General features: G+C 61.9%; 50 protein-coding genes and 1 tRNA gene (2 of these 51 only partly in view). 37 read left to right on the top strand and 14 right to left on the bottom strand.

Annotated features, from left to right (window positions below):
* The 7 genes from AC07Y2_RS04845 to pgaD form a co-directional block, all read left to right on the top strand.
* Window positions 1–1,403: the 3' portion of an efflux transporter outer membrane subunit gene (locus AC07Y2_RS04845; protein ID WP_074689355.1), read on the top strand. The gene continues 40 nt to the left of window position 1, outside the view; only the last 1,403 of its 1,443 coding nucleotides appear in the window; its start codon lies beyond the left edge, outside the window; the stop codon is at window positions 1,401–1,403.
* Window positions 1,404–1,496: 93 nt separating this feature from the next.
* Entirely contained in the window at window positions 1,497–2,132 is a 636-nt protein-coding gene (locus AC07Y2_RS04850; protein ID WP_011331886.1) for a hypothetical protein, read from the top strand.
* Between the two features lie 199 nt (window positions 2,133–2,331).
* Entirely contained in the window at window positions 2,332–3,837 is a 1,506-nt protein-coding gene (locus AC07Y2_RS04855; RefSeq protein ID WP_039773001.1) for a YdgA family protein, read from the top strand.
* Between the two features lie 256 nt (window positions 3,838–4,093).
* Entirely contained in the window at window positions 4,094–6,574 is a 2,481-nt protein-coding gene (gene pgaA / locus AC07Y2_RS04860) for a poly-beta-1,6 N-acetyl-D-glucosamine export porin PgaA (protein WP_103385538.1), read from the top strand.
* 12 nt (window positions 6,575–6,586) lie between these two features.
* Window positions 6,587–8,584: a poly-beta-1,6-N-acetyl-D-glucosamine N-deacetylase PgaB gene (pgaB, locus tag AC07Y2_RS04865; RefSeq protein WP_103385539.1), complete on the top strand. Its 1,998-nt coding sequence runs from the start codon at window positions 6,587–6,589 to the stop codon at window positions 8,582–8,584.
* A gap of 1 nt (window position 8,585) precedes the next feature.
* Entirely contained in the window at window positions 8,586–9,941 is a 1,356-nt protein-coding gene (pgaC, locus tag AC07Y2_RS04870; RefSeq protein ID WP_064592607.1) for a poly-beta-1,6-N-acetyl-D-glucosamine synthase, read from the top strand.
* Window positions 9,938–10,471, top strand: coding sequence for a poly-beta-1,6-N-acetyl-D-glucosamine biosynthesis protein PgaD (gene pgaD / locus AC07Y2_RS04875; RefSeq protein ID WP_039772993.1), 534 nt, complete (start codon window positions 9,938–9,940; stop codon window positions 10,469–10,471). Before pgaC ends, pgaD begins: the two co-directional genes overlap by 4 nt.
* Here the strand turns inward: pgaD and AC07Y2_RS04880 are convergent.
* Window positions 10,464–11,993, bottom strand: coding sequence for an FAD-dependent oxidoreductase (locus tag AC07Y2_RS04880; RefSeq protein WP_103385540.1), 1,530 nt, complete (start codon window positions 11,991–11,993; stop codon window positions 10,464–10,466). The two genes, pgaD and AC07Y2_RS04880, sit on opposite strands and share 8 nt — an antisense overlap.
* Window positions 11,994–12,132: 139 nt before the next feature.
* Between AC07Y2_RS04880 and AC07Y2_RS04885 the strand changes: the two genes are divergently transcribed.
* The 5 genes from AC07Y2_RS04885 (at window position 12,133) to AC07Y2_RS04905 (ending at window position 15,973) form a co-directional block, all read left to right on the top strand.
* A complete protein-coding gene (locus AC07Y2_RS04885) occupies window positions 12,133–12,693 on the top strand; it encodes a YbhB/YbcL family Raf kinase inhibitor-like protein (RefSeq protein WP_039772989.1) in 561 nt (186 codons plus the stop codon).
* An 88-nt stretch (window positions 12,694–12,781) separates the two neighbouring features.
* On the top strand, window positions 12,782–14,473 hold the full coding sequence (locus AC07Y2_RS04890) for a vWA domain-containing protein (protein ID WP_103385541.1): 1,692 nt from the start codon (window positions 12,782–12,784) through the stop codon (window positions 14,471–14,473).
* A gap of 29 nt (window positions 14,474–14,502) precedes the next feature.
* A complete protein-coding gene (locus tag AC07Y2_RS04895; RefSeq protein WP_219736875.1) occupies window positions 14,503–15,084 on the top strand; it encodes an RNA polymerase sigma factor in 582 nt (193 codons plus the stop codon).
* The gene (locus tag AC07Y2_RS04900; RefSeq protein ID WP_103385543.1) at window positions 15,081–15,683 is read left to right on the top strand and encodes a hypothetical protein; all 603 of its coding nucleotides are present in this window, start codon (window positions 15,081–15,083) and stop codon (window positions 15,681–15,683) included. The genes AC07Y2_RS04895 and AC07Y2_RS04900 overlap by 4 nt, the downstream gene beginning before the upstream one ends.
* A gap of 20 nt (window positions 15,684–15,703) precedes the next feature.
* Window positions 15,704–15,973: a hypothetical protein gene (locus AC07Y2_RS04905; protein ID WP_219736870.1), complete on the top strand. Its 270-nt coding sequence runs from the start codon at window positions 15,704–15,706 to the stop codon at window positions 15,971–15,973.
* A 65-nt stretch (window positions 15,974–16,038) separates the two neighbouring features.
* Here the strand turns inward: AC07Y2_RS04905 and AC07Y2_RS04910 are convergent.
* Window positions 16,039–16,115, bottom strand: a tRNA-Arg gene (locus tag AC07Y2_RS04910).
* A 443-nt stretch (window positions 16,116–16,558) separates the two neighbouring features.
* On the opposite strand from AC07Y2_RS04910, the gene gabD reads away from it, so the two are divergent.
* From gabD to AC07Y2_RS04925, 3 genes are all read left to right on the top strand, one after another.
* Window positions 16,559–18,001, top strand: a complete 1,443-nt coding sequence (gene gabD, locus AC07Y2_RS04915) for an NADP-dependent succinate-semialdehyde dehydrogenase (RefSeq protein WP_103385544.1) — start codon at window positions 16,559–16,561, stop codon at window positions 17,999–18,001.
* A gap of 186 nt (window positions 18,002–18,187) precedes the next feature.
* Window positions 18,188–19,465, top strand: a complete 1,278-nt coding sequence (gene gabT / locus AC07Y2_RS04920) for a 4-aminobutyrate--2-oxoglutarate transaminase (protein ID WP_007957613.1) — start codon at window positions 18,188–18,190, stop codon at window positions 19,463–19,465.
* Between the two features lie 141 nt (window positions 19,466–19,606).
* Entirely contained in the window at window positions 19,607–20,818 is a 1,212-nt protein-coding gene (locus AC07Y2_RS04925; protein ID WP_085667633.1) for a response regulator, read from the top strand.
* 27 nt (window positions 20,819–20,845) lie between these two features.
* Here AC07Y2_RS04925 and AC07Y2_RS04930 read toward each other — a convergent pair whose 3' ends face one another.
* Entirely contained in the window at window positions 20,846–21,835 is a 990-nt protein-coding gene (locus AC07Y2_RS04930; protein ID WP_039772980.1) for a GGDEF domain-containing protein, read from the bottom strand.
* Window positions 21,836–21,981: 146 nt separating this feature from the next.
* The gene (desA, locus tag AC07Y2_RS04935; protein ID WP_039772978.1) at window positions 21,982–23,166 is read right to left on the bottom strand and encodes a delta-9 fatty acid desaturase DesA; all 1,185 of its coding nucleotides are present in this window, start codon (window positions 23,164–23,166) and stop codon (window positions 21,982–21,984) included.
* A gap of 147 nt (window positions 23,167–23,313) precedes the next feature.
* Here desA and dibA point away from each other — a divergent pair, with 147 nt between their 5' ends.
* From dibA to AC07Y2_RS04965, 6 genes are all read left to right on the top strand, one after another.
* A complete protein-coding gene (gene dibA / locus AC07Y2_RS04940) occupies window positions 23,314–25,233 on the top strand; it encodes a phosphodiesterase DibA (protein ID WP_103385545.1) in 1,920 nt (639 codons plus the stop codon).
* 190 nt (window positions 25,234–25,423) lie between these two features.
* Window positions 25,424–25,606, top strand: coding sequence for a sulfur starvation response protein OscA (gene oscA, locus AC07Y2_RS04945; RefSeq protein WP_039772974.1), 183 nt, complete (start codon window positions 25,424–25,426; stop codon window positions 25,604–25,606).
* 139 nt (window positions 25,607–25,745) lie between these two features.
* Window positions 25,746–26,759: a sulfate ABC transporter substrate-binding protein gene (locus AC07Y2_RS04950; RefSeq protein ID WP_011331904.1), complete on the top strand. Its 1,014-nt coding sequence runs from the start codon at window positions 25,746–25,748 to the stop codon at window positions 26,757–26,759.
* Window positions 26,760–26,830: 71 nt separating this feature from the next.
* On the top strand, window positions 26,831–27,649 hold the full coding sequence (cysT, locus tag AC07Y2_RS04955; protein ID WP_007952818.1) for a sulfate ABC transporter permease subunit CysT: 819 nt from the start codon (window positions 26,831–26,833) through the stop codon (window positions 27,647–27,649).
* Between the two features lie 13 nt (window positions 27,650–27,662).
* Window positions 27,663–28,535: a sulfate ABC transporter permease subunit CysW gene (gene cysW / locus AC07Y2_RS04960; RefSeq protein WP_011331905.1), complete on the top strand. Its 873-nt coding sequence runs from the start codon at window positions 27,663–27,665 to the stop codon at window positions 28,533–28,535.
* A gap of 3 nt (window positions 28,536–28,538) precedes the next feature.
* Entirely contained in the window at window positions 28,539–29,528 is a 990-nt protein-coding gene (locus tag AC07Y2_RS04965) for a sulfate/molybdate ABC transporter ATP-binding protein (protein ID WP_064592629.1), read from the top strand.
* 123 nt (window positions 29,529–29,651) lie between these two features.
* Here the strand turns inward: AC07Y2_RS04965 and AC07Y2_RS04970 are convergent, their stop codons facing one another.
* Complete coding sequence (locus AC07Y2_RS04970) at window positions 29,652–30,176, bottom strand: Mpo1 family 2-hydroxy fatty acid dioxygenase (RefSeq protein ID WP_103385546.1); 525 nt, start codon at window positions 30,174–30,176, stop codon at window positions 29,652–29,654.
* 85 nt (window positions 30,177–30,261) lie between these two features.
* Here AC07Y2_RS04970 and AC07Y2_RS04975 point away from each other — a divergent pair, with 85 nt between their 5' ends.
* Entirely contained in the window at window positions 30,262–30,945 is a 684-nt protein-coding gene (locus AC07Y2_RS04975) for a Crp/Fnr family transcriptional regulator (protein WP_103385547.1), read from the top strand.
* A gap of 61 nt (window positions 30,946–31,006) precedes the next feature.
* Here AC07Y2_RS04975 and uraH read toward each other — a convergent pair whose 3' ends face one another.
* Together uraH and AC07Y2_RS04985 are read right to left on the bottom strand one after the other, a co-directional pair.
* Complete coding sequence (gene uraH / locus AC07Y2_RS04980; protein ID WP_074689383.1) at window positions 31,007–31,417, bottom strand: hydroxyisourate hydrolase; 411 nt, start codon at window positions 31,415–31,417, stop codon at window positions 31,007–31,009.
* Between the two features lie 16 nt (window positions 31,418–31,433).
* Window positions 31,434–31,916, bottom strand: a complete 483-nt coding sequence (locus AC07Y2_RS04985; RefSeq protein ID WP_103385548.1) for a GlcG/HbpS family heme-binding protein — start codon at window positions 31,914–31,916, stop codon at window positions 31,434–31,436.
* A gap of 136 nt (window positions 31,917–32,052) precedes the next feature.
* Here AC07Y2_RS04985 and AC07Y2_RS04990 point away from each other — a divergent pair, with 136 nt between their 5' ends.
* The 3 genes from AC07Y2_RS04990 to AC07Y2_RS05000 are packed head-to-tail and all read left to right on the top strand — an operon-like array spanning window position 32,053 to window position 35,351.
* A complete protein-coding gene (locus AC07Y2_RS04990) occupies window positions 32,053–32,733 on the top strand; it encodes a heavy metal response regulator transcription factor (RefSeq protein ID WP_011331911.1) in 681 nt (226 codons plus the stop codon).
* Complete coding sequence (locus AC07Y2_RS04995) at window positions 32,723–34,135, top strand: heavy metal sensor histidine kinase (protein ID WP_103385549.1); 1,413 nt, start codon at window positions 32,723–32,725, stop codon at window positions 34,133–34,135. Before AC07Y2_RS04990 ends, AC07Y2_RS04995 begins: the two co-directional genes overlap by 11 nt.
* On the top strand, window positions 34,128–35,351 hold the full coding sequence (locus AC07Y2_RS05000; protein ID WP_103385550.1) for a type II toxin-antitoxin system HipA family toxin: 1,224 nt from the start codon (window positions 34,128–34,130) through the stop codon (window positions 35,349–35,351). Before AC07Y2_RS04995 ends, AC07Y2_RS05000 begins: the two co-directional genes overlap by 8 nt.
* 15 nt (window positions 35,352–35,366) lie before the next feature.
* Here the strand turns inward: AC07Y2_RS05000 and AC07Y2_RS05005 are convergent, their stop codons facing one another.
* Window positions 35,367–36,371, bottom strand: coding sequence for an AraC family transcriptional regulator (locus AC07Y2_RS05005; protein ID WP_039772963.1), 1,005 nt, complete (start codon window positions 36,369–36,371; stop codon window positions 35,367–35,369).
* A 100-nt stretch (window positions 36,372–36,471) separates the two neighbouring features.
* Between AC07Y2_RS05005 and AC07Y2_RS05010 the strand changes: the two genes are divergently transcribed.
* Window positions 36,472–37,545: a fatty acid desaturase gene (locus tag AC07Y2_RS05010; protein WP_103385551.1), complete on the top strand. Its 1,074-nt coding sequence runs from the start codon at window positions 36,472–36,474 to the stop codon at window positions 37,543–37,545.
* A 109-nt stretch (window positions 37,546–37,654) separates the two neighbouring features.
* Here AC07Y2_RS05010 and AC07Y2_RS05015 read toward each other — a convergent pair whose 3' ends face one another.
* The 3 genes from AC07Y2_RS05015 to AC07Y2_RS05025 are packed head-to-tail and all read right to left on the bottom strand — an operon-like array spanning window position 37,655 to window position 41,690.
* Window positions 37,655–39,265: an arylsulfatase gene (locus AC07Y2_RS05015; protein ID WP_103385552.1), complete on the bottom strand. Its 1,611-nt coding sequence runs from the start codon at window positions 39,263–39,265 to the stop codon at window positions 37,655–37,657.
* 14 nt (window positions 39,266–39,279) lie between these two features.
* Window positions 39,280–40,095: an ABC transporter ATP-binding protein gene (locus AC07Y2_RS05020; RefSeq protein WP_103385553.1), complete on the bottom strand. Its 816-nt coding sequence runs from the start codon at window positions 40,093–40,095 to the stop codon at window positions 39,280–39,282.
* Window positions 40,092–41,690 carry an ABC transporter permease gene (locus AC07Y2_RS05025; protein ID WP_103385554.1) on the bottom strand — a complete coding sequence of 533 codons (1,599 nt, stop codon included), beginning with the start codon at window positions 41,688–41,690 and terminating at the stop codon, window positions 40,092–40,094. The genes AC07Y2_RS05020 and AC07Y2_RS05025 overlap by 4 nt, the downstream gene beginning before the upstream one ends.
* 309 nt (window positions 41,691–41,999) lie before the next feature.
* On the opposite strand from AC07Y2_RS05025, the gene AC07Y2_RS05030 reads away from it, so the two are divergent.
* A complete protein-coding gene (locus tag AC07Y2_RS05030; protein ID WP_011331920.1) occupies window positions 42,000–43,013 on the top strand; it encodes an ABC transporter substrate-binding protein in 1,014 nt (337 codons plus the stop codon).
* 39 nt (window positions 43,014–43,052) lie between these two features.
* Here AC07Y2_RS05030 and AC07Y2_RS05035 read toward each other — a convergent pair whose 3' ends face one another.
* Entirely contained in the window at window positions 43,053–43,973 is a 921-nt protein-coding gene (locus tag AC07Y2_RS05035) for a LysR family transcriptional regulator (protein ID WP_041475105.1), read from the bottom strand.
* Between the two features lie 180 nt (window positions 43,974–44,153).
* Between AC07Y2_RS05035 and AC07Y2_RS05040 the strand changes: the two genes are divergently transcribed.
* Window positions 44,154–45,074 (top strand): TauD/TfdA dioxygenase family protein, encoded by a 921-nt coding sequence (locus AC07Y2_RS05040; RefSeq protein WP_103385555.1) that lies wholly within the window; start codon window positions 44,154–44,156, stop codon window positions 45,072–45,074.
* A 136-nt stretch (window positions 45,075–45,210) separates the two neighbouring features.
* On the opposite strand, the gene AC07Y2_RS05045 is transcribed toward AC07Y2_RS05040, so the two are convergent.
* Together AC07Y2_RS05045 and AC07Y2_RS05050 are read right to left on the bottom strand one after the other, a co-directional pair.
* Window positions 45,211–46,821, bottom strand: coding sequence for an alkaline phosphatase family protein (locus tag AC07Y2_RS05045; RefSeq protein ID WP_103385556.1), 1,611 nt, complete (start codon window positions 46,819–46,821; stop codon window positions 45,211–45,213).
* 101 nt (window positions 46,822–46,922) lie between these two features.
* The gene (locus AC07Y2_RS05050) at window positions 46,923–47,867 is read right to left on the bottom strand and encodes a LysR family transcriptional regulator (protein ID WP_103385557.1); all 945 of its coding nucleotides are present in this window, start codon (window positions 47,865–47,867) and stop codon (window positions 46,923–46,925) included.
* Window positions 47,868–48,032: 165 nt separating this feature from the next.
* On the opposite strand from AC07Y2_RS05050, the gene AC07Y2_RS05055 reads away from it, so the two are divergent.
* The 9 genes from AC07Y2_RS05055 to AC07Y2_RS05095 all read left to right on the top strand — a co-directional run.
* Window positions 48,033–50,393, top strand: coding sequence for a TonB-dependent receptor (locus AC07Y2_RS05055; RefSeq protein WP_085647925.1), 2,361 nt, complete (start codon window positions 48,033–48,035; stop codon window positions 50,391–50,393).
* Window positions 50,394–50,416: 23 nt separating this feature from the next.
* Entirely contained in the window at window positions 50,417–51,760 is a 1,344-nt protein-coding gene (locus AC07Y2_RS05060) for an aryl-sulfate sulfotransferase (RefSeq protein WP_103385558.1), read from the top strand.
* A gap of 181 nt (window positions 51,761–51,941) precedes the next feature.
* Window positions 51,942–52,268 (top strand): hypothetical protein, encoded by a 327-nt coding sequence (locus AC07Y2_RS05065; RefSeq protein ID WP_039764506.1) that lies wholly within the window; start codon window positions 51,942–51,944, stop codon window positions 52,266–52,268.
* A gap of 379 nt (window positions 52,269–52,647) precedes the next feature.
* Window positions 52,648–53,460, top strand: a complete 813-nt coding sequence (locus AC07Y2_RS05070; protein ID WP_103385559.1) for an energy transducer TonB — start codon at window positions 52,648–52,650, stop codon at window positions 53,458–53,460.
* A 45-nt stretch (window positions 53,461–53,505) separates the two neighbouring features.
* Window positions 53,506–54,231: a MotA/TolQ/ExbB proton channel family protein gene (locus AC07Y2_RS05075; RefSeq protein ID WP_039764509.1), complete on the top strand. Its 726-nt coding sequence runs from the start codon at window positions 53,506–53,508 to the stop codon at window positions 54,229–54,231.
* Window position 54,232: 1 nt separating this feature from the next.
* Window positions 54,233–54,634, top strand: coding sequence for an ExbD/TolR family protein (locus tag AC07Y2_RS05080; RefSeq protein ID WP_003220570.1), 402 nt, complete (start codon window positions 54,233–54,235; stop codon window positions 54,632–54,634).
* A gap of 169 nt (window positions 54,635–54,803) precedes the next feature.
* Window positions 54,804–55,385 (top strand): alpha/beta hydrolase, encoded by a 582-nt coding sequence (locus tag AC07Y2_RS05085; RefSeq protein ID WP_007952774.1) that lies wholly within the window; start codon window positions 54,804–54,806, stop codon window positions 55,383–55,385.
* 54 nt (window positions 55,386–55,439) lie between these two features.
* Window positions 55,440–56,372: a sigma 54-interacting transcriptional regulator gene (locus AC07Y2_RS05090; protein WP_103385560.1), complete on the top strand. Its 933-nt coding sequence runs from the start codon at window positions 55,440–55,442 to the stop codon at window positions 56,370–56,372.
* Between the two features lie 164 nt (window positions 56,373–56,536).
* A protein-coding gene (locus tag AC07Y2_RS05095; RefSeq protein WP_011331930.1) for a MetQ/NlpA family ABC transporter substrate-binding protein crosses the window boundary here: on the top strand, window positions 56,537–56,593 show its beginning. 741 nt of this gene lie beyond the right edge of the window; only the first 57 of its 798 coding nucleotides appear in the window; its start codon is at window positions 56,537–56,539; its stop codon lies beyond the right edge, outside the window.

A 56,593-nucleotide genomic window follows, 5' to 3' on the forward strand; every position in this document is an offset into this window, starting at 1 on the left:
TGTCGGCCTGCTCGATGGTCGGGCCGGACTACCACGTGCCCGAAGACGCGGCGATCCAGCGCAAGGATTTCCAGGGCGACCTGGCGGTGGCCGGCAAACCGGTGGTGTCGGCCCCGGTGCCGGCGGACTGGTGGCGGCTGTATCAGGATCCGCGTCTGGATCAACTGGTGCAGCAGGCCATGGCATCCAACACCGATCTGAGGGTGGCGGCGGCGAACCTGTCGCGGGCCCGTGCCCAGGTCGATGAAGCCGAGGCGGCCGGTGGCTGGAGCGGCGGCGTGAAAATGGGCGCGCAACGCTTGCAGGAATCCGGCGAGGCGTTCCTGCTGCCGGAGAAAGTGCCGGTGGCCAACATCGGCGATATCGGTATCAGTGCGTCCTATCAGTTCGATCTTTGGGGCACGTTGCAACGCGGGATCGAAGCAGCCAAAGCCAACGCCGACGCAACCCAGGCCGCTGCCGACACCGCACGTATCACTCTGGTCGCCGACGTGGTGCGGGCCTACACCCAAGTCTGCGCGGCCAACGAAGAACGGGAAATCGCCCAGCATTCTCTCGACCTGCAATCCCAGAGCACCACGCTGATCCAGCGCCTGCGCGATGCCGGCCGTGGCGACGAAACCCAGGTCACCCGTTCGCAGACCCAGTTCAAATCCCTGCGCGCCGACATGCCGCGCTATGAAGCGGCGCGGCAGGCCGGGTTGTTCCGTCTGTCGATGTTGCTGGCCAAGCCTGTCGATCAACTGCCGGCCGGCACCGCGACCTGTGCCGAACTGCCGAAAATCGCTCAACTGGTGCCGGTGGGCGATGGCGCCGCGCTGCTCAAGCGCCGGCCGGACATCCGCCAGGCCGAGCGGCGTCTGGCGGCCGCGACCGCCGGGATCGGCATCGCCACCGGCGAGCTGTACCCGGACATCAGTTTCGGCGCAACCATCGGCACCGTCGGCATTCTGGACAACCTTGGCAAACCGTCCACCAACCGCTGGGGCTTCGGCCCGTCGCTGAGCTGGAGCGTGCCGACCAACGGCGCCCGGGCCCGGATCCGCGAAGCCGAAGCCACCACCCAGGGTGCGCTGGCGCACTTTGACGGCGTGGTGCTCAACGCCATCCGCGAAACCCAGACCGGCCTGTCCCAGTACTCCGCGCTGCTGCAACGCCGCGATGCGCTGGCCGATGCCGAGCAGTCGGCGAAACTGGCGGCGGACCAGACGCACCGCTTCTTCCAGGCCGGCCGCGAGTCGTTTCTCGCCGATCTCCAGGCCACCCGCACCTACACCGACGTCACCGCGCAACTGGCCGCCGCCAACACCCAGGTTGCCATGAGCCAGATCGATTTGTTCCTCGCCCTGGGCGGCGGTTGGGAAAGCGGACGAACGCAAGCCTCGAGCGCCAGCAAACCCTGAGGCCGTTGCTATGCTTTGAAGTATTGAAAGGGCGCCCCGAACCAGGCGCCTTTTCAGTGCACATCGCTAGCGCAGGTCTAGGGGAAACCAATAATGAAAAACCCTTACGCTCTTGGCTTCTGGTGCGCCCTGGTAGCCCTGGTGCTGCTGTCGGCCACCTACTTCTACGGCATCATGCTGGCCCACCAGATCGACAAGGCAATGGTCTTTCTCGACAGCACCGTGGCGCTGATCGCGGTCATGGCGATCGTGGTCGTGGCGTCGGCGCTGGTGCAGACCCAGCGACTCAAAAAACGCCAGCTTGAGCAAAGCAAGACGCTGCTGCTGATCTGGGACACCAAAGTCGCGCTGCGCAAAGTCGAAACCGTATTCGACCGCTACTTCTGGGGAGGCTACTGGCAGCCGGGGCGTACATTCGCCGAAGTCATGGGCGAGCTCACCGGCACGCCGCTGGAAAAAAGCCTCGAAGCCCTGAAAAAACAATGTCTGGCCCTCGACCGGCAAGTCGCCGGCGACGGCTGGCACTGGCTCAACAACGCCCGCGAACTGTCGGACGTCGCCACGGCCATGGCCCGCGAGCGTTATCAACTGGATTTCTGCGACCCGCGCAGCGACGGGCCGGGTGGAGCGGTGATCGACCGGGATTTCGAAGTGCTGGTGTACACCTGGACCGCGAGGCTGAAAAGCTTCGACCATCAGCTGGACGAGATCGAGGTTCAATACTCCTGAGCCCGAAAAGATCGCCGAACCCGGCGATCTTTTTGTTTGTCCATGTCTTGTCGACACTCTTTAACCTTTAAACATTGGGCTGCCAGGCGCGCCCGGTGCTAATCTCCACCGCTAAATTCAGCGGAGTCGCGCCACGGCCCGGTCACGGGTTCAGGGAAGACGACCACACTTTCAGCCACGGAAATCGATCAGGTCATTCATGAATAAATCAGCAGGCGTGCTTCTCGGAATTGTTGTGGCCATTGGCGCCATCAGCGTAGGCGGGGCCTGGTACACCGGCACCAAAATCGAAGGCGTGTTGAACAATGCCGTCGCCAATGCCAACAGCGAGTTGCAGACCGCCATGGCCGGCTCCAACGGCAGTGCGTCGCTGGAACTGGTGTCGCTGGAGCGCAACACCTTCAGCAGCACCGCGCACTATCGCCTCAAGGGCGAGGGTGAAATGTTCGGCGAAGCGCCGGTCGAGCTGCTGTTCGTCGACCGCATCGAACATGGCCCGCTGCCGTTCTCGCGTCTGGTTTCGCTGAAATGGCTGCCGGTCATGGCCACCAGTCACTTTGAGCTGGAAAAGACCCCGATCACCGAAAAATGGTTTGCCGCCACCAAGGGCGCGGCGCCGCTCAAAGGTGTGGTCAACATCGGCTACGACCAGTCCACCACCGGCAACCTCGAACTGCTGCCACTGGAAGCTGCGCTGGATGACAAGTCGAACCTGAAGTTTTCCGGCTTGAACATGGATATTTCCGCCAGCGCCCAGGCCCAGAAAGTCAAGGCCGACGGCTACATGGACAGCCTGCGCCTGACCACGGTCGCCGAAGACCAGACGCCGGTGCAGATCGAACTCAATGGCCTGACCCTGGCCAGCAACCTCGCCAAGAGCACCTACGGCTACTACACCGGCGAGAACACCCTGGAGCTGACCAGCAGCAAGACCACCTTCGGCGCCAAGCAGTCGGTGCTGGGCGTGAAGAACTTCGAGATGAAGAACCGCACTGAAGAGAACGGCAGCAACGCCTCCGGTCGTGCCGACTACAAAGTCGCTGAGGTGACCCTCAACGACAAGAAGATCGGTTCGGCCAATCTGGCCATGAGCCTGAAAAACCTCGACATACCGTCGGCGATGTCGCTGATGCAGATCTACCAGACCAAGCTGCAGCCTTACGAAAAAGCCGCTGCCGAAGCCACCGCCGCCGGCCTGCCGGCACCGGAGCTGAACCTGACCGAGGCCGAGTCGACCCAGGTCAAGGCCGACCTGCAGAAACTGCTGGCGGCTGGGCCGCAACTGGCGCTGGAAGACCTGTCGCTGAAAACCGCCAACGGCGAAAGCCGGGCGAATCTGGTGCTTGATCTGACCAAGCCTGCATCGATGGACCTGCCACCGGATCAACTGGGCAAACAGTTGATCGCGCTGCTGGACATCAATGTGTTGGTGTCCAAGCCGATGCTGGTCGATCTGCTCAGCGTGCAGGCGCAAATCGATGGCCAGACCGATGCCAAGGCCATCGTCGACCAGGCCAGCGCTGGCGCTGACATGTTCGCCGGCATGGCCGTTGGTTCGCAGTTGGCGACACTGGATGGCACCAACGTTGTCACCAAGCTGCATTACGCCGCCAATCAGGTTGAATTCAACGGCCAGAAGATGACCGTCGAGCAGTTCGTGGGCTTCCTGATGAGCAAGTTCGGCAGTATCGAACAGCCTCAGTAAACGCCCCGCGCTTCACCGAAACGCCCGGCCTCTGCACCCGCAGACGCCGGGCGTTTTGCTGTCTGGCATCCGGGTCAACGGTCAGCCGGGGCCAGTCATCGTCACGAATCTGAACAATTATTGTGTTCTGAATATTGATCTACGCTTGCGTGCAAGACTGCTTGGATAGCTTGGCCAGGTGATCTACCTGGCCTCCGTTACGAATTGGGCAAGGGGGGGCACTGCTACCCGGCTGGCCATGTAAGGATGCTGACGAATGCCGCGTATTGATGGTCCTGTATTACATCGTGGTTTACGCCCTTTGTTTCGAGTCGCGCTGTGCAGCCAGTTGCTCTGGCCGGCGTTCGCGTTCGCCGCCACGGCCTACGATCAAATGGTGCTCGACGCCCGGGCCGGGCATTACACGCCCGCGCTGACCGTTTTGCGTCAGGTGCCGCCGGCCCAGGCCACCACCGGCCAGGTCAGCGATCACCTGCAAATCGCCGGTTGGGCCGGGCTCGACGCCGAAGTGGTGCAGGTCTACGAGACCCAGGGTCGTGGCCGCGTGCTGCCGATCCAGGCACTGACCGCCACCGCCCGGGCCTATCGCAACCTCAAGCGCTGGGATCAGGCGATCCAGGTCTACAACAAGGCCCTGACGCTGGAGCCGGACAACGCCGACCTGCAACTCGGTCTGGCGCTGACCCAGGCCGACTCCGGCAAGCCCGACGAAGGGGTGATCCGCGCCCGTTCGCTGGTCGCCGCCAAACCCGATGATCCCTCCCGCCGACTGGCGCTGGGCTACGCCCTGAATCGCGCCGGCAAGCCGTACGACGCGCTGTTCGAATACGACCAGGCCTTCATGCGCGCCGGCAATAAACCGGAGGTCGCCCGCGAATACGTGGTCGCCCTGCAAAAGGCGCGTCTGCCGGAACCGGCGCTGCGGCTTGCCAGGCAGCGTCCGGGGTTGATCGATCCCGTCACCTTGCGTCGCCTGGAAGGTGATCTGGCCGCCGAACGCGTGCGCCTCGCCGAACTGGCCACCCGCAGCGAAAAAGAACGCTACGTGATCGCCGACCGCGCCCTGGCCGACTACGACCAGCTCCTCGCCACCTGGACTCCGGACGCCACTGCTCACGACGACGTGACCCGCTGGCGCATCGACCGCATGGGCGCACTCAAGGCCCGGGCGCGCACCGCCGAAGTCATCAGCGAATATCAAAAGCTGCAAGCCGAAGGCGTGAAGATCCCGACCTACGCCCTGCGCTGGGTGGCGGCGTCCTATCTGGATCAGCGCCAGCCGGAAATCGCCACCGATCTCTACCGTCAGGTGCTGGCGGCGCCGGACGCCGATGTCGGCGACCGACTCGAAGACACCACGGCTCTGTATTACGCGCTGCTGGAAAGCGACCGCGCCGAAGAGGCGCGCAAAGTCGCTGAAGATCAGGCCAGGGCGCAGAAGCCGCGCGTCGAACTCAAGGGCCTGCCGATCGGCAACCCCAACGACGAATGGATGGACGCCCAGCAACTGGCGGCACAGGCCGGCACTTACGGCTCCGACCTGCCTCACGGCGAAGAGCGCTTGCAGACCCTGGTGGACCAGGCGCCGGGCAACATCGGCCTGCGCCTGGCCCAGGCCGACCTGTACCTGGCTCGCAATTGGCCGCGCCGCGCGGAAAACCAGCTCAAGGAAACCGAGAGCATCGCGCCGCGCGACATGGGCCTGGAAGTCGCGCAGGCCCGCACCGCCATGGACTTGCAGGAATGGCGGCAGATGGATGCGCTGACCGATGACGTGGTGGCGCGTTTTCCCGACAACCGTCAGGTCCAGCGTCTGGCCCGTGAACGTGAAGTGCACGACATGTCCGAGCTGCGCGTCGAGGCCTATGGCGGCAAGGCCAACGGTGGCAGCGGTGGCGATGCCGGCGCGGTCACCGGCAGCCGGGATTTCGGCATCCAGACCACCCTCTACAGCCCGCCGATCGATGAAGACTGGCGAGTGTTCGCCGGGGCCGGATACGCCACCGGCGATTTTGCCGAAGGCACCGGCCACCACCGCTTCCAGCGTGTCGGCCTGGAGCGTCGCACCCGCGACATGACCCTCGAAGCCGAAGTATCGAATCATTCCTACGGTTTCGGCGACAAGCAGGGCGCGCGTCTGGCGATTGCCCGGGATATCAACGATCACTGGCAATACGGCGGCAGCCTTGAATACCTCTCGGCCGAAACCCCGCTGCGGGCATTGAACAGCGACATCAAGGCCAACGGCGGCAGCGGTTTCATCCGCTGGCGCGCCAATGAGAGCCGTGAGTGGCGGCTGGCGGTCAGCCCGTCGCACTTCAGTGACGGCAACAACCGCGTCGAAGCCTTGCTGACCGGCAAAGAGGGCGTCTACAGCGCGCCGAACCTGCAAGTCGATGCGGGCCTGGAAGTGGGCACCAGCCACAACTCCAAGTCCGATGACGTGCCGTACTTCAACCCGAAGTCGGACTTCAGCGTCATGCCGCTGCTCAACGTCAATCACGTGCTGTACCACCGCTACGAAACCGCCTGGAGCCAGCAGTTCCAGGCCGGAGCGGGCACTTACAGCCAGCGTGATCACGGCACCGGCGGCATGGCATTGCTCGGTTACGGCCAGCGCTACGCCTGGAACGACGTGTTCGAGGTGGGCGGTTTGTTCAGCGTGATCAACCGGCCCTACGACGGTGACCGGGAAACCGATCTGCGTCTGCTCGTCGACCTCACTTTCCGCTTCTAGAAGAGTTTGAAGATGCCTTTGATTTCGCGTTTCTTCCTTCTGCTGGGAGTGCTGCTGGTCAGCGCCTGCGCCCAGCAAGCCCCGGCCTTCGTGCCGCCGTCCGAGCGACCGCTGGCAGCCAATGAAAAGCCCTGGCCGAAAAACCACGTGCTGGGCATTGCCTACCATGACGTCGAAGATCGTGACCCCGATCAGGCGGTGGTGGCGGTGCGCACCGAGCGCCTGCTTGAGCAACTCGCCTGGCTGCGGGAAAACAACTACAAACCGGTGACGGTCGACCAGATCATGGCCGCGCGCAAAGGCGGGCCGGAACTGCCGCCCAAGGCGATCCTGCTCAGCTTCGACGACGGTTACTCAAGCTTCTACACCCGCGTGTTGCCGGTGTTGCGCGCCTACAACTGGCATGCGCTGCTGGCGCCGGTCGGCACCTGGATCGACACGCCGCTGAACCAGCCGGTGGATTTCGCCGGTACACCGCGTGCGCGCTCCGACTTCCTGACCTGGGCTCAGGTGCGGGAAATCTCGCAATCGGGTCTGGTGGAAATCGCCGCTCACACCGATGCCAATCACAAAGGCATTCTCGCCAACCCGCAAGGCAACCTGCAGCCGGCGGCCGCGACCCGCCGCTACGATCCGGTGAGCAAGCGCTACGAATCCGAGGCCGATTTCCAGGCGCGGATCCGCGCTGACGTGCAGGCGATCTCGGAGAAGATCCGCAAGAACACCGGTAAAAAACCGCGCATCTGGGTCTGGCCTTATGGCACGGCGGACGGCACGTCGCTGACCGTGGTCAGCGAAGAAGGCTATGAAATGGCCCTGACCCTCGATGACGGCCTCGATGCCCTCGACAACCTGATGAGCGGGCCGCGTTTCCTGGTGGCTTCCGACCCTGACGGCGAGCACTTCGCCAATAGCGTGGTCGGCGTGCAATCGGATTTCACCATGCGCGTGGTCCACGTCGATCTGGACAACGTCTACGACCCGGACCCGGCGCAGCAGGAAATCAACCTCGGCAAACTGATCCAGCGCATGGCTGACATGGGCGCCAACACTGTGTTCCTGCAAGCCTTCGCCGATCCGAAGGGCGATGGGCTGGTGCATTCGTTGTACTTCCCCAACCGTCATCTGCCGATGCGCGCCGACCTGTTCGACCGCGTCGCCTGGCAACTGCGTACCCGGGCTCACGTGAAGGTTTTCGCGTGGATGCCGGTGCTGAGTTTCGAGCTGGATTCGAAGCTGCCACGGGTGACGCGCTGGGATCCGAAGACCGGCGCGACCGCGGTCGACCCGGATCAATACAAACGCCTGTCGCCGTTCGATCCCGAAGTGCGGCGGATCATCGGCGAGATCTACGAAGACGTGGCACGCCTGACTTCGGTCGACGGCATTCTTTACCACGACGACGCGGTGCTTTCGGACTTCGAAGACGCCGGCCCTCAGGCGCTGGAGGCTTATGTCGCGAACGGCTTGCCGGGCTCGATCGCCGCTCTGCGTGACGATCCGGCCGAGATGCAGCGCTGGACGCGCTTCAAGAGCCGCTACCTGATCGACTTCACCAACGAACTGACCGCCAAGGTGCGCGCGATTCGTGGCCCGCAAGTGCTCACCGCGCGCAACATCTTCGCCGAGCCGGTGCTCAACCCGCACAGCGAAGCGTGGTTCGCGCAGAACCTCGACGACTTCCTCGGGACTTACGACTGGACGGCGCCGATGGCCATGCCGCTCATGGAAAAACAGACGTATGCGCAGTCCGGCCCGTGGCTCGAAGAATTGGTGGCGAAGATCAAACAGCGCCCCGGTGCGCTGAATCGCACGGTGTTCGAATTGCAGGCCCGGGACTGGACGAAAAAGGACCAGACCGACATCGACGGCGCGCAACTGGCCGACTGGATGAGCCGCCTCAAGCGTCAGGGCGCCACCAGTTTCGGCTACTACCCGGACAACTTTCTCGAGAACCTGCCGGACCTGAAAACCGTGCGGCCTGCGCTCTCCAACAAATGGAACCCATGACATGCTGGATAGACTGCTGGCCCTGCTTGTTCTGGCGATCGTCCTCGGCGTCCCGCTGGGGCTGATCTTTCTGGTCACCGGGCAATTCCTGATGGACTTCGTGTTCTTCTACCCGCTGTTCATGTCCGGGTTGTGGATTTCCGGCGGCCTGTATTTCTGGCTGCACTGGGAGCGGCACTGGCCGTGGAAGGACGACACCCTGCCGCCACCGCTGGAAGGCGAACCGCTGATTTCGATCCTGATCCCTTGCTACAACGAGGGCGACAACGCCGCCGACACCATCCACGCGGCGCTGGCGCAGCACTACCCGAACATCGAAGTCATCGCGATCAACGACGGCTCCAAGGACAACACCGCGCAAGTGCTGGATGCACTGGCTAAGGAAGATCCACGGCTGCGCGTGCTGCACCTGGCGGAAAACCAGGGCAAGGCCGTGGCCCTGCGCATGGGCGCCATCGCTGCGCGCAGCGAATACTTGGTGTGCATCGACGGTGACGCGCTGCTGGCGCCGAACACCGCCGCTTACCTTGTGGCGCCGATGCTCGACAACGCACGACTGGGTGCGGTGACCGGCAACCCACGGATCCGCACACGTTCGACCCTGGTCGGGCGGGTTCAGGTCGGCGAGTTCTCGTCGATCATCGGGCTGATCAAGCGCACCCAGCGGGTGTTCGGGCGGATCTTTACGGTGTCGGGTGTGATCGTCGCGTTCCGCCGCACGGCGCTGAACCGGGTTGGCTACTGGAGCCCGGACATGATCACCGAAGACATCGACATCAGCTGGAAGCTGCAACTGGATCACTGGAGCATTTTCTACGAGCCCCGTGCCCTGTGCTGGATCCTGATGCCGGAAACCCTGCGCGGTCTGTGGAAGCAGCGCCTGCGTTGGGCCCAGGGCGGCGCCGAGGTGCTGTTCAAGAACATTCGCGGGATCTGGCAATACCGTCACCGTTACCTGTGGCCGCTGCTGTTCGAATACTGCCTGTCGACCGGTTGGGCGTTCACCTTCCTGTTGTCGGTGATCTTCTGGGCCGTCGGCAAGTTCGTGGTCATGCCTGAAGCGATTGCGGTCGATCACCTGATGCCCCCGGCGTTCACCGGTCTGCTGCTGGCGTTTGTCTGCCTGGTGCAGTTCGCGGTCAGCATCATCATTGACCGTCGTTACGAGCCGGGCCTGGGCAAGACCATGTTCTGGGTGGTCTGGTATCCGATTGCGTTCTGGTTCGTCAGCCTGCTGACCACGCTGGTCAGTTTCCCCAAAGTCTTGTTCGGCCAACACCAGAAGCGTGCGCGCTGGGTCAGTCCCGACCGGGGTATCAAGCCGCTCGGGGACGATGAAGAGGAGGTTATCAAATGAAAATCATCCGAACCCGCCAACGGCCGTTTCTGGTGGTGGTCGATGCGTTCTTCACCGTGCTGGCCTGGATCGGCCTGCTGTATCTGCTGGCGCGCGGTCTATGGCCGCTGATCGAGACCCACGAAGGCGGGCCGCGCATCGACAATTCGGCGTTCGAAGCCCTTGGCACCTTGCAGATTTACCTGTGGGTGGCGCTGGTCAACGCGGTGATCCTGATCGGCTGGGCGCGCTATCAGCAACGCAAGAGCCGAAGCTTCGCCCAGCGCCGCCTGCCGTCCCCGGTGGTCGACGATGAAGGGCTGAGCCGCAGCTTCAAATTGTGCGACGAGCGCTTTCAGAAACTGCGCGGGCCGGGCGTGATGACCATCCACAACGATCAGGACGGCGACGTCAGCCAAGTGGTGCCGCATCTGTGGCCGGTTCAGCCGCAAGAGCTGCCACCACCGCTGGCGCCACTCGAGCATCCTCGGGTGATATTTCTGCACGCCGAGGACGACGACAACCGCGAGCCGCTGAACCGGATCACCTGACGGCGCGAATCAGCCGCCAGGCTTCATCCATCGGCAGCGGCTGTTTCATGCGTTCGGCGAGCAGGGCCATCGCTCGTTCCTCTTCGCAGGCCACCGCCGCCACCACCACGCCCTTGCTCCCGAACAGCCCGATAAATGGCGGCTGTTCGGGTTCGCCGATGAATTCCACTGCGTCCCACTGCTCGGCGTGACCGAGATAGTCGTAGTTGCGGCCGAAATGCCAGGTCCAGAAATACGGCACGTCGAGGTAATGCTCGTCGCCACCGAGCAGGTTGGCGGCGGCGATCCGCGCGTGCTGCTGGGCCAGGCGCCAGTGTTCGATGCGTTGTGGTTTGCCGTTCAACGGGAAGGTGGCGATATCGCCAATCGCCCACAGGTCGTCAGCCACGCGCAGGCCGGCATCGACCAACAGTGATTGATCGTCCTCGCGCGGCAGGTCGCCGAAGGCTTCGGTGGCCGGATGTACGCCGATTCCCGCCAACACCAGATCCGCCGACAGGCGCAGGCCGTTGTCGAGCAACACCGCCTCGACCTTGCCGTCCCCAGTGATCTCCCTGGCTTCGTGATCAGTGATGAATTTGACGCCGTGTTCTTCATGCAGCGCCCGGATCGCCTTGCCGACGGCTTCACCGAATTGCGCCGCGAAGGGAATCGCGTGACGGGCCAGCACCGTCACCTCGAGACCGTGTTGGCGCAAGGCTGAAGCACATTCAAGGGCAATGAAGCTGTCACCAATGATCACCGCGCGCTGGCCCGGTTGGGCGGCGTCCATGATGGATTGCGCCTGGGTTCTTGAGCGCAGGACAAACACCTGGGGCAGGTCGGCGCCGGGTAACTCCAATGCGTTGGGCGTCGCGCCGGTGGCCAGCACCGCCGCGCTGTAATGCAGTGTGCGGCCATCGCTCAGGTGAAGGGTTTTGGTATCGGCATCGAGCCCGGTGACCTCGCCTGAAACCCGGTTGATGTGCTGTTCGTGGTAAAAATCGTCATCGCGCAGCGGCGGGGTTTCCGCTGACGGCATTTCCCCGGACAGCACGAATTTGCTCAGCACCGTGCGGTCGTAGCCGGCGTCCGGCTCGCGGTCGATCAGCACGATTCGCCCGCCGAAGCCTTTTTCCCGCAGGGCGGCGGCGCAGGCCGTTCCCCCGGCACCGGCGCCGACGATCACAAAGGTGCGCGGATCGTCCTGCGGCGGGGTGTGCGGATCCGGCAGCGGCTGGTCATCGACCCACACCTCGTCGCCGCGCAGTTCCAGCGGATAGCGCTTGAGGCTGTCCAGCGCCGGAGGCTCGCACAACGCGCCATCTTCGGCGCGAAAGGCTGCCTTGTGCCACGGGCAGATCAGCCGGCCGTGGCACAACGCACCTTCCGCCAGCGGCGCGCCGGCGTGCGGGCATTGCCCCTGAAAGGCGCGCAACTGGCCGGCGGCGCGCAGCAGGACGATCTTGCAGTCGCCGATCTGCACCTCCAGCCCACGGTCTTCAGGCACATCGGCGAAACGGGCGACACGGTGCAGGGTCATGGTCGTGCTCCTCACAGGCATTTCTCTTACGAGTTTGGGCCGCATTGCGAGGTTCAGCCATTTGCCACTGCCACGGCACGAACGGTACGGCTATAGTTTGCAGGCCGACGAAGGCCCAACTGCACAAGGTGCTCCCGGAATGACCCGATTGACCTCTCTCAACCCTTGGCTGGCGGCCGTTGCCGTCGCCCTTTGCGTGCAGTTTCCGGCGCAGGCCCAGGAGCGTTTCACCCTCAGCATTCCCGGCGTGTCGGATAACCGCCTGTTCACCTCGGCGGCGGCCAGCGATGCGGCCGGCTGCGGCGGCAAGAACCAGTCGCCGGCCCTGAGCTGGAATGCCGGCCCGGCCGGAACCCTGAGCTACGCCATCGTCATGCACGATCCGGACGGCCAGAAAGGCTCGGGCGTCGATCACTGGATTCACTACGGCATCAAGGCCACGACCCGGCAGATTCCGGCGGGTGTCGGAGCCAAATCGGCCCTTGAAGGTGTCGGTGGCACCAACAGCAAAGGCACCACCAGCTACATCGGCCCGTGCCCGCCGGTGGGCGACAGCGCGCACCATTACATCATCCAGATCTATGCCCTGGATCTGGCCCCGGACGCCTTGCCTGCCGGCCTGACCCGCGCCCAGTTGATGGAAAAAATCAAAGGCCACGTGCTGCGCAACAGCAGTGCGGTGCGGCGCTATCACCGCTGAAAAAAATTTCGGCGAGGTTTAACCCGAACGCAAAGGGCTGCCCGTCTCAGGGGATGAATGGATCAATTCTTCCCCGAGGTCAGCCCCCATGTCCCTTCCTTCGACGCTTCTGCGCCCCCTTGCTGCCAGTGTGTTGCTGGTGGTTGCCGGTTGCGGCGTTTCCTCCAGCCCGGAAACCACCGTCGCGCCGCCTCCGGCGCAGACCGAACTGAAATCTTCCGTGCAACCTGAAGCGGTGATGGCCGATAGCGCGATGGCCAAGCGCAGTGCACTGGCGGCGCCGATCGCCAGTTTTGCACCGATGCCGGCCAGTGAAAGTTATCCACAAGGCTATCGTGACGAACAACGCGAGCAGTACGCCAAGCTGGCCGACAACCCGATCCACAGCGTCGCCGAAACTCCGGTCTCGACCTTTAGCGCCGATGTCGACACTGGCGCCTACGCCAATGTGCGGCGGCTGCTCAATCAGGGTCGACTGCCGCCGGAAGGCGCGGTGCGGCTGGAAGAGATGGTCAATTACTTTCCCTACGACTACGCACTGCCGAGCGATGGCTCGCCCTTCGGCGTGACCACCGAACTGGCTGCCTCACCGTGGAACCCGCACACCCGCTTGCTGCGCATCGGCATCAAGGCCTCCGATCGCGCGGTGGCGGAACTGGCCCCGGCCAATCTGGTATTTCTGGTGGATGTGTCCGGCTCGATGGACCGCCCTGAAGGCTTGCCGCGGGTCAAAAGCACCCTGAAGTTGCTGGTCGATCAATTGCGCGAGCAGGATCGGGTTTCGCTGGTGGTGTATGCCGGCGAATCCAGAGTGGTGCTGGAGCCGACTTCCGGACGGGAAAAGGCGAAAATTCGCACAGCCATCGAACAGTTGACCGCCGGTGGCTCGACCGCTGGCGCTTCAGGTATCGAGTTGGCTTATCAGATGGCGCAGCAGGCGTTCATCCCCAACGGCATCAACCGCATCCTGTTGGCCACCGACGGCGACTTCAACGTCGGCATCAGCGACTTCGACAGCCTGAAACAAATGGCTGTGGATAAACGCAAGACCGGGATTTCCCTGACTACCCTGGGTTTCGGTGTGGATAACTACAATGAACACCTGATGGAACAACTGGCCGATGCCGGTGACGGCAACTACGCCTACATCGACAACCTGCGAGAAGCGCGCAAGGTGCTGGTGGATCAACTCGGTTCGACCCTCGCCGTGGTGGCGAAAAACGTCAAGTTGCAGGTTGAGTTCAATCCGGCGCAGGTCAGCGAATACCGGCTGCTCGGTTACGAAAACCGCGCACTGAAGCGTGAGGATTTCAGCAACGACAAGGTCGATGCCGGTGAAATCGGTGCAGGCCATACGGTGACGGCGTTGTATGAAATTGTCCCGACAGGCGAGCAGGGCTGGCTGGAGCCGCTGCGTTACGGAAAAACCGACGCGGTTGTTTCCGAGAAGAAAGGAGAATTGGCCATGCTGCGCGTGCGATATCAAAGGCCTGAGGGTGGGAAAAGTCTGCTGATCGAGCGGCCGATTGCCAGTCAGGTGGCGCCGGCCAGTGAGGATCTGCGTTTCGCCGCCGCCGTCGCCGCGTTTTCCCAGCAACTCAAGGACGGCCGCTACACCGGCGAATTCAGCCTCAAGGACACCGAAGCCCTGGCCCGAGGTGCACGCGGCGATGACCGCTTCGGCCTGCGCAACGAGTTCGTGCAGTTGGTGGAGCTGGCGCAGAGCTTGCGCACGTCCACGGCCTCCAACGCAATGTCCACCGAGCGACGGATTGAATAGTGAGCCGCCTTAAAGGCTTTATCACACAGCTGTTTACCTCCGCCGACAGCCTTGAGGCCAGCAGCGACGAATCGCTGCTGGCCCGGTATCGCGAGGGTGACGGCAAGGCGTTCGAGATCCTGTACGCTCGTCATCGGCAGAGTCTTTACCGGTTTCTGCTCGGTTTGAGCGGCAAACCGGAACTGGCCGACGAGGTTTTCCAGGAGACTTGGCTGAGCCTGATCCGCAGTGCCAGTCAGCCACAAGGCCGGGCGACCTTTCGTACATGGTTGTTCCAGATTGCCCGCAATCGCCTGATCGACCACTGGCGCAAACACGGCGCCCGGCAACCGCTGCATGACAGCTATGACGAGCAATTCCACGCCGTCAGCGACGACGCCTCCGATCCCGAACAATTGCTCAACCTCAGCCGCGACAGCCAGCGCCTGGAGAGCGCCCTGCAATCCTTGCCCGCCGACCAGCGCGAAGTGTTCCTGCTGCGCGCCCATGGCGACCTCGACCTGGCGCAAATCGCCAGCCTCACCGAAACACCGCTGGAAACCGTCAAGAGCCGCTTGCGCTACGCCCAGCAAAAACTGCGTCGGCTGCTGGCCGAGGAGGTACTGACATGACGGATACCCGCCTGACACCCGAAGAGCAAGTGCTCAAGCATGTGCGCGAACAGCACAACGCCGAGCCGCCGGCGCATCTCGATGCGCTGATCCTAAACGCCGCCCACCGTGAAACCCCGGCGCCAAGGCAGAGCCTGTGGCAACGCTGGCTCAAGGCCTGCCAGACACCGCGCTACCAGGTGGTTTTCGCCAGCCTGGTCGGCATCGCGCTGATGCTGTCGCTGGTGCAGCGCGCGCCGGAGCCCGCCGCTCAATACGATTTCGCCCCCGCCGCGAAACCGGCCGCGCCCGTGGCCCGCCAGGAGGCCCGATCGTTGTCGGCCCCCGCTGGCGGGCTTTCCGCGCCAGCTCCCGCGCCGATGGCGGAAATGGCCGCGCCGATGCAGAGCGAATCGATCAGCGCCGACACGGCGGACGAAGCCAAGGTCAGTAAGCGCGCCGCCGCCCCAGTCAACGGTCTCGACGCGCAACTGCGCGAGGTCCTGCGCCTGCGCGAGTCCGGCCAGTCGCAAGCGGCCGACAGCCTGTTCAACAACCTGCACAAGCGCTACCCGAACGTGAATCTCGACCTGCGACTGGAAAAAATCCGCAAGAACTGACCGTATCAGCCATCCGCCATTTGGCATTGACCCGCAAAAACGCGCACTATCGGGTCATTGCCGATGCGCTGGAGGATGCCGTGGCCCAAAAAATCGACCGCATCGCCCAAATGCTCAACTGCCCGGTGAAGGGTGAGGAACTGCGGCGGGCAGTGACGGAGAGTCGCAAGGAGTTTCTTCTGGCCAAGCAGGCCGAAGAGGATCTGGAGGAAGACGTTCTCGATGATGACTTGATCGAGGACGATGAAGACGATGATGAATACGACGAGTTTGACTGGACGACGGAGTGAGTCGCCAGCCAGCAGGCACAAAAAAGCCCCGGACCTTGCAGTCCGGGGCTTTTTCGTTTTGTTCATGGCGCACCAGGCGGGATTCGAACCCACGACCCCTGCCTTCGGAGGGCAGTACTCTATCCAGCTGAGCTACTGGTGCAGCGGGCGACATCATACCTAGGTCGGCTCGGGGCGTCCATGCCGGGTTTTGGCGTGGATTGTCAGTGCAAGTGTCGGTTGGAAAACCCTGCATTCCATAAAGCTGTAACGTCCTGCAAAAGGCTCGCTTGGCGCTTTGGGGAGGCTGTTCTATGGTTTCCCTGCGATCGGGGCTGTTGGTACGTTGATCTGAAATGTTCAGCAATTGCGGCGTTTTTGTTCTTTTTTTCGAACGCCCTATTGTCCTCCAACCCCTTTGAACCTAGGATTCGTTTGAGATTTCAAACGCTCCTTATCCAGGTGCTGAGCCGCACGCGTTTTGAGTCGTGCGCTATTTTTGTGCCAGCCCGGTGAATGATTTCCCTGACGGCAGCCTTGCGAGGCGCCTTTCTACAATCATAATTTTGCTCCGCGCCTTGCGCGGTGCTGTTAAGGAAAGCCGACATGCAGCTTAAAGACACCCAGTTGTTCCGCCAGCAAGCCTTCATCGATGGCGCATGGGTCGACGCGGACAACGGTCAGACGATCAAGGTCAACAACCCGGCCACTGGCGAGATTCTGGGCACCGTGCCGAAGATGGGCGCTGCCGAAACCCGCCGCGCCATCGAAGCCGCCGACAAGGCGCTTCCGGCCTGGCGTGCACTGACCGCCAAGGAGCGTGCAGGCAAACTGCGTCGCTGGTTCGAACTGATGATCGAGAACCAGGATGACCTCGCTCGCCTGATGACCCTCGAACAAGGCAAACCACTGGCCGAAGCCAAGGGCGAAATCGTTTACGCCGCTTCGTTCATCGAGTGGTTCGCCGAAGAAGCCAAGCGCATTTACGGCGACGTGATTCCGGGCCACCAGCCGGACAAGCGCCTGATCGTGATCAAACAACCGATCGGCGTGACCGCTGCCATCACCCCGTGGAACTTCCCGGCGGCGATGATCACCCGTAAGGCAGGTCCTGCGCTGGCCGCCGGTTGCACCATGGTGCTCAAGCCGGCTTCGCAAACGCCGTTCTCCGCATTCGCTCTGGCCGAACTGGCCCAGCGCGCCGGCATCCCTAAAGGTGTGTTCAGCGTGGTCTCCGGCAGCGCCGGCGATATCGGCAGCGAGCTGACCAGCAACCCGATCGTGCGCAAACTGTCCTTCACCGGCTCGACCGAAATCGGTCGTCAGCTGATGTCGGAATGCGCCAAGGACATCAAGAAAGTCTCCCTGGAACTGGGCGGCAACGCGCCGTTCATCGTGTTCGACGACGCGGACCTGGATAAGGCCGTCGAAGGCGCGATCATTTCCAAGTACCGCAACAACGGCCAGACCTGCGTCTGCGCCAACCGTCTGTACATTCAGGATTCGGTCTACGACGCGTTCGCCGAGAAGCTGAAAGTGGCAGTCGCCAAGCTGAAGATCGGCAACGGTCTGGACGACGGCACCACCACCGGCCCGCTGATCGACGAGAAAGCCGTGGCCAAGGTGCAAGAGCACATTGCTGACGCCGTGAGCAAAGGTGCAACCGTTCTGGCCGGCGGCAAGCCGATGGAAGGCAACTTCTTCGAGCCGACCATCCTGACCAACGTGCCGAAAGACGCGGCGGTGGCCAAGGAAGAAACCTTCGGTCCGCTGGCGCCGCTGTTCCGCTTCAAAGACGAAGCCGAAGTGATCGCGATGTCGAACGACACCGAGTTCGGTCTGGCTTCGTACTTCTACGCTCGCGACCTGGGCCGTGTGTTCCGTGTGGCTGAAGCCCTGGAATACGGCATGGTCGGCGTCAACACCGGGCTGATCTCCAACGAAGTCGCGCCGTTCGGCGGCATCAAGGCCTCGGGCCTGGGCCGTGAAGGCTCCAAGTACGGCATCGAAGATTACCTGGAAATCAAATACCTCTGCCTGGGCATCTAAGCCTCGGTAGAAGATCGCTGTAAACGCAAAGGGCACGAGAGCGCTGTCCCTTTGCGTCGTTTCAAACCGGAATTTTCTCTGCGGCCGGGAACGCCGTGGCAGTCGATCATCGCATGCTGCCACCGCCGATTCCTCCCGCTTTATCCTTGAACCACGCCGCCCGATGAGCGGCGAATGAGGACTGCAATGAGCAAGACTAACGCTGAACTGATGGCCCGTCGTACCGCAGCTGTTCCACGTGGTGTTGGCCAGATTCACCCGATCTTCGCCGAGTCCGCGAAGAACGCGACCGTGACCGACGTTGAAGGTCGTGAATTCATCGACTTCGCCGGCGGTATCGCTGTACTGAACACCGGCCACGTGCACCCGAAAATCATCGCCGCCGTGACCGAGCAGCTGAACAAGCTGACCCACACCTGCTTCCAGGTGCTGGCTTACGAGCCGTACGTCGAGCTGTGCGAGAAAATCAACGCTCGCGTACCGGGCGACTTCGCCAAGAAAACCCTGCTGGTGACCACTGGTTCCGAAGCCGTTGAAAACGCCGTGAAGATCGCCCGTGCTGCCACTGGCCGCGCTGGCGTGATCGCCTTCACCGGCGCTTACCACGGTCGCACCATGATGACCCTGGGCCTGACCGGTAAAGTCGTGCCTTACTCGGCCGGCATGGGCCTGATGCCAGGCGGCATCTTCCGCGCGCTGTACCCGAACGAACTGCACGGCGTGAGCATCGACGACTCGATCGCTTCCATCGAGCGCATCTTCAAGAACGACGCCGAGCCGAAAGACATCGCCGCGATCATCATCGAGCCTGTGCAGGGTGAAGGTGGTTTCTACGTCGCACCGAAAGAGTTCATGAAGCGTCTGCGCGCCCTGTGCGACCAGCACGGCATCCTGCTGATCGCTGACGAAGTGCAGACCGGCGCTGGCCGTACCGGCACGTTCTTCGCCATGGAACAGATGGGCGTTGCTGCCGACCTGACCACTTTCGCCAAATCCATCGCTGGCGGCTTCCCGCTGGCCGGTGTCTGCGGCAAGGCCGAATACATGGACGCCATCGCGCCAGGCGGCCTGGGCGGCACCTACGCCGGTAGCCCGATCGCTTGCGCCGCGGCCCTGGCCGTGATGGAAGTGTTCGAAGAAGAAAAACTGCTGGACCGCTGCAAGGCTGTCGGCGAGCGTCTGGTCACCGGCCTGAAAGCCATCCAGGCCAAGTACCCGGTGATCGGCGAAGTCCGTGCCCTGGGCGCCATGATCGCGGTCGAGCTGTTCGAAAACGGCGACAGCCACAAGCCAAACCCGACCGCCGTTGCTGCTGTCGTGGCCAAGGCGCGTGACAAGGGCCTGATCCTGCTGTCCTGCGGCACCTACGGCAACGTGCTGCGCGTCCTGGTACCGCTGACCTCGCCGGACGAGCAACTGGACAAAGGCCTGGCGATCATCGAAGAGTGCTTCTCGGAGCTGTAATCCGCAGCACCGTGTGATCGGATCGACAAAAAACCCGCTTCGGCGGGTTTTTTCATGCCGGGAGAAACACCTGCGCGGTTTTCGGGTTGTACCGAAACGCCAGCATTGGCTAAGGTTCAAGCATTGCAAGGGAGGGCGAGCATGACGGCCGTCGATTTACCCGCTGTACCAAGAGTCCTGATTGCCGAGGCCGACCCGTGGTCTCGTGACCTGCTCAAACAAGTGTTGCTGAATGTGCGTTGCGACGCGCGGCTGGATCTGTGCGCCGATGGCCAGGAGGCAATGACGCTGCTCAGCGAAGTGCCCTATGACCTGGCGATCGTCGACTGGGAGTTGCCCGGCGTCGATGGCTTGAACGTGTTGCGCAGCGTGCGCCAGCGCAAACGCAACCCGCCGCTGCCGTTCATTCTGATGAGCAGTCGCAACGACAGCGCCAGCGTGCGCGAAGCCTTGCCGCTGGCGCCGACTGCCTACCTGGCCAAACCCCTGAACATGGATAGCCTGACCGAGCGTTTGCAGGGGCTGCTGCTGAACGCCGGTGAGGAAGTGTTCTGCGAAGTACCGGCGCTGGCGCCGGGCATGACCCTCTCGGTATTCCTCGAACGTCGCCGCGAGCAGGCCGACGGCGCGCCGCTGATGACCGACGTGCAGGTGGCGGTCAAGCGCAGCCTCAATCCCAACGGGCTGGATCTGAAGCTGCTGGAAGAGGAAATTCGCACCGACCCGCAGATCACCGCCGTGTTGATTGCCGCCGCCAACAGCGCCGCCCAGCACCATGGCGCGCCAGTGCAGACCCTGGCGCAGGCGCTGCATCGTCTGGGCACCGGGCAAAGCATGAACCTGATCCTTGGCCTGGCACTCAAGCGCAGCGCCCGGCTCAGCGACCCGTGTCTGGCCGACTACGCCGAGCGCTATTGGGGCCTGTCGCTGCACACCGCCGAGTACGCCCGCACGCTGGCGCGGCTGCTCGATCTGGATCAGGAGCGCTGCTATTGCGCCGGGATGCTCCACCGCCTCGGTGATCTGGCGTTGTTGCGTTGTCTGCAGGAGTGGAAGCAGGCCGGCGGCGAGCTGGATGAGCTGGAGGAAGTCGGCGATGCGCTGGCCGAATTCGGTGCGGCGTATGGCTCGGCGCTGCGCACTCGCTGGCGTTTGCCGCTGGAACTGCGCGAGCTGATTGCCTCGGTCTACCAGCTCGGTGGCGGGGTGTATTCCCGCGAGGCACTGGTGATGAACATGGCGGCGCAGATGGCGCGGCTGACCGAGCATGAAGGCGTTGAGGAACTGGCAAAGAGCCGCACGGCGCGCTTGCTCAAAATCGGCTTGCCGGAGCTGATGCGGATGCGCAAATAGCGGCTTGATTGCGCATCCGCTCTTGAATCAGGCGGAAATGATCCGGTTCTTGCCCTGCCGTTTGGCCTCGTACATCGCCGCGTCTGCGCGGGCGAACAGGGTGTCGAGGCTTTCGTCATCCGGGGTGAGGCTGGTCAGGCCCTGGCTGACGGTGATACCGAACGTCTGTTCACCGTGATTGAAACTCAGCCGCTGGATTTCCCGTTGCAGCCGTTCGGCCACCTGCATCGCCATGTCCGGCGCACAGCCCGGGAAAACCGCAGCGAATTCCTCACCGCCAATCCGCCCGAACAGGTCTCCCCGGCGCAATGATGCTCGCCCGCATTCGGCGATCCGTTGCAGCACGTTGTCGCCCTCCGGGTGGCCGTAGGTGTCGTTGATCACTTTGAAGTCATCGATGTCCAGCAGCAGGAACGCCATTTGCGCGCCTTGCAGGCGGGCTTGTTCAAATTCCCGGTGGGCGCATTCGAAGAAGTGCCGGCGATTGCTGCTCTGGGTCAGCACGTCGGTGGTGGCCAGGCGTTGCAGTTCGGTTTCCATCTGCTTCTTGTCGGTGATGTCTTCGGCGATGCCGACGATGATCACCGGTTGCCCCGGTTCGTCCTGACGATTGATGAAGCACTTGTCGCTGACCCAGCGAACCTGGCCGTCGGCGGCGATGATCCGGTATTCGCGGTCTTCCACGGCGCCTTTGTGCAGCACTTCGGCGAGGCTGCGTTCGGCGTATTCCAGATCATCCGGGTAGATGCTGTCGCGCCACTGGTTGTAGTCGGCCAGCAACAGGCCCGCGGAACGACCGAAGATCCGCTCGTAAGCGGGGCTGACGTACAACACCTGACGGGTTTCCCAGTTGAAGGCCCAAAGCACGGCGTTGACGCTGACCAGCAGCGAACTGAACAGCTGCTCGCGTTCGCTGAGCCGGGCGACTTCGCCCTGGGCGTGCATCAATGCCATCAGGGTTTGCGCGGCCTCGGGCCACTGGGGAGGGGATGAGTCTTTTTGATTGTTGTTGACCATCGACACGAATCTCAAAGGGCGTGCCGATCAATCGACAACGGCCACGGGAAAACCCGCCGGGGGTGGCGAAGTGTCTTTGAGATAGGGGATCGACGGTGAAGTTCCGAAGGGTGCGCACGGGAACCGGGCGCACCGATCAACGGCACTCAGGCGGCGACAGGGCGCAGCGAGTAGGTTTTCAACTGGTCAGCGAATTCGCGCAGGGACTGGATGCCGCTGGCCTCGGCCTCGTGTACCCATTCCTTGATGGCGGCGAGCATGTCGTGGCCATTTGCGCTGGTCTTGACCCAGATCTGCTGCAGGGCCAGACGTTTCTCGTAGATTACCTTCAGCGCCTGGCTGTGCTCGAGCATGTTCTGGATGCGCGCGTGGTGGCGATCTTCCAGCAGGCTGGTTTCCCGCGACAGCAGACGCTTGGCGCGATGGAACTGGTGGCGTACCGAATGATCGACCTTGGCCAGTTCCTGCTTGACCAGCGGGCCGATCACCAGCTTGCGGTACTGGGCCATGATCTGGAAGCGGTTGTTGAGGATCGCCATGGCGGTGTCCATGTCCAGGCTGCCCTTGCCTTCGACGCGGTGGGCGATCGGCGCGACCCGCTGGACCTTGGCCAGACGCAGGAAGCTGAAGACCTGGATCCAGGCCCAGCCGAGGTCGAACTCCCACTTCTTGACCGACAGCTTGGCCGAGTTGGGGTAGGTGTGATGGTTGTTGTGCAGTTCTTCGCCGCCGATCAGGATGCCCCAAGGCACCAGATTGGTCGCCGCGTCGCGGCATTCGAAGTTGCGGTAGCCGACGGCATGGCCCAGACCGTTTACCACACCGGCCGCCCAGACCGGGATCCACATCATCTGGATCGCCCAGATGGTGATGCCGATGGTGCCGAACAGCAGCAGGTCGACGACGGCCATGATCGCCACGCCCAGCAGCCGGTAGCGGCTGTAGAGGTTGCGCTCGATCCAGTCTTCGGGGCAGTTCTTGCCGTAGATGCGCAGGGTTTCCGGGTTCTGCGCTTCTTCGCGGTACAGCTCGGCACCTTTGCGCAGGACGGTGGAAAGACCCTTGACGACCGGGCTGTGCGGGTCGTCTTCGGTTTCGCATTTGGCGTGGTGTTTGCGGTGGATGGCAGTCCACTCACGGGTGTTCTGCGCCGTGGTCAGCCACAGCCAGAAACGGAAGAAATGCTTCAGGCCGGCATTCAGCTCCAGGGAGCGATGGGCCGAGTAGCGGTGCAAGTAGACCGTGACGGCAACGATCGTCACGTGGGTCATCACCAGGGTGACGGCGACCAGCGACCAGGCCGACAAGCCAAGAAAACCTTCGTACCACATAGGCTATAGGGCCCTCGATAAAGAAAAAAACAGCCGTTGCATTATCACCAAGCACACAGATAAAACCAGTCGCCCTTTCAGATAAGAGATGGCTGGATGTTTCTTGACCTATAATCCCGACATTTTTGTAGGGACATGGACGGCCGAATGTCTGCCACATACCGCGATGCCTTGCGTGCAGCGCTGCTTTACCTGGTCCTTGCCGTGGTCTGGCTGCAAGGTACTGGTTATTTATTGAACAGTTTCTTCGATAGCTCTGACGAGTTGCTGCGCTGGCAACTGATCAACGGCTACCTGTTCGTGGCGCTCAGCGCCGGGTTGATCTTCCTGGCCCGGGCGCGGCTGTTCGAATGCCTGGGCATCGGCGCCCGATTGCGTGAACGCCAGGCAGATCGCGAACGCCTGCGTCAGGCCGCTGCGGTATTCGATTGCACCCGCGAAGGCGTGCTGGTCACGGACCGGCAGGGGCTGATCGTGCACGTCAATCGCGCGTTCATGGAAATCACCGGTTATCAGCGCGATGAAGTCATCGGCCAGCAGCCCAGCCTGTTCAAGTCCGGGCATCATCCGCCGGGGTTCTATCAAGCGATGTTCGCTTCTTTACAGGCGCGGGACGAATGGAGCGGCGAGATCTGGAACCGGCGCAAGAGCGGTGAAATCTACCCGCAATGGCAGACGATCCGGGTCATTCGTGACGATGACAACCGGCTCAGCCATTACGTCGCGGTGTTTTCCGACATCAGCGCGATCAAGGATTCCGAGCACGAACTCAAGCACCTGGCCCACCACGATCCGCTGACCGACCTGCCCAACCGCCTGCTGTTCAGCGACCGCGCCGAACAGGCGCTGGCATCGGCGCAGACCCACAAGCGCGGCTGCGCGCTGCTGATGATCGATCTGGACCATTTCAAACTGATCAACGACAGCCTCGGCCACACCATCGGTGACCGTTTGCTCAAGGCGGTCGCGGCGCGTTTGCAGGCGTTGTTCGGGCCGGGCATCACCCTGGCGCGGCTGGGCGGCGATGAATTCGCGGTTCTGCTGGAAAGTTGTCCACAGCCGGCACAGGCGGCAGCGCTGGCTCAGCGTATTCTCGATGCGCTCAAGGAGCCGTTCTGCCTCGACGGCCATGAACTGTTCATCAACGCCAGCCTCGGCATCAGCCTGTTTCCCAGCGATGCACTGAGTGCCGAACAGCTGTTGCGCAACGCCGATGCGGCGCTGTTCAAGGCCAAGAGCAGCGGCCGCAATGGCTACGCGCTGTACACCGAAGAGCTCACGGCTCACGCCCAGCAGCGGGTCGAAATCGCCTTCGAGTTGCGCCGCGCGCTGGAGCAGCAGGAACTGCGGGTCTACTACCAACCGGTGCACGACCTGCAAACCAGTCGCCTGATCGGCGTCGAGGCGCTGGTGCGTTGGGAGCATCCGCAGCGGGGCCTGGTGTCGCCGGCGGAGTTCATCCCGATTGCCGAGCGTACCGGGCTGATCTCGGAAATCGACGCCTGGGTCATGCAGCAGGCCTGCCGGCAGATGTGCCAATGGCAGCAGGCCGGGGTGGTGCTGTCGTTTGTCGCGGTGAACGTGTCCTCGCGGTTATTTGCTCGCCGCGAGTTGTATCAGCAGGTGGCGCAGGTGCTGCACGAGACCGGCCTGGATCCGGCCTATCTGGAGCTGGAAGTCACCGAAAGCGCGGTGATGGACGATCCGGAAGTCGCGCTGGAACAGATGCATCGTTTGCGCGAGCTGGGCATTCGTCTGGCCATCGATGACTTCGGCACCGGTTATTCGTCGTTGCTGCGGCTCAAGCGCCTGCCGGTGCAGAAGCTCAAGATCGATCAGGGTTTCGTCGCCGGCCTGCCGTGGGACGAGGACGATGCGGCGATCGTCCGGGTGATCATCGCCCTGGCCCGCAGCATGGGCATGCAGGTGCATGCCGAGGGCATCGAGCAGGTGGAACAGGCCGCGTTCCTGCTGGAGCAGGCCTGTGATCTGGGGCAGGGCTACTGGTTTGGGCGGCCGGTCCCGGAAGCGCAAATCGACTGGAACCGGGCGCCCTTGATCGGTTGATGACGGCGTACGGCGGGTTTGCCGGCGGGCAAATCCGCCGCAAACCCTTGCTGCATCACATAATGTTTTCCAGTTATATAAACATTCTTAAATAGTCTTTTTAAGAATATCCAAAGCTCTCTTATATTGCTCCCACGCCGAACGCAGTGCCGCCCACTGCCAGGCATATCCCATACAAAGGAGCAGCACCATGAGCGCATCCCTGCGTAGCGTTGACGGTCAGGACGAAAGCACCATTTTGCGCGAAATCCAGAGCGCCTTGCGCGACCTGCGTTTCGGCGCGGTGGAAATCACTGTGCATAACGCCCAGGTGGTCCAGATCGAACGCAAAGAGAAATTCCGCTTGCAGCAACCGGGCAACAAACCGAGCTGAATCCAGAAAGATTCCAGCCTGCGCCCGCTCTTGCCGGGGATCAATGCAAGAGTGGGCGCAGGCGGTGATCTTTACAGGCAACCCGATTTTCGCAATCCATAAGAAAAAGCCACCACCAAGAATTCCAGGAGCTTTCACCATGTCGTCGATTCGCCGTTACGCTTTGGCCGCCCTGGCCAGTGCTGTGTTTGCCGGTTCCGCGGTTGCCAAGGATTACGAACTGCTCAACGTGTCGTATGACCCGACGCGCGAGCTGTATCAGGATTACAACGCCGAGTTCGTTAAGTACTGGCAGTCGGAGCACGCCGGCGACACCGTGAAAATCCAGCAATCCCACGGCGGTTCGGGCAAGCAGGGCCGTGCGGTGATCGACGGTCTGCGCGCCGACGTCGTGACCCTGGCCCTGGCCGGCGACATCGACGAAATCGCCAAGCTCGGCAAGACCCTGCCGGCCGACTGGCAGAAGCGTCTGCCGGACGCCAGCACTCCTTACACCTCGACCATCGTGTTCCTGGTGCGCAAGGGCAACCCGAAAGGCATCAAGGACTGGGGCGATCTGATCAAGAATGACGTCTCGGTGATCACCCCGAACCCGAAAACCTCCGGCGGTGCGCGCTGGAACTTCCTCGCGGCGTGGGCCTACGGCCTGAAAGCCAACGGCGGCAACGAAGCCAAAGCCAAGGAATACGTACAAACCCTGTTCAAACACGTACCGGTTCTGGACACCGGCGCCCGTGGCTCGACCATCACCTTCGTCAACAACGGTCAGGGTGACGTGTTGCTGGCCTGGGAAAACGAAGCCTTCCTGGCGCTGAAAGAAGACGGCGGCAAGGACAAGTTCGACATCGTCGTGCCTTCGCTGTCGATCCTCGCCGAACCACCGGTGGCTGTGGTCGACAAGAACGCCGAGAAGAAGGGCAACGAGCAGATCGCCGAAGCCTACCTCAAGCACCTGTACAGCCCGGCCGGCCAGGAAATCGCGGCGAAGAACTTCTACCGTCCGCGTGACAAGGACGTGGCCGCCAAGTACGCCCAGCAGTTCCCGAAACTGGAGCTGGTGACCATCGACAAGGACTTCGGCGGCTGGAAAACCGCACAGCCGAAATTCTTCAACGACGGTGGCGTGTTCGACCAGATCTATCAGGCGCAGTAATCTGAAATAGGTCATAAACGAGCCCCGATTTAACCGTCGGGGCTTTGTGCGTTCTCAAACCAAGGACTTTTATGTCGCGTCGTATCTCCCCCGTCATACCCGGCTTCGGGCTGACGCTGGGCTACACCTTGGTGTACCTCAGCCTGATTGTGCTAATCCCGCTGGCGGCGATGTTCGTCCACGCCGCCCAACTCACCTGGGATCAGTTCTGGACGATCATCTCCGCGCCCCGCGTGCTCGCCGCATTGAAGCTGAGCTTCGGCACCGCGCTGTGCGCCGCGATCATCAACGGCATCATCGGCACGTTGCTGGCCTGGGTGCTGGTGCGCTACACGTTCCCCGGGCGCAAGGTCATCGACGCGATGATCGATCTGCCGTTCGCCCTGCCGACCGCCGTGGCCGGTATTGCGCTGACGGCGCTGTACACCCCGACCGGACTGGTCGGGCAGTTCGCCGCCGACCTCGGTTTCAAGATCGCCTACACCCCGCTCGGGATTACTTTGGCGCTGACCTTCGTGACCTTGCCGTTCGTGGTGCGCACGGTGCAGCCGGTGCTGGCCGACATCCCGCGTGAAGTCGAAGAAGCGGCCGCATGCCTCGGTGCCAAGCCGTTGCAGGTGTTCCGCCACATTCTGCTGCCGGCGCTGTTGCCGGCCTGGCTGACCGGTTTCGCCCTGGCGTTCGCCCGTGGCGTCGGCGAGTACGGTTCGGTGATATTCATCGCCGGCAACATGCCGATGAAAACCGAGATCCTGCCGCTGCTGATCATGGTCAAGCTCGACCAGTACGATTACACCGGCGCTACCTCCATCGGCGTGTTGATGCTGGTGGTTTCCTTCGTCCTGTTGCTGCTGATCAACTTGCTGCAGCGGCGCATCGAAACCCCATAAGGAGGCGCGAACCATGTCCCAATCGTCTATTGCGGCCGCTTCCTCGGCCAACGCCGCCCGCCGTGGCAGCGCCACTTCGCGCAGAATCCTGATCGGCCTCGGCTGGCTGATTTTCTTCCTGTTTCTGCTGCTGCCGCTGTTCATCGTGGTGTCGCAGGGTTTGAAGAACGGCCTCGGCGCGTTCTTCACTGCGATCTTTGAACCGGATGCCTTGTCGGCGCTGAAACTCACCGTGATCGCGGTGCTGGTGTCGGTGCCGCTGAACCTGGTGTTCGGTGTCAGCGCCGCGTGGTGCGTGAGCAAGTACTCGTTCCGCGGCAAGAGCATGCTGGTGACGCTGATCGACCTGCCGTTCTCGGTATCACCGGTGATCGCCGGTCTGGTCTACGTGTTGATGTTCGGCGCCCAGGGCCTGTTCGGGCCGTGGCTGCAGGATCACGACATCCAGATCGTCTTCGCCCTGCCGGGCATCGTGCTGGCGACGATCTTCGTCACCGTGCCGTTTGTGGCCCGTGAACTGATCCCGCTGATGCAGGAACAAGGCACTCAGGAAGAGGAAGCCGCGCGCCTGCTCGGCGCCAATGGCTGGCAGATGTTCTGGCATGTGACCGTCCCCAACATCAAATGGGGCCTGATCTATGGCGTGGTGCTGTGTACTGCGCGGGCCATGGGTGAGTTCGGTGCGGTGTCGGTGGTTTCCGGGCACATTCGCGGGGTGACCAACACCTTGCCGCTGCACGTCGAGATCCTCTACAACGAATACAACCACGTGGCCGCGTTCGCCGTGGCGAGCCTGTTGCTGATCCTGGCGCTCTTCATCCTGCTGCTCAAGCAGTGGAGCGAAAACCGTATCAACCGCCTGCGCGCCAGCGCCGCGGAGGAATAATTCATGTCGATCGAAGTGCGTAACGTCAGCAAGAATTTCAATGCGTTCAAGGCGCTGGACAACATCAGCCTGGACATCCACAGCGGTGAACTGGTGGCGCTGCTCGGCCCGTCCGGCTGCGGCAAGACCACCTTGCTGCGCATCATTGCCGGTCTGGAAACCCCGGATAACGGCAACATCGTGTTCCACGGCGAAGACGTGTCCGGCCATGACGTGCGGGATCGCAACGTCGGTTTCGTGTTCCAGCACTACGCCCTGTTCCGCCACATGACCGTGTTCGACAACGTCGCGTTCGGCCTGCGCATGAAACCGAAAAACCAGCGCCCGAACGAAAGCCAGATCGCGACCAAGGTTCACGAGCTGCTGAACATGGTGCAACTGGACTGGCTGTCGGATCGTTATCCGGAGCAACTGTCCGGCGGCCAGCGTCAGCGTATCGCCCTGGCCCGCGCCCTGGCGGTAGAGCCGAAAGTGCTGCTGCTCGATGAGCCGTTCGGCGCCCTCGACGCCAAGGTGCGTAAAGAGCTGCGCCGCTGGCTGGCGCGCCTGCACGAAGACATCAACCTGACCTCGGTGTTCGTGACCCACGACCAGGAAGAGGCGATGGAAGTGGCTGACCGCATCGTGGTGATGAACAAGGGTGTGATCGAGCAGATCGGCTCACCGGGCGACGTCTACGAAAACCCGGCCAGCGATTTCGTCTATCACTTCCTCGGCGACTCGAACCGTCTGCATCTGGGCGATGACAACCACGTGCTGTTCCGCCCGCACGAAGTGTCGCTGTCGCGGCATGAACTGGAGGATCACCACGCCGCTGAAGTCCGCGATATCCGGCCGCTGGGTGCGACCACGCGGGTGACGTTGAAGGTTGAGGGCCAGGCTGATCTGATCGAGGCGGAAGTGGTGAAAGACCACGACAGCCTGACCGGGTTGGCCAAGGGGGAGACGTTGTTCTTCAAGCCGAAGGTCTGGCAGAAAGTCGCCAGCCTTTGATCTCGCTCGTTCCCACGCTCTGCGTGGGAACGCCGCTATGGACGCTCCGCGTCCACTGTGACGCGGAGCGTCACGGGATTCATTCCCACGCAGAGCGTGGGAACGAGCGAGCCGGGCAGTGGTTCAGACAGCCGCGCGATGCGGACTGACCCGCACCACACCCGCCCGCGCCTCGATCTGCTCTTTCAGCTCATGCCGCATCCCGAGCATGAACGCCAGTTCCGCCACCACAAACAGCGGCCCGACAATCAGTCCGCTCACGTCATCGACGAACGCCGGTTTGCGCCCTTCGTAGTGGTGCCCGACAAACTGGATCACCCAGCCAATCACGAACATCGCCAGACCGCTGCTGAGCCAGACCATGGTGCTCTGCTGCGCCAGGGCATGCCCGGCCCAGACCGACAGCCCCATCAACACGGTCATCAGAACCCCGAGCTTCAGCTCCAGACGCAGGTAAAACCACGCCGAAGCAAGGGCAGCGATCACCGCCGGGGAAATCCACAATCCGCCCACCGACCATTCCGGCCGCGACAACAGCACGGCCACCGCCACCACAATCAGCGGAATCCCGATAAAGTGGCTGGCGATATTGCGCGGGTCACGGTGGTAAGCGGCGTATTGACTCAAATGATCGACGAGGCTTTTCATTGTTGTTCCTCCTGTAGGGTGATCGAATCATGCCCCGGGTTCACGGCTCGCTCTGTCAGGCAGGCGACAATCTTTCGGAGAACGCATGGATAAGGTCTGGCGTGAGCGCCTGCTGACCGGGCAATGGTTCAGTCATCTGCCCTCGTCCTTTCAGGATAGTCTGCTGGCGGCGGCCCGGGAGCGGCGGCTGGCGGCGGGGCAGCGCTTGTTCAAGCGCGGAGATGCGCCGTGCGGGCTGTACGCGGTGCTCGATGGCGCGGTACGCATCGGCGCGGTCAGCGAGCAGGGCAAGGAGGCGTTGCTGAGTCTGGTGGAGGCGCCGCACTGGTTCGGCGAAATCTGTCTGTTCGACGGCCAGCCCCGCACCCACGATGCCTACGCGGTCGGGCCTTGCACGCTGCTGAACATTCCCCAGGCCACACTGCTGCAACTGCTCGACGAGCAACCTGTTTATTGGCGGCATCTCGCTCTGTTGATGAGCCACAAGCTGCGCCTGACCTTCATCAACCTCGAACAGCTGAGCCTGCTGCCGGCCCCGGCACGTCTGGCTCATCGCTTGCTGATGATCGCCGAGGGCTATGGCGAACTGGACCCGCCGCGCCGCGTGCTGCAACTGCCTCAGGAGCAGTTGGCGTCGATGCTGTCGCTGTCGCGGCAGACCACCAACCAGATCCTCAAGGAGTTGCAGGGGCAGGGGATTATCGGCTTGAGTTATGGCGAGATCGAAATCCTCGACGCTGTGCGACTGCGCGCGCTGGCGACCCTCTGAAGAACACGGGTTTCCCTGTGGGAGCGGGCTTGCCCGCTCCCACATTGGATCGATGTTGTTTTTACGAACCGCGATAAGTGGAGAAGCCATAAGGGCTCAGCAGCAGCGGAATGTGGTAGTGCTGATCCGTCTGCTTCACTTTAAAGATCACCGGAATCTCCGGGAAAAACGTCTCGTGCTTCGTCTTCTCGAAGTACTCGCCGGTCTTGAACACCACTCGATATTCACCCGCCTCGAACGGTTTGTTCGCCGGGAACAGTTCGGCGATCCGCCCCTGTTCATTGGTGGTGCCCTGCGCCAGCGGCTGCCAGTCCTGGCCCACGTGGCGTTCCAGCGTCACGTTGATGCCCGGCGACGGCAGGCCGTTTTCCAGATTGAGTACGTGTACGCTCAGCGGGTTGCCGGCGGCCAGCGCCAGGCTCGAAAAAGCGCTCAGGCCAAGCGCGGTGAAAGTCATGCGCAGTGGGGTCATGGTGATGCTCCTGGGTTCAAATACGGTTGATGGAAAGGCCGACGATGTCGGCAGCCTTGATCGCGCAGTTCTCGTCTTGCTCGCCGCCGCCGGAACCGGCCACGCCCATGGCGCCGACCAGTTCCTTGCCAGCGAACAGCGGGATGCCGCCACCGAGCAACAGCAACTCGTCCAGCGTGTTGAGGTTGGCGGTTTCCGGGTTGTTGCGGGCGCGCTCGGCGAACAATCGAGTCGGGGTTTTCGTCGATAGCGCGGTGTAGGCCTTGCGTTGGCTGGCGGCGGTGTTGTGCGGGCCGATACCGTCGCCACGCAAGGTCACCAGCAGATTGCCGCCACGGTCGAGCACCGACACCGTGGCGGTGCAGTTTTCCAGTGCCGCGTCGGCCAGCAGCCGTGCGGTTTTCAGATCGAGGTCGGCGTGATGGGGCAGCTCAGGCGCGGCGATTGCGGCGGTGCCGAAGCTGATTGCCAGGCTGGCGATCAAATATTTAGCGGTCATGGACAGGCTCCTGAAGCGAAGGCCACCACCTTATCCGCCGGTCCCCGTCGAAACCTCGTCAGTCGGATTACAAGTTTGTAATGGGCAACGTCGCCGAAGGGGCCTAGCCTGTGTCTCTGATCAATCGAGGTGTGCCATGCGTTTGCTGGTCGTAGAAGATGAAGCCAAAACCGCGAACTTCATCGCCAAAGGGCTGGGTGAGTCGGGTTTTGCCGTGGACGTGGCGCTGAATGGCCTCGACGGGCGCTACTTTATTGAGCAGCAGGAATATGACCTGATCATCCTCGACGTGATGCTGCCGGGCCTCAACGGCTGGCAATTGCTCCAGCTGATCCGCCAGCGCGGCGCCACGCCGGTGCTGTTCCTGACGGCGAAGGATGCCATCGAAGACCGCGTGCGCGGTCTCGAACTGGGGGCCGATGACTATTTGCTCAAGCCGTTCGCCTTCGCCGAATTGCTGGCGCGGGTGCGCACGTTGTTGCGGCGCGGACCGCTGCGTGAAGCCGAGTCGTACAACATCGCCGACTTGGAAATCGACGTATTGCGTCGCCGGGTCAGCCGGGGCGGCCAGCGCATCGCCCTGACTAACAAGGAATTCGCCCTCCTGCATTTGCTCGCCAGCCGTCAGGGTGAAGTGCTGTCGCGCACGCTGATCGCTTCGCAGGTGTGGAACCTGAATTTCGACAGCGACACCAACATGGTCGAAGTCGCGGTGCGTCGGCTGCGTTCGAAAGTCGATGATCCATACATGCCCAAACTGATCCACACCGTGCGCGGGGTCGGCTATCAACTCGAAGCGCCCGACGATGCGCGCTAGATCCATCGCCTGGCGCCTGGCCCTGGCGTTCGCTGCTGTCTGTGCGTTGGTACTCAGCGCGATTGGCGTGTTCCTGTATCGCTCGCTGGCCTCGGAAATCGCCTGGCGCGACGACATGGCGTTACTCGGTCGCCTGGAACAGGTGCGCGCGCTGCTCGCCGACAGCGACAGCCTCGACGCCCTGCAGGCGCGGCCACGGCTGTACCAGAACATGCTGGGCAACCTCGACAGTCTGCTGCTGGTGCAACGCGCGGACGGCTCGAATGTGATCACGATCAACCCTCGCCAGCGCGCACTGCCGCCCGTGCAGGCCATCCCCCGGGATCAGCCGCCGCAACGCCGTGATGTGCTGACCTGGCAGGCGGCGGACGGTGTCGAGCTGGCCCTGCTGTCAGGTCAGGCCCAAGGGCCGAACGGCGAAGCGCTGACCGTTATCGCCGGCAAGGTCTTGAGCGAGCGCGAGCAGATGCTCGGCAGCTATCGCCTGCGCTTGTACCTGGCCGTCGGCCTTGGTGCCGTGCTCGCTTTCACGCTGGGCCTGGTGCTGTTGCGCCGAGGCTTGCGGCCTCTGCGCAAGCTGAGTGAAGCGCTGCGCGGCATCGACCTGCGCAGCCTCGACCAACGCGTTCCTACCGCCGGCACGCCAGCGGAATTGCTGGAACCGGTGCACGCGCTGAACGGCATGCTGGTGCGGCTGGACGACGGCTTCCAGCGCCTCTCACAGTTTTCCGCCGACCTCGCCCACGAAATCCGCACGCCGTTGCACACCTTGCTCGCCAGCAACGGCCAGGCACTGAATTACCCGCGCAGCAGCACCGAGTATCAGGAAGTGCTGGCGTCGAACATGGAAGAGTTCGAACGGCTCAAGCGCATGGCCGAGAACCTGATGTTTCTCGCTCGCGCCGAGCAGGCTGAGCGAGCACTCGATCTGCGCACGCTGAAGTTGCACGAAATCGGCGATGAGTTATGCGACTACTTCGAAGCCCTGGCGGATGACCGGGGAATCCGTCTGGAAAACACGTTCAGCGGAGAATTGCTGGCGGATCAGCAACTGCTGCAACGCGCCTTGGGCAACCTGTTGGCCAACGCCGTACGCCATGCCGACGCCGATTCGGTCATCAGCCTGCGCCGACGCGATGAGCCAGGCATGTGCTGGTTGCAGGTCCACAACCTTGGTCCGGTTATCGCGGATGAACATCTGGGCAAACTGTTCGACCGCTTCTACCGCGTCGACCCGTCCCGCGCGGAGCCAGGAGACTCCGGCGGATTGGGACTGGCAATCGTGCAGTCGATCATGCAGTTGCATGGGGGGCGGGTGCGGGTGAGTAGTGAAGTTAAGGGAACAGTTTTTGAGCTTGGTTTCCCTCTTGATGCACCGAGGAGGGTGAATTCTCATGATTGATTTGATTCGGGGTTTGGAAATCACCGTCGCTGATAGCTCCGTAGGGACACTCGTTCGTGGGCAGTCCGGCATGGAGAGCGTGTTCAGATACTGTGAGGGCGTGAACGCTGAGAATGCTGTTTCGCTAACGATGTCAGCTCGGATGGAAAACTACGGCTGGGAGCGAGGTGTTCATCCGATTTTCGAGATGAATTTGCCAGAAGGGGCATTGCGCGATGAATTGATTCGACGCTTCGGCGAAGCAGTTCGTGGCTTCGATGCTTTTGCGTTGCTGGCAATAGTGGGTTCAAGTCAGCTAGGACGGCTGGCAGTAGCCTGCGAATCGTTCACAGATCATCAGCCCGAAACGTTATTGTCCGATCTTTTGATACATGACGGCGTTCATGGTTTGTTTGACGATCTGTTGCACAAACATGGCCAGTATTCCGGTGTTTCAGGCGTGCAGCCTAAGGTGCTGGTACGCGATGGTGTGACAGCCGCTCTTTACCCGATTCACCGAGGCTCCACACATCTGGTCAAAGCCTTCCGTCCCGAAGAGTTTCCCGAGCTGGCGACCAACGAATACTTCTGTATGCGCGCCGCAGCGCTTAGCGGACTTGAAGTGCCAAAGTTTGAATTGAGTGAGCAGGGCAAGTTTCTGGTGGTCGAGCGTTTTGACCTGACTGAGCATGGCTATCTGGGTTTCGAGGACTTTTGCGTACTCAATGGCTGGCCTTCCAGAGCCAAATACGATGGTTCTTACGAAGGCGCTGCCCGACAGATCAAAGCCTTTGTTTCTCCTGCGCTGTTGAGTCAGGCGCTGGAAGCTTTTTTCAAGATCGTGGCGCTGTCAGCGGGACTGAAAAACGGCGATGCGCATCTGAAGAACTTCGGTGTGCTGTATGACCATTGCGGCGCGCAGGCTTCGATCCGGCTAGCCCCGGCTTACGACATCATCACCACATCGGTTTACATCAGGAACGACAGCCTGGCCTTGCTGTTGGGCGGGTCGAAGGCATGGCCCAAGTACAAGGCGCTGATGCGCTTCGGCCGTACGGCGTGCAATCTCACTGAAGGCCGGTGCAATGAACTACTGCAGCAGGTTGTTCATGGCATGCAGACGGCGATGGCGGAAATGCTTGAGCATTGCCGAACCCATCAGGCGTTCGCCGAGGTAGGTACGGCAATGATCGAGCAGTGGGAATCCGGGATTGAGCGCAGTCTGACCAAGGGTTGAGCGACCCATTTGCGCTCAGCGCAACTGATCCCGAAACTGCCCCGGCGTCATTCCGGTCCAGCGTTTGAACGCACGGCTGAAGCTGCTGGTGTCGGCAAATCCCAACAGGTAACTGACCTCGCTCAGCGAGCATTGCGGATCGCGCAGGTGCAGCAGCGCGAGGTTTTCGCGGCTTTCATTCAGCAGGGTGTCGAAGCGACAACCCTCGTCTGCCAGATGCCGTTGCAGGCTGCGCAGGCTCAGGTGCAGGGCTTGGGCGATGCGTTCGGCGCTGGGTTCGCCTTCGGGCAGTTGTTCTTCGATGGCGTCGCGCACCTTGCGCTCCCAGGTCAGCGGTTTGAGCTGGGCGAGGGTGCGTTTGAGCACCGCTTCGTTGTGCTCGGCCAGTTCCGGGTTGGCGTCGTCCAGGTGGCTGTCGAAGTCGGTGAGGGCGAATTCGATCCGGTCTTCTTCGGCGCAAAAGTGCACCGGCGAGCGGAACACCTTGTGCCATTGATGCGCATCGACCGGTTCCGGGCGACGCAGGTACACCGCCAGTGGCGCGTAGTCGCGGCCCAGGCGATTGCGGCAGGTGCGTACGTAGATGGCGGCAAAGGCGTCGATGGCTTCGAAGGCGGGCGCCGGATTGCCGGCCGGGATTTTCAGGCGAAAGCGGTAGCGGTCCTCGGTGCGGGTCAGCTCCAGTTCCAGCGCGTCGCTGACTACTTGGTGATAACGGACGATCCGCTCGAACACTTCCCGCAGGCTGCCGCTGGCCACTAACGCATAGCCCAGTGCGTGAAAGGTGGTGGGGCTGACGAACCGCGACACCCGCAAGCCGATTGCCGGATCGCCGCTGACCTGCACCGCGATTTCCCACAGGCGTGTGGTGGCGGACAACGGATAGCGGGCGTTCGGGTCGTCCATCAGTTGCGGATCGAGCCCGGCCTGCCGGCACAGGGCAGTGCTGTCCAGCCCCAGCGCGTCGAGTTGCTTGCGCAGGGCGCGGGTCCAGCTGGCGAGAGAAGTCGGTTCCTTCATGCTGATTGGCGCTTCCGGTCAACAGGTTGGCGTTCTCGGCTACCGCGTTTGGAGTCCGCGCGGGGCAGGATGCGAACATCAATAACCAGAGGATGGAAGCATGGACCGTACTTCTGCAAGTCCCCAGCGACACAATGCTGCCCAGCGATCAGCGCATATTCGCGAAGTGGTGCTGGCCAAGGGCGTGGAGCTGCGCGAGCGCTGCCCGATTCTCAAGCATCAGGATGCACTCGGCGCCGGGATTCTCGCCTTTGCCCTGGTCGGAATGATCGGTTCGGCGGCGCTGTATATCAGCGGGCACCTGGCGTGGTGGGCGTGCCTGTTGCTCAACGCGTTCTTCGCTTCGCTGACCCATGAGCTTGAGCACGACCTGATCCACAGCATGTATTTCCGCAAACAGCGGGTGCCGCACAACCTGATGATGGGCCTGGTGTGGCTGGCGCGGCCGAGCACGATCAACCCGTGGATTCGCCGCCATCTGCACCTCAATCATCACAAGGTGTCCGGCACTGAAACCGACATGGAAGAACGGGCAATCACCAACGGCGAACCCTGGGGTTTTGCGCGGTTGCTGATGGTCGGGGACAACGTGATGTCAGCGTTCATCCGCATGCTGCGGGCCAAGACCTGGACGCACAAGTTCAGCATCATCAAGCGCACGCTGAAGGTGTACGCACCGTTGGCGCTAGTACATTGGGGCGCGTGGTATGTGTTTCTCGGGTTCCATGCCGCCAACGGGATCGCCTCGTTGATGGGCTCGCCGATTGAATGGTCGGCGACCACGCTTTCAGTGATGCAGGTGATCGATATCGCCGCCGTGGTGATCATTGGCCCGAACGTGTTGCGCACGTTTTGCCTGCACTTCATCAGCTCCAACATGCATTACTACGGGGATGTGGAACCGGGCAATGTGCTGCAGCAATGTCAGGTGCTGAACCCGTGGTGGCTGTGGCCGTTGCAGGCGTTCTGCTTCAACTTCGGCAGCAGTCACGGGATTCATCATTTTGTGGTGAAGGAGCCGTTTTACATTCGCCAGCTGACGGTGCCGGTGGCGCATAAGGTGATGCGGGAGATGGGGGTTCGGTTTAATGATTTCGGGACGTTCGGGCGGGCGAACCGGTTTGTACGCCAAGTGAAGGTATCGGCCGAAGAGGCTCGTACAGCTCAGGCTTGATGGGTGATTGCAACGCTCTCATCGCGAGCAGGCTCGCTCCCACAATTGAATTGTGAATACGATCCAATGTGGGAGCGAGCCTGCTCGCGATGGCAATATTTCAGCCCCCTCAATCCGGCTGAAACGGCGATTCACTCAAAATCACCCCGGTCTCCTCCACATACCGCTGCCAATGCTCGATCAGCGCTTCAAGCCTTTGCGGCTGACTCGACGCCAGGTCATGAATCTCCCCCGGATCACTGCCCAGATCGTAAAGCTGCCAGGTCGCCGGCCCCACCGGCCCGGGAATCCACACCGCCTTCCACTGACCCTGCCGAATCGCCCGGCGCCCGAACAATTCCCAGCCGGTAACGGTGTGTTCGTCATGCACCTGCGCTGTCTCGCCGGACAAAAAGCCCAGCCACGATTTCCCGCGCAACGGCGCCACCGGTTTGCCGTGCCATTGCTTGCCCGGATGGCGCACGCCGGCCAGATCGAGGATGGTCGGCGTGATGTCCATCACCGTGCCGAAACCATGGCTGATCTGTCCCTTCAGCGGCAGTTGCGGATAGTGCAGCAGCGCCGGAACGCGAATTCCGCCCTCGGTGGTGAACGCCTTGAACAGGCGTGACGGCGCGGTCGCCACCTGCGCCCAGTTCGGCCCGTACCAGACATAGGAATTGGCGCGGCCGATGTTGTCGAGGCTGTTGTCGTAATGCTGGCTCAGATACGTCATCAGCTCCGGGCCGAATTTCGGAAAGGCTTCCAGCAGCGCACCTTCGGCACCGTTGTCGGACATGAACAGGATGAAGGTGTTGTCGAGCTGGCCTTGCTGGCGCAGGTAGTCGACGACACGGCCGATGTTCCAGTCCATGCGCTCGACCATCGCGGCGTAGACTTCCATCGCCCGGGCGGAAATGCGTTTTTGTTCATCGCTCAGCGCGTCCCATTGCGCGGTCAGCTGGATCAGCGGATGCGGTTCGACATCCGGCTCGATCAGCCCCAGCGACTTGAGTTTTTCCAGACGTTCGAGGCGCAAGACTTCGGGGCCCGCGTCGTAGCGGCCCCGGTATTTTTCGACGATGTCGGCGGGCGCCTGCAACGGCCAGTGCGGCGCGGAGAACGGCAGGTACGCGAAGAACGGCCGGCTCTGGTCGCGCTCCTTGAGGTACTGCAACAGCTTGTCGCCGAACGCGTCGGAGGAATAGAAATCCTTCGGCAATTCGTCGATGAACCTGTCGTCCTCGATGTACAGCGCCGGGGTGGATTTCAGCAGGCCGGGCGTGTGTTCATCGTAGGTCGGTTCGAAGCCGTAGTGGTTGGCCGCGCCGGGTAGCAGCGAGAACGAGCGCTCGAAGCCACGGGCGTGGGGTGCCAGTTCGGTGGTCAGGCCCAGGTGCCATTTGCCGCTCATCAAGGTCTGGTAACCGGCCTCGCGCAGCAACTCCGGCAGCGCGACGACACGGTCATTGAGATAGCCTTCGTAACCCGGTTTGCCGATCAAATCCGGAGTCAGCGCTTCGGCCATGGTGCCGATGCCGGCGATGTGGTGATCGGTGCCGGTGAGCAGCATCGAGCGGGTCGGCGAACAGGTCGGTGCGGTGTGAAAATCGGTCAGGCGCAGGCCATTGTTGGCCAGGGCATCGAGGTTCGGCGTGGCGATTTCGCCGCCGAACGCGCCGATGTCAGAGAAGCCGAGATCATCGGCCAGGATCACCAGAAAGTTGGGACGTTGCGGCATCAACAGGCTCCTGTTCAGCAGGCAATGAACGACAGCGGCAGATCGCGGATCTGTACCGGTGCGCTCGGTTGGTAATGGTCGTCACTGGTCAGTTCATGCAGCAGTTCTTCGCGCAGCTGATGGAAGTCGAAACTGCTGCGCTGGCGCGGATGGGGCAGGGCGATGTCCACCACCCGCTTGATCCGGCCGGGGCGCGGTTCCATCACCACCACGCGGTCGGCGAGGAAAATCGCTTCCTCGACATCGTGGGTGACCAGAATCGTGGTGATCTTTGCCCGCTCGCGAATCGCCAGCAGTTCGTCCTGCATCTGCTGGCGGGTGAGCGCGTCGAGGGCACCGAAGGGTTCGTCGAGCAGCAGGATTCGTGGGCTGGCCACCAGACCGCGAGCAATCGCCACGCGCTGGGCCATGCCGCCGGAGAGTTGATGCGGGTAGGCGCGGGTGAAGTCGCGCAGACCCACAAGCTCGATGAAATCATTGATGCGTTGCTGCTTCTCAGCGGCGCTCAGCGGCTCGTTGACCAGGCCCAGGCCAATGTTGTCCACCACCGTCAGCCACGGGAACAAACGGTGTTCCTGAAACACGATGCCGCGCTCGCCGCCAATGCCATTGACGGCTTTGCCATCGACTGTGATCTGCCCGCGAAACTGCGTATCGAGGCCCACCAGCAAACGCAGCAAGGTGGATTTGCCGCAGCCGCTGGAGCCGACGATGGCGACGAATTCGCCCTCGGCGATGTCGAGGTTGAATTCGCGAATCGCCTCCAGTTCGAAACCGTCGACGTCAAAAGATTTGCCTACATGGTTGAAGCTGACAATCGGTGCGTTCATGCGTGTCTCCAGCGGGTGGCGCGGATTTCCAGGCGTTGGCCAATGAGGTTGAGCAGGGCGCCGGTGAGGCCGACCAGCAGCATCCCGGCCATGATCAGGTCCATGCGCAGCAGTTGTTGGGCGCCGATCATCTGGCTGCCGATGCCGCCGTTGGACGGCATGAAGTATTCGGCGCCGATGGTGCCGAGCCAGGCGTAGATCAGGCTCAGGCGCAGGCCGGCGAAAATCCCCGGCGCGGCCCCCGGCAGCACCAGTCGGCGCAGGCGTTGGGCGAGGCTCAGGCGCAGCACCTGCGCGGCTTCGTTGAGCTGCGGTGAGAGGTTGGCGACGCTGCGTTGGGTCGCGACAAACAACGGAAAGAAAGCGGCCAGGGCGACGAACACCCATTTCGCCAGTTCGTCCAGACCGAACCACGCGGTGAGCAGCGGCACCCAGGCGAAAATCGCGATCTGGCGCAGGGCGGCGAGGGTCGGGCCGAGCACGCGTTCGCTGGTGCGTGACAGACCCAGCAGCAAACCCAGCCCGAGGCCGAGACCGCCGCCAATCAACAGGCCGCCAAGTGTGCGGCCCAGGCTCAGTGCCATACCGGAGATCAACGTGCCGTCGAGCAATCCGTTTTTGGTTGCCTCAAGCACCACCCATGGGCTGACCAGAATGTTGGCATCGATCCATTGCTGGTCGACCGCCAGTTGCCACAATGCAAACAGCGCCAGTGGCAGCAGCCACGGCTGCACGCGCTGCCAGCCTTCATAACGCGGGCCGCGACGAATTTCCGCCGTGGCCGGGTGCGGCCAGTGCACCAGTTTCCTGTCCAGCAGACCGATGCCGCGATCCATCGCCACGCCGATCAGGCCGATCACTACGATGCACACGAAGACAATGTCGAGCATGAACAACTGACGCGCCCAGACCATCAGGTAACCGATGCCTTCGCTGGAGGCCAGCAGCTCGACGGCGAGCAACGAGGTCCAGCCAGCGGCCAGCGCCAGACGCACGCCAGCCATGAACGCCGGGAGGGCGGCGGGCAGCACCAGTCGGCGGATCAACAGTCGTGGAGGCAAACGTAAAACAGCGGCGGCTTCGCGCAGCTTGGGTTGCGCATCGCGCACGCCGACCAGCGTATGCAAGGTCACCGGTACCACGATGGCTTTGACCAGCACCACCAGTTTCAGCGTTTCGCCGATGCCGAAAAACACCATGAACAACGGAATCCACGCCAGCGTGGGCACCTGGGCCAGGCCGGCGAACGTCGGGAAGATCAGGCGTTCGAGGCGGCGGCTGAAGCCCAGCGCCGCGCCGAGTACTGCGCCGGCGGAAACGCCCGCGAGCAGGCCCCAGAACAACCGTTGCAGGCTGATCCACAAATGACTCCACAACTCGCCCTGGGACAGCTCGATCGCGCTGCTCCACACCAGTGACGGCGCGGGCAGGATCTGTTCGCTCATCCATTGATTGCGCGCCGCCAGCCACCACAGGGCGAACAGGGAGAGGGGCAGCAGCCACGGCAGCACACGCTGGCCAAGGCTTGGCCATGAGCGCAGTGCTTTCAGCGGTGGTGCGGGCAGCGGCAGGCTGAGCAGGGATTGTCGGGCCATGGTGACCTCCGTTGTCGGGTTGCAGGCAGGCCTGCCTTCATGGAAGTGCGGTATGCAAATTTGATATATAAAAATTCAATTCAATGCTATTGGGAGATAAGCCAGACCATTTAAGGCCTCCAGCCCATGCGCATCCAATGCATTCGGAGAATATTTTCGATGCTCTGCATGCATATCGATCTACAGGCCCTGTGCACTCTGGCTTAGCGTTTAAAGCTATAAAAATGTGCTTTTTAAGTATTTAAACGTTGATGCGGAATGTGCCTACTTTCGGCTCCTCAATGCCCGCCGTGATCAGGAGCCGCACCCATGAACCTTCCTTTCAAACGTGTCATCAGTCTGTTTGCCGCGCCGGCGCTGGCGGGGCTGCTGGCGTTCTCTGCCCAGGCCGACGAGCTCAAGGAAATCAGGATTGCCGTGCCTGATCTGAGCGCCGGTACCCAGCACAGCGGCGGGGGCATCGTGGACGTGCTGCGCGATCAGCAGATCTTCGAAAAGGCCTTCGCCGATCAAGGCATCAAGATTCAGTGGAGCTTCTTCAAAGGCGCCGGGCCTGTGATCAACGAAGCGTTCGCCAACGGCCAGGTGGACCTGGCCTATCTCGGAGATCTGGCGGCTATCATCGGCAAGTCCAACGGTCTGGATACGCGTCTGCTCAGCGCCAGCGCCCGGGGCGTGAAGCAATACCTGGGCGTGGTGCCGGGTTCGGGGATCAAGACGCTGCAGGATCTCAAAGGCAAGCGCGTAGCGATCTTCCGCGGCACTGCGACCCAGTTGTCGTTCGATGCGGCGCTGGCCAGCGTGGGTTTGAGCGAGAAGGACGTGAAGGTGATCAACCTCGATTTCAACGCAGCGGTAGCGGCGCTGGCGGCGAAGCAGATCGATGCGTCATGGGGCAGCTCCGGGCTGACCGCGTTGCAGGCCAAAGGCCTGGCCGAGTTGCCTCTGAATACCAAGGATCTCGGTGGCGCCGGCAGTGTGCAGTCGGTGCTGGTGGGAACTGGCAAGTTTGTCGATGGGCATCCGGAAGCCGTGGCAAAACTGCTCAAGGCGCAGCAGCAGGCGGTGGAGTGGTTGACGCAGGACAGCAACAAGGACGCCTATGTACAGCTTGTGTCGGGGCTGGCGAGCTATCCGCCGGTGATCCTGACCCAGGATCTGAAGGATCAGAACCTGAGCGAGGTCTTCCCTTCGACACTGGATCCGCTGTTCCTCGAAAACCTGCAGGGCAAGGTGGATCTGGCGGCGCAGCAGAAGCTGATCCGCAAGCCGTTCAAGGTGAACGAGTGGGTGGCGCCTGAACTGGCGGCTGCAAAGCTATGAGTCATGTGGTCATTCCCGCGCAAGGCGTGGGAATGACCCTCATACCGCGACGCTGATCGCCTGTTTATCCACCGCCACCAACGTCTCGATCATCGCCCGCGCCGCCGGTGACAGCCGAAATCCCGTACGGCTCACAATCCCGCACCGCGCATTCATGCTCTCCAGGTTCTGCGGCAGATTGCGCCAGTGCAGCAGCGCCAGCGAGCCCTGGGCGATGTCCTCGACGAACGCCTCTTCAGTACCCACGCCGATCGCGTTGGATTGCAGCACCACTTTCACCAGCGCCGGAAAGTGCTCGGTCTCGATGGTCGGCGAAAAGTCGATCCGTCCGCTGAGATTCGCCAGCAGTTTGCGAATGCCTGGCGGGATCAGCGTGGTCGCCAGCGGGTAGTCGAACATGTCGTTGGTCGATAGGCTTTCCTTGGCCAGCAGCGGATGCCCCGGCCGGCAGAAAAACACCCCGCGCTTGGGCGTCAGCGGCTGGGTCTGGAAGTTCGGGTCGGACTCGAAATGGCGGATGTCGGCGATGAAGAATTCGATCTCCTCGCGGCTCAGGGCGCGGCTGAGCTTTTCCCAGTTATCCACCTGAAAACAGGTGCGCACTTTCGGGTGCGCATTGATGAATTGCGCCACCGCGTCCGGCACCAGTTTCACCGCTGGCGCCGGGCCGCAACCGAAGTGCAGTTCGCCGGCGTCGAGCTTGGTCATCTGCGTCACCTCGGCGCTGAGCAACGCCGCGCCTTGCACCAGGGTCAGGGCGTGTTGCAGCACCACCTGGCCTTCGGGCGTGGGGCGCAGATCCTTGTTGCCGCGATCCACCAGCACGCAGCCGAACTCCTGCTCCAGCCCTTGAATGCTGCGGCTGAACGCCGGTTGAGTGATGCCCATGGCGTCGGCCGCGCGGACAAAACTGCGGTGTTCGTTGAGGGCGATGAAGTAGCGCAACTGGCGAAGATCCATATGCTTTTCCGGCATCCTAAAAATAGCTCGAAGGCATTTGCGACGAGGTTGCTTGAGGTTTTAAATGCAAGCTCTTATTCCGTCAACGAAGCATGTGAATATCTATTAGATGTAAATGGAATATAGATAGAGCGTTGTTTCGCTGCCGTCCAACCGCAAGCAGTCGATGAGGGTCTACCCATGAGCAATGCCGCACTCGCTGTAAAACCCGCTGTCCACACGCTGGACATCCATCCGGTGGCCGGCCGTATCGGCGCCGAAATCCGTGGCGTGCAGCTGTCCGGTGAGCTGGATGCCGCGACGGTTGAAGCCATTCAACAGGCGCTGATCCAGTACAAGGTGGTGTTCTTTCGCGAGCAGACCCAGCTCGACGATCAACGTCAGGAAGCCTTTGCGCATTTGCTCGGCGAGCCGGTGGCGCACCCGACTGTGCCGTCCCGCGAGGGCACCCGTTACCTGCTGGAGCTGGACGGCGCCGAAGGGCAGCGCGCCAACTCGTGGCACACCGACGTGACCTTCGTCGATGCCTACCCGAAAGCCTCGATTCTGCGCTCGGTGGTGGCCCCGGCGTTCGGCGGCGACACGCTGTGGGCGAACACCGCGACCGCGTACAACGAATTGCCGACCGAGTTGCGCGAGCTGGCGGACAAACTGGTGGCCGTGCACAGCAACGAATACGACTACGCCGCCGTGAAGCCGGACGTGTCGGCGGAGAAGCTTGAGCGCTATCGCAAGATCTTCACCTCGACCGTTTATGAGACTGAACATCCGGTGGTTCGTGTACACCCGATCAGCGGCGAAAAGAGCTTGCTGCTGGGGCATTTCGTCAAACGCATCAAGGGCTATTCCCAGGCCGATTCGGCGCACCTGTTCGGCTTGCTGCAGAGCCATGTGATCCGCCAGGAGAACGTCGTGCGCTGGCGCTGGAAGGCCGGTGATGTGGCGATCTGGGATAACCGCTCGACGCAGCATTATGCGATTGATGATTACGGCACTCAGGATCGGGTGGTGCGTCGGGTGACGCTGAAAGGGGAAGTGCCGGTCGGGGCGAATGGGCAGCGTAGCCAGACCATCAAAGGCGCAGAAATCGTCGGCGTTTGAATGATCGTTCCCACGCTCTGCGTGGGAATGCAGCCCGGGACGCTCCGCGTCCCAAAGCGGACGCAGAGCGTCCATTGAGGCGTTCCCACGCGGAGCGTGGGAACGATCAGCACCTCGGCGGGGGGAGCGATCACTGTCACCAAACGCCGATCTGCACCATCTTCTCGGTCTCCGGCTCCCCATAACGAAACCGCTGCCCGCGCAAATCGATCTCCTGATGACTGATCGTCGTGCGCCGCTTCAACCCGCGCACCCACTCGAACAGATGCCCCGCATGCTCCTCGCGCACCGCCGCATACGCCGGGTCCGCGCCCAGATCCTGCAGCTCCTGCGGGTCATTCAACAGATCGAAAAGCTGCGGCCGGAAGCCGTCATACGCCAGGTATTTCCAGCGCTCGCTGCGCACCATGGTCATGCGGCAACGGTCGATCGGCTGGCCCAGTCGCTCCCGTGCCGGGGCCTGGAAGGCGTAGTCGTATTCGCTGATCGCATAGCGGCGCCAGTCGGGGTTTTCACCGTGCAGCAGCGGAATCAGCGAGCGACCTTCCAGGCGATGCTCGGCGCCCGTCACGCCCAGCGCTTCGAGAAAGGTCGGCACGCCGTCGATGGTTTCCGCCAGGCGTTCGTCCACCGTGCCCCGTGTGATGTCCGCCGCCGCACGCGGGTCGCGCACGATCAATGGAACGCCCACCGCCTGCTCCAGCAAAAACTCCTTCTCACCCAGCCAGTGATCGCCCAGGAAGTCGCCGTGATCGCTGGTGAACACGATCAGCGTGTCCTCCCAGCGGCCGTTGCTTTGCAGGAAATCGAACAGCCGCCCCAACTGATCATCGACCTGTTTGACCAGGCCCATGTACGTCGGGATCACGTTCAGTCGTACCAGATCTTTGGAGAAATTCAGGCTTTCCTCATGCTGGCGAAAGGCCTGATAGACCGGGTGGTCGCTTGGAGAGGCATTACGTACCGGTTCGAGAATCGATTTCGTACTGTACAAAGTGTGGTACGGCGCCGGTACGATGTAGGGCCAGTGGGGTTTGATATAGGACAGGTGTAAAAACCACGGTTTTTCACCTTGCTCACCGATGAAGTCGATGGCTCGATTTGTAGTGTAGACAGTCTCTGAATGTTGCTCGGGAATTCGCGCCGGCAAATGGGCATTGCGCATTTTCCAGCCGCTGAGGATTTCTCCGTTGTCGCCTTCGGCCGCGTTGGCCCAGTCATGCCAGGGGTTACGCCCTTCGAAACCCTGCTCGCGCAGGTAGTGGGTGTATGGCGCGGATTCGCGTTTGTCATCGAACAGCGGGTCGTCGGGGAAGATGCCGTCGTGACGAAAGTACGGCTCGAAGCCGACCTCGTTCAGCACTTCGGCCTGGGCGCTTTCAGGGTTGATCGCCAACCGCTGCAAGGCATCCACGTTGGCCGTGGCGTGGGTCTTGCCGACCAGCGCAGTACGAATGCCGTGGGGTCTCAGGTAATCGCCGATGGTCAGTTCTTCCAGCGGCAGCGGCACGGCGTTCCACGCCACCTGATGGCTGCTGACATAGCGCCCGGTGTAGGCCGACATCCGCGACGGTCCGCAAATCGTGCCTTGGGTGTAGGCACGGCTAAAGCGCACGCCGGCCGCAGCCAGGCGATCGATGTTTGGCGTGTGCAGGTGCGGGTGGCCGTAGCAGGACAGGTAATCGCGGCGCAGTTGATCGCACATGATGTACAGCACGTTGCGCACGGGGTTTTGCGGGTTGGACATGGGGTTCACCAGTCAGGAAGACAGGCGAGGTTTTTCGCTTTCGGCGAGGGTGTTCGGCAAGTGCATTCGGGGAATGCTTGCCATGCATGAAACGCATGGGCTCAGACGGCGAGGTTCGCCAGTGAACACACTTCTTCATCCACCGCATCAATCGCCTTGATCTGCTCGATCATCGCCTCGGCCAACGGTGACAACCGATATCCGGCGCGGCTGACGATTCCATAACGGGTGTAAAGCTCCTCCAGATCATCCGCCAACCCTTCGACCTTCAAGCACACCAGCTCACCCCGGGCTTGATGCAGTGCATCCGAATAGGCACCGACGATGCCGATCGCATCGGAGCGCAACACCACGCCGAGCAGGCTGGCGCTGTTCTCGCACTCTACGTTCGGGACGAAATCCGGCCGGCCACTGAGGTCGACGATGACCTTGCGCAGGTTTGGCGGGCGAATGCTCACGGCCAGTGGATAACTCATCAGTTGCTCTGCCGTGACTCGCTCGAAAGCGCCCAGCGGATGCCCGGCGCGGCAGCAGAAATGCCATTTGCGTGGCCGCAAGCGGTGGGTCAGATAATCCGGGTCCGCCTCGAAGTGCCGAGTGTCGGCGACGAAGAATTCGAACTCCTCGCTCAGCAGTCTTTTGCTCAGGCTCTGCCAGTCATCGACCAGGTAATGCACCCGCGCTTTCGGGTAGCGGCCGATGAAGCTGCCGATCGCTCGCGGGATTAATCCCGCCGCCGGCGCCGGGCCGCAACCGAAGCGTAACTCTCCGGCCTCCAGCCCGTTGAACTGGCTGATCTCGTTGGCCATCTGCTGCGCACCGCTGACCAGCCGCCGCGCATGTTCAAGCAGCACCTGGCCCTGTTTGGTCGGCGGTAATTCCTTGCGTCCGCGATCCACCAACTGGCAACCGACGCTGTGCTCCAGCGCCTGAATGCTGCGGCTGAACGCCGACTGCGACAGGTTCACCGCCTGCGCGCCGGCGACGAAGCTGCGTTGTTCGGCAAGGGCGATGAAGTGTCTGAGCTGGCGCAAGTCGATATGCATTTTTCACATAAAAAATATCCGGGAAATGCATTGGATATGCATTAGGTCGACTCCTTATAAAGGCAATCTCTTATGCAGTAAATCTTTGTAAAAACATAAATAAATAACTTAAAAGAATATGCGGCACGGAAGATGTCTGCGTGTTTTTTGACCAGGAGCAGTCCCATGAGTCCGTTGAACCTCGCTTCACCGCCGCCGCCACGACGGCTCAAACGTCTGCCTCTGGCCCTGTTGCTGGCGGGGAGTGCCAGCTGGACCCACGGCTACGCCGCTGAAACGGAAACCCCTGTGCCAGCACCGGCCGGCAAGACCGCGACCGCCACTTCGCAACTGGAAACCGTGACCGTCACCACCCGCCGTCGCGAAGAAAGTTCTCAGGACGTGCCGACACCAATGAGCGTGGTCAGCGGCCAGACTCTGGAGACGCAGCGGGTCTACCGGATTCAGGATCTGCAGCAACTGGTGCCCAGCGTCAACGTCGCCTACATGCATGCGCGCCAGTCCAGCGTGTCGATCCGGGGCCTGGGCAACAACCCGGCCAGCGATGGTCTGGAAGGCAGCGTCGGGCTGTACATCGACAACGTTTACCTGGGTCGTCCGGGGATGGCGGTGTTCGACCTGATGGACATTGAACAACTCGAAGTCCTGCGCGGGCCGCAAGGGACGTTGTTCGGCAAGAACACCACCGCCGGGGTGATCAACATCAGCACCCGCGCGCCGAGTTTTACCCCGGAGCGCAGCATCGAAACGTCGGTCGGCGAGGACGGTTATTTCCAGACCAAGGGCACGCTTTCCGGGCCGCTCAACGATCAGTTGGCCGGACGCATCTCTGCCTATCGCACCCGCAGCGACGGTGACATCAAGAACGAATTCAACGGCCATGATCTGAACGGCGGCTCCCGCGACGGCTTCCGGGCGCAACTGCTGTTCAAGCCCAACGAGAATTTCAACCTGCGCTGGATCGGTGACTACAACGAAGAGGATTCCAGCGCCGGCACCCGCGTGCTGTACAACACCGGGCCGACCATCAATGGCGTCAATCTCTACTCGGCCCGCGCCGCCGCTGCCGGCGCGACGCTGGTCAACGGCTCGCACCGCAAGGTCAATCTGGACAACGACCAGCACGTCACCGTGCATCAGGGCGGCACATCGGTGGAGGCCAACTGGACCCTGCCGAGCGACTTCACCCTGACCTCGGTCAGCTCCTACCGCTTCTGGAATTTCACCCCGCGCAACGACGATGGCCTCAATGTGCCGGCCACCTACAACGCCGGGGTGTCGGTGGAGGACAAACAGTATTCCCAGGAATTTCGTCTGGCGTCGCCCAAGGGCGAGTTCTTCGATTACGTCCTCGGCGCTTATTACTTCGGCTCGGATCTGGACAACAAATCCTTCGCCTATTACGGCCCGCAGGCGGATATCTGGAACGGCACGCCACGGGGCGCGCTGGCCAACGTCAACAGCGTCGGCCGTGGCCACATAAAGACCGACAGCTTCGCGCTGTTCGCCCAAGGCACCTGGCACCTGACCCCGCGACTGGATTTCACCGCCGGGGTGCGTGGCACCTATGAAGAGAAGAACGCCTGGGTCAATCGTGACGCGCCGGTCGGTGGCGCCGCTGTCACGGGTGCCGCAGCCACTGCGCGACGCGGTCGCACCGGTGCCTACGATTCCGGCGACCTGAATCAGTACAGCTCCAGCCCGTCCGGATTGCTCAACCTCAGCTATCGCTTCACCGATGACCTGCTCGGCTACGCCACTTTGTCTCACGGCGAAAAATCCGGTGGGGTCAACCTTGTGGTCGGCTCGGCCCCGACCGCTGGCGCCGACTCGCTGCTGATCGGCACCGAGCGCGCCAACAACGCTGAACTCGGCTTCAAGAGCACGCTGTGGGATCGGCGTTTGCAGCTCAACGCCAACGTGTTCTGGACTCAGGTCAACGCTTACCAGACCAACGCCTACGACGACGTCAACCGTGTGCAATACCTGACCAACGCCGGCTCGGTGCGCTCGCGCGGGGTGGAATTCGAAAGCACCTTGATCCCGCTGCGCGGCCTGACGCTGAACTTCAACGGCTCGTACAACGACGTCAGCTATCTCTCCTACAAGGACGCGCCGTGCCCGCCTGAAGTCAGCCAGGCACCGGGTGCTCCGGCCTCTTGCGACCTCAGCGGCCATCAGGTGGTCGGCGCCTCGAAATGGATCGGCAATGCCAACGGCAAGTACGAATGGAATCTGGATAACGGTCTGCAACCTTACGTCACCGGCAGTTACGCGTTCCGCTCCAAAGCGGTGGGCACGGTCGAAGATTCCGACTACGGCCAGATCCCGAGTTACGCGGTGGTCAATCTCTCCACCGGCCTGCGCGGCGATTTCAATCAGGGTCAGTGGGACGTCTCGCTGTGGCTGAAAAACGCCTTCGACAAAACCTACTACACGACCCTGTGGACCGGCGGCAACGGCGGCTATGAAGGCCTGCTCGGTACGCCGCGCACCCTCGGCGTCACCGGTCGCTACGACTTCTGATCGATCCTTCAAGGAGCTGCATCATGTTGCGCATCAAAACCGCTTTACCGGTGTTGTTGTCCGGCGCAGTGCTCAGTGCCGGGGCGCTCGCCGCGCCGAGCGTTTATCCCACCGGCGTCACCCGATACGACCCGGCCAAGGCCTTCAATCAGTATGTGATCTTCAGCGGTGCCGACAAGCAGACGCACCTGATCGACATGAACGGCAACGAGGTGAAGAACTGGCCGCAGTCGGGTTTCCCGTCGGCGATCATCGACCCGCAACTGGTCGGTGGCGAGCGTGGCCATGTGTTGTTGCAACTGAGCGAAAAGGATCCGGGCAAGCTCGGTTCCGCTGGCAATGGCCTCGGCAATCAGAGCGTCGGCGAGCTGGACTGGAATGGCAAAGTCGTCTGGCAGTGGGGCGACAAGGCCCCCGGTGGGGCGGCGCAACAGCATCACGATCAGCGTCGCCTGAGCAACGGCAACACCGTGGTGCTGGCGAACAAGGTGCACAAGGTCAAAGGCTTCAAGGTGCCCGAGGTGATCGACGATGTGATCTATGAAGTCAGCCCCGCCGGCGAGGTGAAATGGCAGTGGCTGGCGTCGGATCACTTGAACGAATTCGGCTTCACCGCCGAGCAGTTGAAGCTGGTTCGCGCCAGTGAAAATCCGGATTACCTGCACATCAACAACCTCAGCCTGGTGGGGCCGAACAAGTGGTTCGATGCCGGCGACAAGCGCTTCAATCCGGACAACCTGCTGATCGATTCGCGCAACGCGAACTTCATCGCGATCATCGACAAACACAGCGGCAAGGTGGTCTGGCGCCTGGGGCCGAATCTGCCGTTGGCCAATCCGAAAACCGCGCAGAAAATTCCGCGCCCGGTAGACCAGTTCGTCGGTCAGCATGACGCGCACATCATCCCCGCCGGACTGCCCGGCGCGGGCAATCTGCTGGTGTTCGACAACCAGGGTTCGGCGGGTTACCCGAACGTCACGCTGGGGCTGATTTCCGGTTCGCGGGTGCTGGAGATCGACCCGGTGAAAAATGAAATCGTCTGGCAGTACAGCGCGGCGAATTCGAAGCAGCCGGGGTGGGCGTTCTACAGCTCGTTCATCAGCAGCGCACGGCGCTTGCCCAACGGCAACACGCTGATCGATGAAGGCATGAACGGACGGTTCTTCCAGGTGACAGCCAGCGGTGAAAACGTCTGGGAATACGTCAGCCCTTATCTGGGCAAAGCGCCGGGCAGCGACGCGATCAGCAACTGGGTCTATCGGGCCCTTCCTGTGAGTTATGACTGGGTGCCGGCAGGAACGCCGCGTTCGGAGACGGCAGTGATTGCGCCGGCCATTGGTGTGCAACAAACCAACGCCAGTCGTTAGTTATTAAGAGTCTTCCGAATCGAAATAAGTTATGAGCGACATGAATAGTGCATATAGCAATTTCGTTGAAAAGTCGCGTGGACAATAAATGAATGTCCAACCATCCTGAGTGTCGTGAGTTTCCAGGAGGAAACTTGCTCTCATCGGAAGACACTTATCCAACGATAAAGGAAATCTCGTTATGTCGAGCATTAATGGCACTTATGTAAATGCCAACTCTGGCGCCAAGCTGGTTATCACCGACGGTAATGATTCCAATGGCAGCTTCAGCGGCACCCTCAGCCAGGGTGGCGTGAATTACGACATCCGTTACGGGAACTATCACTTCCAGAACAGTACCGGCAACCCGACCACAATCGCGGTGCTGGCTCAGAACGGAAATAGTGGTTATCAGACCTGGACGCTGTTTTCGCCTGATCACAACTACGCGAAACTCCGGGCTACCGGCTCCCGCGTGAACTTCGATGGTGAAGTTGTGAACTTGGGTGGTGAGTTTCTGAAGCAATAAGAAATTCCGTAAATCGAAGGCCGATGCATTAAAAATGCATCGGCCTTTTTGTTTGCCTTTTAAAAAGTTCGTCAACTATCACCTTGGTATTAGTTGTCACTGAATCCCGGGTCACCGATAACCCGATGCCTTGGATGAATACTTTTTATGCCGGGAAAGCATGTCGATTCCGGCGAATCGCTGGAAGCCTTGCGGGCCGTGGCTTTGGCGGAAATGACTGTTTTATATATTCCATAAACGTCTATTCATAACATGAAAGATTACTTTCGGAGATAAGCGTCTAGCCCAATGATTGACCCATCGATCACGCCGTGGGGGATTCAACAAGCGGCGAATCGGCTACGCGAAAAAACGCAAAGAGACCGCAGGGAGTAAATCAATGGGCAATGTCCAGACCGCCGCCAGCGCACAGGAGGTGCTGTGGCGCCAGGCGCCGAGCGGCGAGTTGGTCGATCTCGGCCGGCCCCATCGCGTGCCGTTGGGGCAGCTGCGTTTGCAGCGCGCGCCCAAGGGCATTCTGAGCCGCCGCGAAACGATTCTGCTCGGCGTTCTGGCGCTGGTGGTGCACGGCGCGGTGATCTACTGGATCAACCAGCATCCGACACCGGCGCTGCCGATCGTGCCGCCGGAAATTCCACCGATGACCATCGAGTTTTCGCGCCCGGCGCCACCGGCACCACCTGTAGTTGTGCCGCCGCCACCGGCACCGGTGGTCGAGCCTCCGCCGCCGGTGGAAGACGAATTGGCAACCAAGCCGCCACCGAAGCCGAAGCCGATTGCCAAACCGAAACCGGTCGCCAAACCCGTACCGAAACCAGCGCCAAAAGCCGTCGAGCAACCACCGGCGCCGCCACAACCGGCCGCCCCGGTCGCCGCGCCCGCGCCACCTGCACCACCAGCGCCTGCTCCGGTGACGCCGGCCTCGGCCAACGCCGCGTACCTGAAGAACCCGGCGCCGGAATATCCGTCGCTGGCCCAGCGTCGCGGTTGGGAAGGCACGGTGTTGTTGCGGGTGCACGTGTTGGCCAGCGGCAAACCGGGCGAGATCCAGATTCAGAAAAGCAGTGGCCGGCAACAACTCGACGACGCGGCGCTGGACGCCGTGAAGCGCTGGAGCTTCGTGCCGGCCAAGCAGGGTGATGTCGCCCAGGACGGCTGGGTCAGCGTACCCATCGATTTCAAGATTCATTAAACCGAAACCAATTTCGCGCTAAACGTTTACACGAGGGAACACATCATGACGTTACTGGCATCTCCACTGGAATCCATCGAAAGCGCGGTGATCTGGCTGCTGGTGGTCTTCTCTGTCGCTACCTGGGGCCTGGCATTGCTCAAGGCTGTGCAGTTCGGCCGGTTGAAGGCGCAGGACCGCAAATTTCACAAGCGCTTCTGGGCGGCGTCGAGTCTGGACTCCGCCGCCGAGTTGAGCGAAACCCAGCCCGGCGCGGCAGCGCGGGTGGCACAGGCCGGTTATGCGGCGATACAAGTGGGCGAGGCGCCGCAGGCCAATGACCTGAGCCAGGCGATCAACCATCAAGATCGCCTCGAACGTGCCTTGCGCCAGCAGATCGTCCGCGAGCGTCGTTCGCTGGAGACCGGTCTGGCAGTGGTCGCGAGTATTGGCAGCACCTCGCCGTTCATTGGTCTGTTCGGTACGGTGTGGGGAATCATGGAAGCGTTGAAAGGCATCAGCGCGGCGGGTTCGGCGAGCCTGGAAACGGTCGCCGGTCCCATCGGTGCAGCTCTGGTCGCCACCGGTGTGGGGATCGCGGTCGCGGTGCCGGCGGTGCTGGTTTACAACTACTTTTTGCGTCGTCTGAAACTGACGGCGGCGGACCTGGACGACTTTGCCCACGACTTCTACAGCCTGGCGCAAAAGAGCGCGTTCCGCGTGCTGATTCACCCGACCGCGCACAAGGCTGCGGCCCAGGGCAATGCAACAAAAGTGAAGGAGGCGTCCTGATATGGCCTTCTCCACGCAAGACAGCGACGAGGTGCTGAGCGAGATCAACGTGACGCCGCTGGTGGACGTGATGCTGGTGCTGCTGGTGGTGTTCATCGTCACCGCGCCGCTTTTGACCAACGCAATACCGATCAACCTGCCGAAGACCGAAGCAGTGGCGCCGGTCGAGCAGAAAGACCCGTTGGTGGTGAGCATCGACGGTGCGGGAAAACTGTTTATCAACAAGGACGAAATCCAGCCGGATCTGCTGGAATTCAACCTCAAATCGGCCAAGGCCAAGGACCCGGAAGTGCGCGTGCAATTGCAGGCGGACGACGGGGTGAATTACGGCGAAGTGGCGCGAGCCATGGCTTCGATTGAGCGGGCGGGCATCACCAAGCTGTCGGTGATCACTGCACGATAAGGGTTTCACGTTTTTCCGGGGCCGTCTCCTTGGCAGGGTGCGGCCCCTTTTTTTGCCCAATGCTTGATATTCTTTTCGGGTATTAATAAATAGCTTCTTATTCCTTAACGAATATAAATCCCGTCCCTATACTCGTTCAGGAACAGACACGACGCAGGAGAGCTCCCCCATGCGCAACGAATCAATCCGTTATCTGATTGTGCCGGGCTGGCAAGGATCGCCAGAAGATCATTGGCAAACCCACTGGCAGAACAGCCTGCCCAACAGCGCGCGGGTGGAGCAGGCCGACTGGCTGACGCCGCGTCGTGAAGACTGGGTCGCGGCGCTGGCCGAGGCGATTGCCGCCGACAGCTCGCCGGTGATTCTCATCGCGCACAGCCTGGGTTGCATCACCGTGGCGCACTGGGCGGCCACCGCGCCGCTGCATCACTTGCGTCAGGTGCGCGGGGCGCTGCTGGTTGCGCCGGCGGATGTCGAGCGTCCGGCCTGCGTGCCGGCGCTGCGCAATTTCGCGCCGATCCCGACCGATCTGCTGCCCTTCCCGAGCCAGGTCGTCAGCTCCGACAACGACGCCGCCGTCAGTGCGCCACGTGCGCTGGAGCTGGCGCGCAACTGGGGCGCTGAGGCGGGGATTCTCGCCGGCGCCGGCCATATCAACGTGAAGTCCGGGCATCAACGCTGGGAGCAGGGATTCGCTTATCTGTATCGCCTGCAAAACCGCATGGAACACCACGCCCGGCGCCGTGCCTGACCACTTTTTTTTTCAACGCCCCCGTCTCCCGGCGATTTGGGGCGGGAGTCTGCCATGAGTCTTGAAACCTTCGGCCAGCCGTTGCTGACCTTTCCCGATGCGGAAAAAAGTCCCCTGAGCATCCGCGCCAAGGCGCTGGTGTTTGTCGATCCACGCTCGCGCCAGTTGCGCGAGGAAATGGCCCAGCTCACACCGCGCTCGATCTCGGTGTTGATTCGCGGCGAGACCGGCACCGGCAAGGAATTGCTCGCCCGCCACATTCACCGCGCCAGTGATCGCAGCGGGCTGTTTGTCTCGGTCAACTGCGGGGCGATCAGCCCGACCTACGCCGATGCGGAGTTGTTCGGCTACGCCGCCGGCAGCTACAGCGGATCGGCCAGCAGTCGCGCCGGCTGGTTCGGCTCGGCCAACGGCGGCACCTTGTACCTGGACGAGATCGGCGACCTGCCGCTGCCGATCCAGATCAAATTGCTTTCCGCTCTGGAAAACCACGAAGTCACCCGCGTCGGTGCGCATCAACCAAGCCCGGTGGACGTGCGCCTGGTGGCGGCGACCAGCATCGATCTGGCCCAAGCGGTGGCGGCGGGGAAATTCCACGAGCGTCTTTATCACTATCTCAGCGAAGGGCATCTGGAACTGCCGGCATTGCGTGCGCGGGTCGGCGATATTCTGTCGTTGGCCGAGTACTTCCTCGGCATCTACAGCCAGCGCCTGGATCTGCCGGTGCCTTTGATCAGCGAAGCGGCGCAGCAGGTGCTGGAACAGCACAGTTGGCCGGGCAACACCCGGGAGCTGGAAAACGTCATTCATTTTGCGTTGCTGGTGAGCACCGGCGACGAAATCCTGCCGGAGCACCTGAACCTGCCCGAGGTGTCTGGGCCGCAGGTTCAGATCGAGCGCCAGGTGGCGAGCGTGAGCCTCAACGGCACCGTCGACGAACGTAAGGCATTGAAAGAATTGCTGTTGAGCCTGAGCGAGGCGTTGTAACCATTTTGTTCAACATGAACAAAATGGAATATGAAGCTGAATAAACGTTATTGTCCGGGAATAAAAAATCCCGGTATTGTCCGCTTCACGCCAGCAGTAGCACATCGCTGGCACACGTATTAATGCCGTCGTCGATGACGACCGATTTTCGATAAGGACACTGCATGAAAAAGGTTCTGTTGTTTACCGCATTGGCGGCTGCTCTGACTGCTTCCCTGGCC

Source organism: Pseudomonas sp. GW456-12-1-14-TSB6 (genome assembly GCF_059424205.1).

What these genes read in the sequence shown, in the direction of transcription:
- AC07Y2_RS05050 (WP_103385557.1), bottom strand. Translation starts at nt 47,867, where the DNA reads ATGCATATCGACTTGCGCCAGCTCAGACACTTCATCGCCCTTGCCGAA.
- AC07Y2_RS05030 (WP_011331920.1), top strand. Translation starts at nt 42,000, where the DNA reads ATGAACCTTCCTTTCAAACGTGTCATCAGTCTGTTTGCCGCGCCGGCG.
- pgaB (WP_103385539.1), top strand. Translation starts at nt 6,587, where the DNA reads ATGCCTTTGATTTCGCGTTTCTTCCTTCTGCTGGGAGTGCTGCTGGTC.
- AC07Y2_RS05020 (WP_103385553.1), bottom strand. Translation starts at nt 40,095, where the DNA reads ATGAACGCACCGATTGTCAGCTTCAACCATGTAGGCAAATCTTTTGAC.
- AC07Y2_RS04995 (WP_103385549.1), top strand. Translation starts at nt 32,723, where the DNA reads ATGCGCGCTAGATCCATCGCCTGGCGCCTGGCCCTGGCGTTCGCTGCT.
- AC07Y2_RS04925 (WP_085667633.1), top strand. Translation starts at nt 19,607, where the DNA reads ATGACGGCCGTCGATTTACCCGCTGTACCAAGAGTCCTGATTGCCGAG.
- AC07Y2_RS05075 (WP_039764509.1), top strand. Translation starts at nt 53,506, where the DNA reads ATGACGTTACTGGCATCTCCACTGGAATCCATCGAAAGCGCGGTGATC.
- gabD (WP_103385544.1), top strand. Translation starts at nt 16,559, where the DNA reads ATGCAGCTTAAAGACACCCAGTTGTTCCGCCAGCAAGCCTTCATCGAT.
- AC07Y2_RS05040 (WP_103385555.1), top strand. Translation starts at nt 44,154, where the DNA reads ATGAGCAATGCCGCACTCGCTGTAAAACCCGCTGTCCACACGCTGGAC.
- AC07Y2_RS04880 (WP_103385540.1), bottom strand. Translation starts at nt 11,993, where the DNA reads ATGACCCTGCACCGTGTCGCCCGTTTCGCCGATGTGCCTGAAGACCGT.
- pgaA (WP_103385538.1), top strand. Translation starts at nt 4,094, where the DNA reads ATGCCGCGTATTGATGGTCCTGTATTACATCGTGGTTTACGCCCTTTG.
- AC07Y2_RS05065 (WP_039764506.1), top strand. Translation starts at nt 51,942, where the DNA reads ATGTCGAGCATTAATGGCACTTATGTAAATGCCAACTCTGGCGCCAAG.
- pgaD (WP_039772993.1), top strand. Translation starts at nt 9,938, where the DNA reads ATGAAAATCATCCGAACCCGCCAACGGCCGTTTCTGGTGGTGGTCGAT.
- AC07Y2_RS04985 (WP_103385548.1), bottom strand. Translation starts at nt 31,916, where the DNA reads ATGACCGCTAAATATTTGATCGCCAGCCTGGCAATCAGCTTCGGCACC.
- AC07Y2_RS04990 (WP_011331911.1), top strand. Translation starts at nt 32,053, where the DNA reads ATGCGTTTGCTGGTCGTAGAAGATGAAGCCAAAACCGCGAACTTCATC.
- AC07Y2_RS05025 (WP_103385554.1), bottom strand. Translation starts at nt 41,690, where the DNA reads ATGGCCCGACAATCCCTGCTCAGCCTGCCGCTGCCCGCACCACCGCTG.
- cysT (WP_007952818.1), top strand. Translation starts at nt 26,831, where the DNA reads ATGTCGCGTCGTATCTCCCCCGTCATACCCGGCTTCGGGCTGACGCTG.
- oscA (WP_039772974.1), top strand. Translation starts at nt 25,424, where the DNA reads ATGAGCGCATCCCTGCGTAGCGTTGACGGTCAGGACGAAAGCACCATT.
- AC07Y2_RS05005 (WP_039772963.1), bottom strand. Translation starts at nt 36,371, where the DNA reads ATGAAGGAACCGACTTCTCTCGCCAGCTGGACCCGCGCCCTGCGCAAG.
- AC07Y2_RS05055 (WP_085647925.1), top strand. Translation starts at nt 48,033, where the DNA reads ATGAGTCCGTTGAACCTCGCTTCACCGCCGCCGCCACGACGGCTCAAA.
- AC07Y2_RS04965 (WP_064592629.1), top strand. Translation starts at nt 28,539, where the DNA reads ATGTCGATCGAAGTGCGTAACGTCAGCAAGAATTTCAATGCGTTCAAG.
- AC07Y2_RS04850 (WP_011331886.1), top strand. Translation starts at nt 1,497, where the DNA reads ATGAAAAACCCTTACGCTCTTGGCTTCTGGTGCGCCCTGGTAGCCCTG.
- dibA (WP_103385545.1), top strand. Translation starts at nt 23,314, where the DNA reads ATGTCTGCCACATACCGCGATGCCTTGCGTGCAGCGCTGCTTTACCTG.
- AC07Y2_RS04885 (WP_039772989.1), top strand. Translation starts at nt 12,133, where the DNA reads ATGACCCGATTGACCTCTCTCAACCCTTGGCTGGCGGCCGTTGCCGTC.
- AC07Y2_RS05090 (WP_103385560.1), top strand. Translation starts at nt 55,440, where the DNA reads ATGAGTCTTGAAACCTTCGGCCAGCCGTTGCTGACCTTTCCCGATGCG.
- cysW (WP_011331905.1), top strand. Translation starts at nt 27,663, where the DNA reads ATGTCCCAATCGTCTATTGCGGCCGCTTCCTCGGCCAACGCCGCCCGC.
- AC07Y2_RS05060 (WP_103385558.1), top strand. Translation starts at nt 50,417, where the DNA reads ATGTTGCGCATCAAAACCGCTTTACCGGTGTTGTTGTCCGGCGCAGTG.
- AC07Y2_RS05000 (WP_103385550.1), top strand. Translation starts at nt 34,128, where the DNA reads ATGATTGATTTGATTCGGGGTTTGGAAATCACCGTCGCTGATAGCTCC.
- AC07Y2_RS04930 (WP_039772980.1), bottom strand. Translation starts at nt 21,835, where the DNA reads ATGGTCAACAACAATCAAAAAGACTCATCCCCTCCCCAGTGGCCCGAG.
- AC07Y2_RS05070 (WP_103385559.1), top strand. Translation starts at nt 52,648, where the DNA reads ATGGGCAATGTCCAGACCGCCGCCAGCGCACAGGAGGTGCTGTGGCGC.
- AC07Y2_RS04890 (WP_103385541.1), top strand. Translation starts at nt 12,782, where the DNA reads ATGTCCCTTCCTTCGACGCTTCTGCGCCCCCTTGCTGCCAGTGTGTTG.
- AC07Y2_RS04975 (WP_103385547.1), top strand. Translation starts at nt 30,262, where the DNA reads ATGGATAAGGTCTGGCGTGAGCGCCTGCTGACCGGGCAATGGTTCAGT.
- AC07Y2_RS05010 (WP_103385551.1), top strand. Translation starts at nt 36,472, where the DNA reads ATGGACCGTACTTCTGCAAGTCCCCAGCGACACAATGCTGCCCAGCGA.
- desA (WP_039772978.1), bottom strand. Translation starts at nt 23,166, where the DNA reads ATGTGGTACGAAGGTTTTCTTGGCTTGTCGGCCTGGTCGCTGGTCGCC.
- AC07Y2_RS05085 (WP_007952774.1), top strand. Translation starts at nt 54,804, where the DNA reads ATGCGCAACGAATCAATCCGTTATCTGATTGTGCCGGGCTGGCAAGGA.
- AC07Y2_RS04855 (WP_039773001.1), top strand. Translation starts at nt 2,332, where the DNA reads ATGAATAAATCAGCAGGCGTGCTTCTCGGAATTGTTGTGGCCATTGGC.
- AC07Y2_RS05080 (WP_003220570.1), top strand. Translation starts at nt 54,233, where the DNA reads ATGGCCTTCTCCACGCAAGACAGCGACGAGGTGCTGAGCGAGATCAAC.
- AC07Y2_RS04970 (WP_103385546.1), bottom strand. Translation starts at nt 30,176, where the DNA reads ATGAAAAGCCTCGTCGATCATTTGAGTCAATACGCCGCTTACCACCGT.
- AC07Y2_RS04950 (WP_011331904.1), top strand. Translation starts at nt 25,746, where the DNA reads ATGTCGTCGATTCGCCGTTACGCTTTGGCCGCCCTGGCCAGTGCTGTG.
- AC07Y2_RS05045 (WP_103385556.1), bottom strand. Translation starts at nt 46,821, where the DNA reads ATGTCCAACCCGCAAAACCCCGTGCGCAACGTGCTGTACATCATGTGC.
- AC07Y2_RS05015 (WP_103385552.1), bottom strand. Translation starts at nt 39,265, where the DNA reads ATGCCGCAACGTCCCAACTTTCTGGTGATCCTGGCCGATGATCTCGGC.
- uraH (WP_074689383.1), bottom strand. Translation starts at nt 31,417, where the DNA reads ATGACCCCACTGCGCATGACTTTCACCGCGCTTGGCCTGAGCGCTTTT.
- gabT (WP_007957613.1), top strand. Translation starts at nt 18,188, where the DNA reads ATGAGCAAGACTAACGCTGAACTGATGGCCCGTCGTACCGCAGCTGTT.
- AC07Y2_RS05035 (WP_041475105.1), bottom strand. Translation starts at nt 43,973, where the DNA reads ATGGATCTTCGCCAGTTGCGCTACTTCATCGCCCTCAACGAACACCGC.
- pgaC (WP_064592607.1), top strand. Translation starts at nt 8,586, where the DNA reads ATGCTGGATAGACTGCTGGCCCTGCTTGTTCTGGCGATCGTCCTCGGC.
- AC07Y2_RS04900 (WP_103385543.1), top strand. Translation starts at nt 15,081, where the DNA reads ATGACGGATACCCGCCTGACACCCGAAGAGCAAGTGCTCAAGCATGTG.